The 41,965-nt window shown below is 43.1% G+C and carries 30 protein-coding genes and 1 pseudogene; 25 read left to right on the forward strand and 6 right to left on the reverse strand.

Annotated features, from left to right (window positions below):
* Positions 1-161 precede the first annotated feature (161 nt).
* The 16 genes from ACESLK_RS24300 (at position 162) to ACESLK_RS24375 (ending at position 21,386) form a co-directional block, all read left to right on the forward strand.
* The gene (locus tag ACESLK_RS24300; protein WP_373232310.1) at positions 162-632 is read left to right on the forward strand and encodes a hypothetical protein; all 471 of its coding nucleotides are present in this window, start codon (positions 162-164) and stop codon (positions 630-632) included.
* A gap of 325 nt (positions 633-957) precedes the next feature.
* Complete coding sequence (locus ACESLK_RS24305; RefSeq protein WP_373232311.1) at positions 958-1,440, forward strand: DinB family protein; 483 nt, start codon at positions 958-960, stop codon at positions 1,438-1,440.
* Between the two features lie 324 nt (positions 1,441-1,764).
* Positions 1,765-2,430, forward strand: coding sequence for a hypothetical protein (locus ACESLK_RS24310; protein ID WP_373232312.1), 666 nt, complete (start codon positions 1,765-1,767; stop codon positions 2,428-2,430).
* 936 nt (positions 2,431-3,366) lie between these two features.
* On the forward strand, positions 3,367-4,830 hold the full coding sequence (locus ACESLK_RS24315) for an IS1182 family transposase (protein WP_373232313.1): 1,464 nt from the start codon (positions 3,367-3,369) through the stop codon (positions 4,828-4,830).
* Positions 4,831-5,060: 230 nt separating this feature from the next.
* Positions 5,061-6,362, forward strand: coding sequence for an RES domain-containing protein (locus ACESLK_RS24320; protein WP_373232338.1), 1,302 nt, complete (start codon positions 5,061-5,063; stop codon positions 6,360-6,362).
* 35 nt (positions 6,363-6,397) lie between these two features.
* On the forward strand, positions 6,398-8,383 hold the full coding sequence (locus ACESLK_RS24325) for an ATP-dependent nuclease (protein ID WP_373232314.1): 1,986 nt from the start codon (positions 6,398-6,400) through the stop codon (positions 8,381-8,383).
* Between the two features lie 60 nt (positions 8,384-8,443).
* A protein-coding gene (locus ACESLK_RS24330) for an IS3 family transposase (RefSeq protein WP_373232315.1) occupies positions 8,444-10,005 on the forward strand; the annotation gives its coding sequence in 2 pieces (ribosomal slippage) (positions 8,444-8,909 and positions 8,909-10,005; 1,563 coding nt in all).
* A gap of 67 nt (positions 10,006-10,072) precedes the next feature.
* Positions 10,073-12,025 (forward strand): UvrD-helicase domain-containing protein, encoded by a 1,953-nt coding sequence (locus ACESLK_RS24335; RefSeq protein WP_373232316.1) that lies wholly within the window; start codon positions 10,073-10,075, stop codon positions 12,023-12,025.
* 613 nt (positions 12,026-12,638) lie between these two features.
* The gene (locus ACESLK_RS24340; RefSeq protein WP_373232317.1) at positions 12,639-13,793 is read left to right on the forward strand and encodes a hypothetical protein; all 1,155 of its coding nucleotides are present in this window, start codon (positions 12,639-12,641) and stop codon (positions 13,791-13,793) included.
* A gap of 236 nt (positions 13,794-14,029) precedes the next feature.
* Positions 14,030-15,604, forward strand: a complete 1,575-nt coding sequence (locus tag ACESLK_RS24345) for an IS5 family transposase (protein ID WP_373232318.1) — start codon at positions 14,030-14,032, stop codon at positions 15,602-15,604.
* Between the two features lie 8 nt (positions 15,605-15,612).
* The gene (locus ACESLK_RS24350) at positions 15,613-16,209 is read left to right on the forward strand and encodes a sensor histidine kinase (RefSeq protein WP_373232339.1); all 597 of its coding nucleotides are present in this window, start codon (positions 15,613-15,615) and stop codon (positions 16,207-16,209) included.
* Complete coding sequence (locus tag ACESLK_RS24355; protein WP_373232319.1) at positions 16,181-17,773, forward strand: response regulator; 1,593 nt, start codon at positions 16,181-16,183, stop codon at positions 17,771-17,773. Before ACESLK_RS24350 ends, ACESLK_RS24355 begins: the two co-directional genes overlap by 29 nt.
* A gap of 167 nt (positions 17,774-17,940) precedes the next feature.
* Positions 17,941-19,296, forward strand: a complete 1,356-nt coding sequence (locus ACESLK_RS24360) for an ABC transporter substrate-binding protein (RefSeq protein ID WP_373232320.1) — start codon at positions 17,941-17,943, stop codon at positions 19,294-19,296.
* 99 nt (positions 19,297-19,395) lie between these two features.
* Positions 19,396-20,292 (forward strand): carbohydrate ABC transporter permease, encoded by an 897-nt coding sequence (locus ACESLK_RS24365; RefSeq protein WP_373232321.1) that lies wholly within the window; start codon positions 19,396-19,398, stop codon positions 20,290-20,292.
* A 1-nt stretch (position 20,293) separates the two neighbouring features.
* The gene (locus ACESLK_RS24370) at positions 20,294-21,124 is read left to right on the forward strand and encodes a carbohydrate ABC transporter permease (RefSeq protein WP_373232322.1); all 831 of its coding nucleotides are present in this window, start codon (positions 20,294-20,296) and stop codon (positions 21,122-21,124) included.
* Positions 21,125-21,161: 37 nt separating this feature from the next.
* Positions 21,162-21,386, forward strand: coding sequence for a hypothetical protein (locus ACESLK_RS24375; protein WP_373232323.1), 225 nt, complete (start codon positions 21,162-21,164; stop codon positions 21,384-21,386).
* Positions 21,387-21,437: 51 nt separating this feature from the next.
* Here ACESLK_RS24375 and ACESLK_RS24380 read toward each other — a convergent pair whose 3' ends face one another.
* From ACESLK_RS24380 to ACESLK_RS24390, 3 genes are all read right to left on the reverse strand, one after another.
* Entirely contained in the window at positions 21,438-21,710 is a 273-nt protein-coding gene (locus tag ACESLK_RS24380) for a DUF6171 family protein (protein ID WP_373232324.1), read from the reverse strand.
* A 4-nt stretch (positions 21,711-21,714) separates the two neighbouring features.
* On the reverse strand, positions 21,715-23,202 hold the full coding sequence (locus tag ACESLK_RS24385; protein WP_373232325.1) for an alpha-N-arabinofuranosidase: 1,488 nt from the start codon (positions 23,200-23,202) through the stop codon (positions 21,715-21,717).
* Positions 23,203-23,840: 638 nt separating this feature from the next.
* Positions 23,841-24,749 carry an SDR family oxidoreductase gene (locus tag ACESLK_RS24390; protein ID WP_373232326.1) on the reverse strand — a complete coding sequence of 303 codons (909 nt, stop codon included), beginning with the start codon at positions 24,747-24,749 and terminating at the stop codon, positions 23,841-23,843.
* 280 nt (positions 24,750-25,029) lie between these two features.
* On the opposite strand from ACESLK_RS24390, the gene ACESLK_RS24395 reads away from it, so the two are divergent.
* Positions 25,030-25,959: a glycoside hydrolase family 43 protein gene (locus tag ACESLK_RS24395; protein ID WP_373232327.1), complete on the forward strand. Its 930-nt coding sequence runs from the start codon at positions 25,030-25,032 to the stop codon at positions 25,957-25,959.
* A gap of 131 nt (positions 25,960-26,090) precedes the next feature.
* On the opposite strand, the gene ACESLK_RS24400 is transcribed toward ACESLK_RS24395, so the two are convergent.
* Complete coding sequence (locus tag ACESLK_RS24400; RefSeq protein WP_373232328.1) at positions 26,091-26,942, reverse strand: AraC family transcriptional regulator; 852 nt, start codon at positions 26,940-26,942, stop codon at positions 26,091-26,093.
* Between the two features lie 213 nt (positions 26,943-27,155).
* Between ACESLK_RS24400 and ACESLK_RS24405 the strand changes: the two genes are divergently transcribed.
* The 5 genes and pseudogenes from ACESLK_RS24405 (at position 27,156) to ACESLK_RS24425 (ending at position 34,006) form a co-directional block, all read left to right on the forward strand.
* A complete protein-coding gene (locus ACESLK_RS24405; protein ID WP_373232329.1) occupies positions 27,156-29,441 on the forward strand; it encodes a beta-L-arabinofuranosidase domain-containing protein in 2,286 nt (761 codons plus the stop codon).
* Positions 29,442-30,030: 589 nt separating this feature from the next.
* Positions 30,031-31,031: pseudogene (locus tag ACESLK_RS24410) on the forward strand (glycoside hydrolase family 43 protein).
* Entirely contained in the window at positions 31,028-31,204 is a 177-nt protein-coding gene (locus ACESLK_RS24415) for a hypothetical protein (protein ID WP_373232330.1), read from the forward strand. Before ACESLK_RS24410 ends, ACESLK_RS24415 begins: the two are co-directional and overlap by 4 nt.
* Positions 31,185-32,093: a glycoside hydrolase family protein gene (locus ACESLK_RS24420; RefSeq protein ID WP_373232331.1), complete on the forward strand. Its 909-nt coding sequence runs from the start codon at positions 31,185-31,187 to the stop codon at positions 32,091-32,093. Before ACESLK_RS24415 ends, ACESLK_RS24420 begins: the two co-directional genes overlap by 20 nt.
* A 215-nt stretch (positions 32,094-32,308) precedes the next feature.
* Entirely contained in the window at positions 32,309-34,006 is a 1,698-nt protein-coding gene (locus ACESLK_RS24425) for an extracellular solute-binding protein (protein ID WP_373232332.1), read from the forward strand.
* Between the two features lie 54 nt (positions 34,007-34,060).
* Here ACESLK_RS24425 and ACESLK_RS24430 read toward each other — a convergent pair whose 3' ends face one another.
* Complete coding sequence (locus ACESLK_RS24430) at positions 34,061-35,662, reverse strand: response regulator (protein WP_373232333.1); 1,602 nt, start codon at positions 35,660-35,662, stop codon at positions 34,061-34,063.
* A complete protein-coding gene (locus tag ACESLK_RS24435) occupies positions 35,659-37,395 on the reverse strand; it encodes a sensor histidine kinase (protein ID WP_373232334.1) in 1,737 nt (578 codons plus the stop codon). Before ACESLK_RS24435 ends, ACESLK_RS24430 begins: the two co-directional genes overlap by 4 nt.
* A gap of 154 nt (positions 37,396-37,549) precedes the next feature.
* Here ACESLK_RS24435 and ACESLK_RS24440 point away from each other — a divergent pair, with 154 nt between their 5' ends.
* Genes ACESLK_RS24440 through ACESLK_RS24450 form a run of 3 tightly spaced genes read left to right on the forward strand, consistent with a single transcriptional unit; the run spans position 37,550 to position 41,414 of the window.
* Positions 37,550-38,509 carry an ABC transporter permease gene (locus ACESLK_RS24440; protein WP_373232335.1) on the forward strand — a complete coding sequence of 320 codons (960 nt, stop codon included), beginning with the start codon at positions 37,550-37,552 and terminating at the stop codon, positions 38,507-38,509.
* 22 nt (positions 38,510-38,531) lie between these two features.
* Entirely contained in the window at positions 38,532-39,410 is an 879-nt protein-coding gene (locus ACESLK_RS24445; RefSeq protein WP_373232336.1) for a carbohydrate ABC transporter permease, read from the forward strand.
* An 18-nt stretch (positions 39,411-39,428) separates the two neighbouring features.
* On the forward strand, positions 39,429-41,414 hold the full coding sequence (locus tag ACESLK_RS24450; protein ID WP_373232337.1) for a glycoside hydrolase 5 family protein: 1,986 nt from the start codon (positions 39,429-39,431) through the stop codon (positions 41,412-41,414).
* Positions 41,415-41,965 lie beyond the last annotated feature (551 nt).

Raw genomic sequence — 41,965 nt, forward strand, 5'->3', positions numbered from 1 at the left:
GCTGCTGGCCATAGGCCTTTGATCTGCCTGAGGAATTTTCGAAGAAGAATAATCGGGCAGATACATCCATTCCCCTAAGATAAGAGCTATCTAAGGGGAATGGACGTCGCGAATACGACAACGTTATCTGAAACCGGACAAGTGAGAAAGGGGGATTTATTTTGAAGCAAAGTATTCTATTTTCAATTGTCGCATCTTTATTTTTATTTTTATTATTAGCATGTAATTCAGAGCAAAATCCAGTGCCTCACGTCACGTCAACAGATATTGATCAAATCAAATTTGAACTCTTAGATAAAACTATAATGCCTGAAGGGATAATCTTTGCAATTAAACTGAAGAACCTATCAAAATTCACAATCGCTCAAAACAATGTATATATTAGTTTCCCAATAAAATTGTCTATTGGATCTAGAGGTAATGAATTCAAAATAGAGGCTAAAAATAATAAGCTGCAAATTAAACCAAAGGAAGAGATTATATTAAATGCTTTTGCCCCAATTGAAGAATATGAAAAGAATCAAAAATTAGATATTGAAAACTTTGCTATTGAAATTATTGGATATATAGAAGAAGTTAAAGAAGAGAGAAGATTTCAAAAATATGGTGGATTAGAGGCATATAATAGGTGAGAGTAAAGCTTCGAAGTGTCCGGCATCAGATAACACCATATTCACGCTTCGGGGCATTCGCCCCTCGGTCCGGACCGAGGCTAGAAGAGGATTCGGGGAGGCATTTTCAGTAGCAGGGAAGCGGATTCAGCCGGACACACCCGCACCACCCAACCGCGTCGCGGCCAGTCGCTTTGCTCCTTTAAGGTGGTGGGGCGTCGTGAATACCAGAACGTTATATGAAATCAGCACAAACACACCAAAAAACCTATTAGTATCATAGCAACTGATAGTTTCTCTCTTAACTCCCAGATACAATCTACAGAATTAATAAGGAGGTATCACCATGCAAATATTTTTTCGCTATAACTGGATGGTAAGAGAACAGTGGTATCAATGGTGTGAAGATGTAGTGCATGATGAGTTGCTTCAGCACCGAACAGGCGGTGTCGGTAGCATTTTACAAACTTTATTTCATATTATTGATGTTGAATGGAGTTGGATCCGATTACTGCAAGGGAAGTCAGATTTCCAGGAAAGTTTTGAGAATTATAAGTCTTTAGAGGAAGTAAGAAATTTAGATAATAAACTTCAGACAGAGATAAAGGAATTTGTTGAATCTTGGAACGAAAGTATGGAAAAACGCCCTTTTTTGGATCCCCAGCCTGACGGAAGTATTGCTATAGACGCATGGGGTGAAGTTATGCGTCATGTAATTGCACATCAAATCCATCACATTGGACAATTATCGGTTTGGGCGAGAGAAGTTGGAAAAAAGCCAGTATCTGCAAATGTTATTGGTAAAGGTTTCATAAGACCAGAAGCATAAGAAGAAGATATTAACCGATTTATAAGTATTTCGAGGAGGGCACTGACATCCTATAACACCGTATTTACGCTTCGGGCCATTCGGCCCTCGGTCCGGCCGATGCAGGTGAAGAGGATTCGAGGAAGTGTCTCAGGCAAGGAAGCGGAATCAGCCGGACACATCGATCTCCCTAAGATAAGAGCTATCTAAGGGAGATCGACGTCGTGAATACACAAACGTTATCGGAAATGAGCGCTAGTACGAAAAAAAATATAACTCAGTAGAAGGAGGAGAAACACAATTCGTAAAGAGCGAATTTATAAATTCATTTATTTAATCTCTGCATTGCCAGTAGGTTTTGGATGCTTTTATGCATTTTTTGTTTTTGCTCTTAATTTCGAAGCTAGCATCATAAATGAGGAAAATAAACCTGTTGCTTTTTTAGCAGTGATACTCGCCCTTTTGGGCCTGGTGATTTATTTATACATTGGGAAGTGGCTCTATAAATCATATATATTCGTTCCTCAAATTCTTGGCGTAATATTTATTTCAGCTGTTTTATCGTTACCCGCTATTCAAATTGTAACTAATATTTATGATTCTTATAGTAAATACTATGCTAAGCACCATAAAGATAAATATATTACTGATTTGCAGACACGATTTGCAAATGAAATTGAACCATTAGAAATTGATCTAAAAAAGAGTAACTATGAAACTCTATATCATAGAGATAAAAGAGTCTATTTAACAAAAACTAACGATCAGAAATTGACAGTAGAAGAAATTGATAAAGTTATCAGTAGTTTACCTATGGCAAATATACAAATTAGTATCACTATCTATTATCTCAATATCATTGATTCTTCACAGGAAAGATTCCATTTATTGCTCAGTCAGGATAAAACACCGACCACTTTATGTGAAACAAGGAATAATGATGACTATGAACTACTCTGTAGTAGGTATGTAATGGAAGCATATTCGAAACAAAATAATTTAGAGAAGTGAGAGTTTATCGAAGAAGGCGCTGACATCCTATAACACCGTATTATACGTAGTGTTTTTTGACCTCTCAAAAACGCCTCAAATCCTTGTGTCATAAGGGTTTTCGCAGATTCCCCACTTCGCTTTTGTCGCTTTGTCCACGCATTACTTTGATTTTTTCAGCCGAGATATACGAGCCAGACGCATAAAAGATATGCGCGGAAAAGATATACGCAGCTGATGGTTCGAGCATAACTCGCGTCAAATCAACAGTCAAGACCTCATTGACGAACAGGTGCATGAAACCATAATGTCCGCTGACAGACGAAAAATGGAAAATTGTCGAAAATGGCGTGGAGTCAGTGTCCGTTTCATCAGAAATCGAAGTGAATTGCCCCAAAAGTTTCCTCAATCATAACTTAACGGTCAATCACTGCTTCAAAATTCGAGCTTAAATCATTTTTATTAATTCATCGATTAAGTTGATTAAGAATGTTGAGCAAAAAAATACCTCGATTAACATGGAGTAAAGCAAAACGGAGCGCACACGACGCTTCTTTTTTATGTGGGCTAAGCATGAGCGCTATCTATAGAATTTAAGCCCGAATGGTCAAGGCAGTAGTCTCGAGAGCTTAAAGCACGGGTATCCATCGCGAAGTAGATTCTGAAGGAAGCTGGCGGCAACTCTCCAGTCTTAGAAGCACAATTACATATAAGGGTAACATTCGTTGAATGAGCTTGCATAACAAAGCAAAGTCCATGCTGCCGAAGGCGAACAATCCAATTCTTAAACGTACCTTAGACAACCGATATTGGAATCCTATTACGGTACGGAATATTACATAAACTGCCATTTACCGAACGGTACGTCAGACTGTCTAACAATTATTAAAACCTTCGTTTTTGGCAAGAAAATGGATGTCCTTTGTCGAATCTCTATATCAAAGGAGATGAGCATGTATGCCTTATATCGAAGGTGAAGATAGACATCAAATTTATTTACTGCCAAATACATTGGACGACTTTGTAGAAGAAGAAAATTCTGTCCGAGTCATCGATGCCTACGTCGATAGTTTGGCCCTGGAAGAATTGGGGTTTCAGATGTATCCGGGTACCAAAGCGGGGCAAAAACCTTATCGCCGGGAGGATCTTCTCAAGCTCTATCTTTACTGCTATATGAACGGCATCCGTTCCTCTCGCAAGATGGAAACCGAAACGAAAAGAAACATTGAACTGATGTGGCTAATTGGCAAGCTCCAGCCGGACCACGGCACATTATCTGCTTTCATGAAGAATAACCAAATGGCTGTAAAAAAGCTATTTAAAGAGTTCACCTTAATGTTAAAAGGTTTTGGGTTGATCGATGGTCAACTTGTCGCGATTGACGGTACAAAATTAAAGGCGGACTGCTCTAAAAAACAACACTTTAATACCAATATTGTCAGTAAGAAGCTAGAGTATATCGATCAAAAAATCGATGCATACTTGCGTGATTTTTTAACGGAGGACAATCGTCAAAAAAAGCAGGAAATCACGGAAAAGTTAGAGGTTTATCAAAAGCGAATGCATGAGTTGCAGGTAATTAAACAAGAACTTAAGGAAACAGGTGAAAATCAGCTTTGTGTTACCGATCGGGATGCCAAATCCATGAAAAACAACGGGAAGCATGAAGTTTGTTTCAATGTTCAAACTGCGGTGGACAGCAAGTATAAACTAATCGTGGACTGCGATACGGTCAATGATGTCAACGATCAAGGGCAGCTGTCCAATATGGTGCAGAAAACAAAGCAAGTTTTTCGTGATCAAAAAACCACAATTGTGGCCGATACAGGATATTATAATTACCTTGAAATCATCGACGTTGTCGACGAAAGCACCGAACTCTTAATTAAGCCCCAAAAGGGAAAGCAAGACAAAGTGGCAAGTGGATTTGATAAAGCGAACTTTGAATATGATGCCATAAACGATAGATATATTTGCCCGTTGGTTTACGAATTACCTTTCAAATGGAATGGAAGACAAGATGGGAAAGAGTATAGGCGTTACACTTGCGAGGCCTTTAATATTTGCGGACAAAAAGAGTCCTGCACGTCTGCCAAAGGCGGAAGAGCGGTAACCAGGCTTAAAGACGAAGAAGTGATCGAAAAGATTGCCGAAAATACGCGTATTCAAAGTAATATTTATAAGCAAAGAGCAGCAATCGTTGAGCACCCTTTCGGGACGATTAAACGTCACTTGGGCTATACATACTTTTTAACACGAGGGTTGGCATCAGTAGGCACTGAGACCAATTTGATTTGTCTTGCCTATAATCTCAAGAGAATGATCAATATAAAGGGCGTGAAGGAGCTCGTACGTTTCTTCAGAGACCGAGCTGGTACGAAATCTATTACGTACGACGTTTTTTTGAGCAAAATTGCATAAACCCACGTTTATAAGTGTACTCAGCAATGAGTTGTTAGACAGTCTGACGTACGGTGGTGAAAGATCGGGGATTAATCATCCCCTTTTACTCGATGTAAATGGTATTGGATCATTCAAAACTTGTCGACAGTACAGGAATCTAAGATATTATGTCGAATTTATTCCTTGATACAAAAAATGGAATTTAAGAAGTGTCAGAATTACATCATACAAACAAGTGAGTGAGCGATATGAGTGAATGCAATGTTTTTTGTATTAATTGTTTCAATGAAATAAAAAGTGTTATTAGTAAGCTAAATATAAAAGCAAATATAAATAGAAGACCTCGTACTGTAAAGGTATTGGATTGTACCATATATAAATGCCTTCAATGTAATTCAAAAATAGAATCTCTAGATCAATATTTTCTGGAAGAATATTTTGAAGAGGAGATAAGTCCATTATTTGAAAAGGTAGGTAGTCAACTATCTAAAAAAATTTATGGTTGCTTTAAATGTGTTGGGGAACAACTTGATTATAATGTTTATCGTTGGAACAAAGACGAAGATGATTCAAGCAATTATATAGAGAATAATGCAGGACAAACTATTGAGAATTTTCTATGGGATGGAGATATAGCAGATCAGTTTCATGAACCCATTTTGGAATATTTACAATGTCAATCATGTCATTATGGAATAGAGTTAACTCACCACTCGCATAATCCCGACGGAGGTATCTTCGAGCTTCATGATCAAGTTTATGACGAACACGAGACAAATTCAGTATATGGATTGGATGATTTTGACCTTTTGGAGTTTTCGGAATTTGCCCAAAAGTACGATATTAATTTAAGTTTGTTAGAACTTCATGAATTTAAAGATCATCTATTAAAGTATCCGCTCTTAGCTTATATGCATAAAACTGGACAAAAGGTTTACGCTCTCCTGAAAAAACATTACGAAGAGGAAAACTATATAAAACTAAAATCTAGCTCTCAGCTTTACAGGGGGAGAACACGAAAAAAAGAGAAGGAGCAGCCTTTTACAAATGATGAAATGTGGAATCCTCCAGAAGGGCTACCACAGCATGGTCGATACAACACAGTGGGAGTATCTGTTTTATATCTGAGTAATCGAAAAGATGCAATACCATATGAAATCAACCCATTTAATAATGAAATAATCGACATAGCACAATTTAAGACGAGGAAAAAAATGAAGTTATTTAACATAAGCTCGTTTGATCCAGGGTTTCAAGGTTTTTTTAATGAAATAAACGAAGAAAGTAAACCATTAAAAAGAGCATATTTATTAACTAATTTTATTGGAAATTGTTGCACAGAAATAGGGTACCATGGACTCGTTTATCAAGGGGTTAACAAAAGGAAGTACACTAACTATGCATTATTTAATTTTGAAAAAGGTACTGAACTACAAGTAGTAGAAGTGAGTAGTCATGAAGTTGAAATTTCTTACAATTTAAGAACTGGTAAAGATCATGCAGATAAAGGACGACCAGGGGATCGGGAGTCACCATTCTTAGGATTTTAAGTAGGATTATTAAAAATAGATCGGGTGGTGGGTCAATGTATATATCAGAACTAAATATTACGGGATACAAAAACGCAAAAGAAAGCTCTCTAATAAAATTTAATAAAGGACTCAATGTCCTAGTTGGAGAGAACGGATCGGGAAAAACCACAATAATAAATGCCTTAAGGTTAATTCTTAAGGAAAATGAATTTTCATATATGAACATTTCTGAGGATGATTTTTTTATATCTTTAGATAAGCAGTATTCTTCTGAAAAAATAAAGATTGATCTCATTTTTGATGTGTTAACTCCAGATGAAGAAGTAACATTTTTATCTTGGTGTGATGCTGAATTCAGAGCACAACTCCATCTTGAAGTGAATGCTAATCCCAATATAAAAGGTTACTACAAAAAGGAGGTTTGGGGAGGGAAATCAAGGGCAAGTATTTTCGAAGAAGAAACATTTGAGTGTATTGATTGTATATTCCTGCCACCTCTAAGAGATGCTGAAGAAAAACTAGTAAATGGAAAAAAGTCACGCTTGGCCCAGCTTCTTAAGAAACAGTATGGTGACAATAAAGAAACTCTTGTTAAAAGCATCAAGGGTTTTAACGACTTAATCACAAGTAACACAGATGGAAACTATAACGAAATAGAAGCAGCTAAAAAGAATATAAATACTAAATTAATAGAAACCTTGGGGCATCGTCTTGGACAAAGTGTCAACTTGCAATTTGCAGATACGACCTTCAACAAAGTTGTTGAAAGCATAAAGATGGTTTTCTTTCCTCGAAGTAAGGAGACAGATCCAAACAAATTTAGAGATATTGCTACAAATAGTCTAGGATACAACAATCTGTTATATATTGCTACTGTATTTGCTGAACTTGAATTATTAAAGGATACAAACCTAGTAACCGTACTGCTAATTGAAGAACCTGAAGCTCATCTACATCCTCAACTTCAAGTAAAATTCATCAAGTACTTAAAACAGTTAACAGATTCATTAGAAAATACTCAAGTTATAATTACGACGCACTCTCCTGTTTTGGCCTCATCAATAAGCACTGACAACTTGATTCATATTGCAGAAAAAAATGACCGTATCGTGGCAACTTCACTGAAAAACATTGATTTAGGCAGCAGTAAGGGTTATTTGAATCGATGGCTTGACGTTACAAAATCAACCTTACTTTTCTCAAAAGGAATTATTCTAGTGGAAGGTATTAGCGAAGCTATGATCATACCAGCATTAGCACAAATAATTTTGGCCAAATATAATAGCACGGCACTTGAAAATTCAAGACCGCAATTACCAAACTCGTTGGAAGAGGCAGGAGTTTCTGTCATTAATATAAATGGTATTAACTTTAAACATTTTTTGAAGTTGTTTTCTGATTGCGATGGTAGTAAGGGAGATGAAAAATTACCTATACCATGTGCTGGCATTACAGACAACGATCCTGAAAAAACAGAAATCACGTTGTTCGATAAGGACGGATTACTAATTTTAAACGGTGATGGGGAACCCAAGAAAAAGTTTGTTGATACCTTTCCACTTCAAAGCCTTCCTGTAGATGGAGCAAATGTTGCGCTTTCCTTAATTGAAGTGATAAATAAAAGTAAGTGGGGACGATTATATCATTCACCTTTAAAGACTTTTGAGTACGACTTTGCGATGGAAAGAAACACTAAACTGATGGCTCAAACAATTAAAGATTTATGGCCTACAGATAGCGGATCAGTTAGTAAAACCTGTGAAAGCATTATTGAGCACGAAAATCATTATATTAAAGATGAGATTTTACGTGAACATGCAAAGTATATTTTTGAACATATTGATAATGATCACATTGGGAAAGGAAATTTTGCTCAGGAATTAACAGATAGGATAGAAATGCAAATTAATAAAGAATTGCTCAAATTTTCTGTAGATAAATCCAATATTTCTGAACTGTACAAAAACATCATGCAAATAGCAAATATACCAAAATATATTGAAGATGCAGTGATTTGGTCACCCCCTAGGTTAGGATAGTTGTCATAGGCCTCTAGCAAAAGTATAGTTAGTTAAGAGGCACCAGAGAGGCGTGGTACTATGGCAAGATACAGCGAAGAATTTAAATACTCAATCGTAAGAAGAATGATGCCACCCCAGAACGAGTCCGTAAATACAATAGCAAAAGAAACAGGGCTATCGGAGGCAACCTTACATCAATGGAAAAAGAAAGCAAGAGCTAAGGGGATAGCGGTTCCAGGTGGTGAGACAGAAGCAGAGCGTTGGAATACACAGGATAAGTTTTCGATTGTGGTCGAGACCGCTACGCTTAGTGAAATCGAATTGGCAGAATACTGTCGTAGTAAAGGTCTTTATGTAGAACAAGTACAGGCTTGGCGTGATGCTTGTATGCAAGCCAACGGGGGTATTGCACAGCAAGCCAGTCAGATGCAGAAGAATATTCGCCAGAAAGACCGTGAAATCAAACAACTAAGTCAAGAGCTTCGGAGGAAGGAATCTGCCCTAGCAGAAACGGCAGCATTGCTTGTACTCAGAAAAAAGGCCCATGCGATTTAGGGGGACAACGAGGACGAATGATCAAGGTCTCAGATCGCAAGAAAGCTATTCTATTGATCAAAGAAGCAGTCACTACTGGAGCTAGAGAGCCGCTAGCTTGTAAAGAGTTGGGGATTAGTCGGCGGACGTTACAACGCTGGAGAAGTGACCTCACGCCACTTGAAGACCAACGTCCCTTAGCAGAGCGACCAGCTCCCAAAAACAAGTTAAGTGAGATGGAAAAAGAGACGATCGTCAGGACAGTCAATCAACCGGAATTCAAGAGTCTCCCACCTAGTCAAATCGTGCCGCGACTTGCGGATCAAGGCGTTTATATCGCGTCAGAATCCACTTTCTATAGAGTCTTAAAAGAAAAAGACATGCAGCATCATCGGGGAAGAAGCAAGAAACCCTGCTCCAAACCGATCTCTACGCATTGTGCAACGGGTCCTAATCAAATTTGGATGTGGGATATTACATGGCTTCCTGGACCGGTTAAAGGTATCTATTTTTATCTGTATCTCATATTAGATTTGTATAGCAGAAAAATTATTGCATGGGATATTTGGATAGAAGAATCCGCTGAAAATGCTAGTTTACTAGTTAGACGAGGGGTGTTATCCGAACAGCGCCAAGCGTCGCTTTGCCCTCTTGTGCTTCACTCTGACAATGGTAGCCCTATGAAAGGGTCTTCGCTGCTAGAAACTCTGTATCAGCTAGGCATAACGCCTTCAAGAAGCCGTCCGAGAGTTAGCAATGACAATCCCTATGCAGAATCTATATTTAGAACTTGTAAATACCGTCCAGACTATCCATCCAAGGGGTTCACGGATCTATCAGCAGCGAGGACATGGGTACTATCCTTTGTACGGTGGTACAACCAAGAACACAGACACAGTGGGCTTAATTTCCTGACTCCAAATCAAAGGCACAATGGTTTGACAGATCACATTCTCGGACAACGGACAATCGTTTATGAACAAGCAAAATCTATGCATCCTGAAAGATGGTCAAGGGAAATTCGAAACTGGACGTTAGAAGAAGAAGTATGGCTTAATCCTGAACGGGCCAGTAAGACATTAAACGAAAATATACGATCATCTTAACCTATATATATTTAGGTGGTCTACGACAACTAGCTTGACAAACGCCGGTCATGTGTGGGTGAAAATTATGAATAAAGTAGAAATGCAAAACATAGTTGCGCAAGTCTTATGTGATGATGATACTATTTCTCGTGATCAATATAATAAAACATTGCTTCGCATTTTAGAAAAGACAGAGGAGCAACTTCAATATATCCTTTCTTCAATTAAAGAAAATATATTTTTAGAAGCATGTGCAGGTAGCGGGAAAACTGAGGTTGTTGGAATGAAAATGTCATATGAGATAAACAAGTGGTCCAAAAAGAATAACGGAATTGCTGTGTTAACATTTACTAACGAAGCCACTGATACAATAAAAGCTCGTGTTGCTCAATTTTCTAAACTGTCGTCTCTTCATCCTCACTATATAGGCACTTTGACAGGTTTTATTCATGGAAATATAGCTCAAAAATATGGCTACAAGTATGTTAAGAATAATGGAAAAAACGGGGACTTTTCATATCGACTTATAGATAAATCGTTAGATAGTTTCAAACATCATTGGTTAGAAAACTATAAGTCAAAAATTCCATACGTTCACGGATTCGGAAAACAAGAGAGTATCTATGCAAACCAAATTTATTATAATTATCAATCAAAAGAGTATTTTATACAATTTTCCGATAATCACAAATTATCTATTACTGAGTATTATAATTCGAAAAATTTCCAAGAATTTATGAAAAGTATACGTGATAAAAATAATAACAACGAGTTATATAAATATGAATATGTAAGAAATCAAATCATAAGTGATAAAGTTAAATTTTTTAAAGATGGATTTGCAAACTTTGAAGATATGAATAACATTGCATTTAGAGTTTTGCAAGATAATGAAAAAGTAGCCTCAACTATTGCAAAGAGATTTTCAATAATTATTATAGATGAATGCCAAGATCTATCATGGATTGAAATTCAAATTCTGAATAAGTTGAAGGATGCCGGAGCCACACTTCATTTTATTGGTGATTTGAATCAAGCTATATATGATTTTAAGAATGCCGATCCGACATATACGAAGGAATTTTTATCAAATTTCATCTATTTTAGTTTGACTGATAATTTTAGAAGTTGTCAGCCTATTGTTGATTTAGCAAATCGTATATCTTCTATTATTACACCGATTAGGGGGAAATCTAGTAATACATTAAATGAGAATAGTGTTTGTTATTACGAGTATGATGATTTGAGTTTGCTTCAAGAAAAATACTTGACTTTCTTAAATTTATTCAATATTCAACCTGAAAATTCCTCTATTTTGGTTCGTCAACTTTCTTTGAAATCAAATCTTCAAACCAATACAGATCGAAATAATGTTCACTTACTATTAGATGCTATCCAACTATGGAGATCCGATCAACCACTATTCAGAAAAACAGCTTTAGAGTATGCAGGAAAACAATTGCAAAAATGGATAGGCGGTGCTAAAAGCAGAAGCAATTATTTCTGTCCAGTTGATATTAAATCTGCTTTTAGATGGCGAATTTTCATCAAAGACTTTCTTGAAGCTTGTTGCTCAAACCCTCTCATTTTTAATACTGAAAATAAAACCTACGGGGAATGGTATAAAGCGGCTAGAGGACAACTTCCTATTATTTTGCAGAGTGCATATAAAAATCTGATAAAATATGATGAGAATCCCCGAGATTTTAATAATTTCCCCATATTCCGAACACCATCAGGTACAGCAGAAAGTATTATCGACTTTATCTATGTGCTTGACAGGCTAGGGCCAATAAAAATTAATACAATTCATTCCGTCAAGGGGTGTGGTTTCGAAAGTGTAATGGTAGTTTCGAGCAAAGATCAGAAAAGCATTGGAGGGCACTGGAAACAGTGGATTGAAGAAGAGGGAGAAGCAAAACGAATAGGTTATGTCGCAAGTACAAGAGCCAAGTATTCTTTAATTTGGGCTGTTCCAAAACTAAAAACAAAAGACAGAATCCAACTAGAATCATATGGATTCAATCGGATTGAATAGTTTTTTATTATTACTGAATTAAGCAATTACATAATATAAAACCTACAGAAAACAAGAAACTTCAGTCAAACATAAAAGGAAACGACCCTTGATAGAATCGCTGTTCCTTTTAAGTTTGCAATTGGAAGGATCTATCTATGGACGATTATATGGGTCAATCTTTGAATGGGGAATGAGGCATAATGAAGTCGTTAGTCAGGTTTTATATGGTTCATGAAACACTGGAAGTAGACGACCGACAGGTTTCCTTGGAGAATATTTTCAGAGAATTGGAAAGTCGTGAAAATGTGTTTTTAATAGTTTCCACAGGAGAATTTGATCCCTTTTGAATTGATGAAACGGCAACGACTCTATGTACGAGTTCTAAGGATGATGATAAAGAGGTTTGTTGTTCTGTTGAATTTACATATGTAACCTTTGCAGTAATAAAGCACCGTTCAGTTAATATTTTTGCGAACGGAACGTCATGCCAAAAAATATTCTGCTGTAGTAACGGTTCTTCTTGATCCCAAGCAGATTAAATTGAAAGAAACCTCAGCGGGTAAGTACTTGTTTATCTCCAGGTTCTGTGCTAGAAATGCTTGAAAAATCACATATCGTGGGAGGGCAATCAATGTCGAATAAGCAGGTCATCGCAAAAGTTGGGGAAGAAATCATTCACATCTCAAATTATCAGAAATCAGAGCATTGGGGAAAACTACATTGCCCTTTCTGCGATCCACCTTTAAGAGTGACTTTTAATGTGAATGGGTACTTTAAAGCTTGGCCGGATGAAGGAGGACACAATTGCCGGAAGATAGAAGCGCACTATTTTGATGCGGATTGGGAAGGAAAGGATTACGTAGAAATTATTAAATCCGAAAAGAGCTCCCTTCATGTTACTGTTGATATGGAGTCTTTAATAAACCCATTCACAACAGTTCAGAGTGGAAGCCATCGGTTAGTAAAACCGGACGATTCCTATTCCGAATTTCCGAAATATGAATTAAAAAAGAAAGTGTTTCGGGATGTAATTCGCAGTATTTATCAAATGAAAAAGCTTATAGAAAACAATAAACTCGCATCACTCGAGAAAATTCAATTCTTCTTTAAGGTGGGCAATAACAAAAGGCTTAGCATTCGCGAGTTGGTTTTGTTAGGAAATAAAATAGAAGCGGCGCCGCATTATGAACAGAGGTTTTGCATTTTTAAGGTGGACCGAATCCATCAAAAAGAAGGCGCTGTTTTCTACAATGGCTTTATTATGAATGGGTGTCAGGTTGTAGCGACATTAAAATATCCGTACCCGGTCTCGAAATTGAAAAAATTAGAGAAAGAGTTTGTTATTGCTTACGGATTAATAAAACGAGCAAAGGATAATCCTCATAAAATATTTTTGGAACTGGCTCATGATTTTCAAATTCAATCAATCGATGACTCGAGTGTCGAACAATTGTTCAGCAATAGTAACATTGAATCGTACTTTCGTACAACACAAACAAAGAAAGAATTGACCATAGCTATTAATGAAGATGAGGTAATAAAATTAGACAGTGGCAAGATCGATCGAATGGACTCTCCCCAACAAAATCCTGTATCTTTCCGAAATCAGATAGGGGTGGAGTATACTAACCCTGTCAGCCCCCCAAAAGAAAAGATGATACCTGATATTCAAGTTAGAATAAAGCCTGTTCAAAGTATAGAGGTTCCGGTTACGCCTATAAAGAAACCAGAGAAGAAGAAAGGGATTATTAAAAGTTTTTTCGAGAAGCTATTAGGATCAATGTAGTGTGTAGTAGCATCAGGGAGTCACCAAGACCCTTGAGTTCGCCGCGGGACAGAGTCGAATCAACCTGCTGCCAAGCTTCTTAAGTGCGGCCGACAACTTACTCCCCCATTACTTAGGGCTTGCTGAACAAACAAAAATCCCTGTATCCACAAGGGTTTCCGGCACTTTTCGTCGAATTCATATGCAAAGAAAACCGTGAAAAACGGATAAAACCCTTGCAGATGGAGTGAGCAGAGTTGTTCATGCTGAATGAAAATATGCCGAATTTGTTGAAGAATTTTTATTTGCCCTTTGGAGGGAAATTAAATCCTGATAATCGCTGGATTCAGCTCGCAAAGCTCATCCCGTGGGAGCGAGTTGAAGAAAAATATGTAACTTCATTCCAATCCCCGACCATCGGCCAACAGGCATATTCCGTTCGTGTGGCGCTCGGCTCACTCATTATCAAGGAGCGGCTGGGCTTAAGCGACCGCGAGACGACGCAGCAGATCAGGGAGAATCCCTACCTGCAGTTCTTCATTGGCCATACCGAATATGTGGACCAAGAGCCGTTTCATCACTCCCTCATGACGCACTTTCGGGAACGCTTAGGCGCTGACGTCATAGCTGAGGTCAACGACTGGATCGCCAAGGAAGCGTTGAAAGCGGAACAAGAGGAAGCGGCGAAGGCGAAATCAAAATCAAGCAAAGACAAAGATGACGACGATCCGGACGGCGGCCAGTTGACGATGCTTGTAGGGGAAGCCCTGTCCATCCCGGAACCGTCTCCTGTCACGGCCAAGAAAGCTCGTAAACCGATGAAGATGTTCAAAGTGCTATCATCCGAGTCCATGTCAGGTTCGAACGGGACGAATAAAGGGACACTGATGCTGGACGCCACGTGTGCGCCTGCGGATATCAAGTACCCGACGGATTTGGGGCTATTGAATCATGCTCGAGAAATTCTGGAAGGGATCATCGATACCTTGCACCGCCCGCACATAGGGCAGATGGAGAAGCCACGCACCTATCGCGAGCAAGCCAGAAAAACATACTTGAGCGTATCCAAGCAACGCAGAGCGTCAGGAAAAACGATCCGCAAGGCAGTCAAGAAGCAACTGGGCTACGTGGGCCGGGATTTACGAATCACCGAAGAGCTCACGAACCACACGCCTCTTACGGAACTCAGCAAAAGACAATACCGCCAGCTCCTCGTGATCTCCGAGTTGTACAGACAGCAGCTCGAGATGATGGAGAAGAATACGCATGCCGTCGCAGATCGAATTGTCAGCATCGAACAGCCCCATGTGCGTCCGATTGTACGAGGCAAAGCAGGCGCAAGTGTAGAATTCGGCGCCAAGGTCGCTGTAAGTTTGGTCGACGGGTATGCATGGATCGAAACGATGCAATGGGACAACTTCAATGAAGCGACAACGCTTCAAGCATCCGTGGAATCTTACAAGGAACGGTTTGGCTATTACCCTGTCGTCATCTTGGCAGATAAAATTTATCGAACCCGTGACAATCTCAACTATTGCAAAGAGTTGGGAATCCGACTAAGCGGCCCTAAGCTCGGGAGGCCCTCGAAGGATAGCCCCGGCGAAGAAAAGAAGCAAGAGCGCCAAGACGCAGCCCAGCGAAATGCTATAGAAGGAAAATTTGGAGAAGGCAAGCGCAAATTGGGGCTAGGCCTCATTCGAGCACGCGGTTCTGCGTCAAGTCAAACTGTAATCGCGCTTCAGTTCCTGGTCATGAACTTGGAGCGGCGACTACGGGTTCTTTTTTTCTTTATTTTCAAATGCTGTGGATTTAAAGATTTACGATGGGCGTAGACTGAAAAATTTTTGTTCAGCAAGCCCTATTTAAGGATGATTCCGAAGTGGCCGACATGATCCTGTCCTTGTCCAATCAGTTGAAATACGTCATAGATTACGGAGAAGAATGGGTGACTATTCGCCGAGAACTGCAGCATTTGAAGGATTATTTCTATATCATTAGCGTTCGGTATGAGAATCAGATTGAGTTAAGGTGTAAAGTTGCAGATGAAGTCGATTTAGATTGGCATATCCTGAAGCTTTCTCTACAGCCGATCGTGGAGAATGCGATCCAACATGGGCTTAGGCCTAAAGGTGGAAAAGGGACGGTCTTGGTCACAATTGAAACGAACAATGAGTTGTTAAATATCACGATTTATGACGATGGTGTCGGCATTGATGAAGAAACATTGGTTAAGCTGAATGATCAGCTCAACCATGCAGGACCAGCGGCCAAAGGCATCGGGATGAAAAATGTGCACGAACAAATTAGAACGTTGTGCGGGGAAGAGTATGGCCTTACGATCAGCAGCAGGAAGCATATCGGTACATCAGTGAGAATGCAGCTTCCCATTAGAAAGGAGATGGATAGCAATGACAATTCGAGTGGTGTTGGCAGATGACGAGCCGATCATCATCAAGGGCTTGCGTAAGTTGATCGATTGGGAAGGTCTTGGAATGGAAATCGTCGGACAAGCTTATGATGGATTAGCCCTCATGGAAGCTATAGAAATGCACAAACCCGATCTCGTTATTAGTGATATCAGCATGCCCCATCTAACCGGCATTGATATTATCAAGGAAATAAACAGCCGATCTCTGCCTGTTAAAGTCATCTTCATAAGTGCTTATCAGGAATTCTCTTATGCTAAGGATGCCGTAGTCTACGGAGCGGTCGATTATTTGGTGAAGCCGTTGATTAAATCCGAATTGGACAATGTACTCTCCAAGACTGCTGCTCTGATCGGGCAGAAGGATGAAGAGGAAAGAAGGAAAGACAAGCTTCAGCTTATCGAACAGAGAAGCCGGAACGACGAAATCCAAGAATGGCTTGTAAGGCTTACGGATCGGTCTTTATCAAATCGGAGTGAAGCCTATCAGGTTGTTCAAGAAAGATTTCCGGGACCATTTCATTCCATTGGCATAGTGGAGATCGATAGAGTGCTTGACGAACCGGAAAGATGGCCAGTACAGGAAACAAAACTCGTACATTTTGCATTGGAGAACGTCTTGACCGAGCTTCTGAGCGAATACGGCCGCGGCCAAGTGTTCTATAAGAACAATAGGTATGTCCTCCTGATGGATCATGTGCAGCAAGAGGAGCCGATCCGGTTAGCGAATGACATCAAGGAAAAAATCGAATCTTATTTGAAGTTAAAAATATCTCTGGGCATGGGTCTTCCCGTTGCGGATATCGGATTACTCGCAGACTCGTACAATCAAGCTGAACAAGCCCTGCAGATGAAATATTTTATAGGTTTGAACCTAGTCATCATGTATGAACAAGTCGAGCAGAAGCAGGGCTTCGAAGATGAAATGTATACCCTTCAATCGAAGGTCATTAGAGATCTTTCTTCGAACGCTTGGGGGGATGCTTTAATCTCCTTGGAAGAGCTGCTTGAAACGATTGAATCAGCTACGGTCGGTAATGTCGAACTAGCTGTCTCTACTTGCTTCTCTTCCACCTTGTTTATGATTCAGGAGATCAAGAATTCGGGTGTACCTCTTTCAGAATCAGGCTTCGACATCCATGATCTGCAGAAACGTCTTGCCGAATTTGAAACTTACTACGCGATGAAAAAAGGGATTGTCGAGATCATGGAAGAGCTCCACCATAGGATCGACGATAAAGCCAGTAACAAGGAAAAAATGCTGATCTTAAAAATTAAGCAATATATCGACGAGCATTACGCCGAGGAAATCACGCTTGAATCGGTAGCCGCTATTGCATTTATGAACCCGTATTACTTTAGCAGTTTTTTCAAAAAACATATGAAACAAAATTTCAAACAGTATGTGACTGAAGCGCGGATGCAGCAAGCGATGCGGCTTCTCACCCAAACCTGTATGATGATTTATGAAATCGCGGAAAAAGTCGGGTATAACAATGCGCGCCATTTCAGCGACATGTTCAAAAAAAGATTTGGAAAGCTGCCTCAAGAGGTTAGGCTTTCCCTAAAAGAGTAAAGATCTTAAATTAACGACATATTGCGCTTAAAAAACTTCATTCTAAGCCTAATTGCATGATGTTAGTCTTAGAACAAGGAAATTATTCATCATGCTGCGCACATTATGAAATAACTTCCCACTGAACCAATTACCGTCTGAAGATAATAAGGGAGGTTCTTATTCACATGGCAAAAAAACAGATGTTCACACTTTTATCCCTAATCTTGGCTCTATCCGTGATTCTCTCAGCATGCGGAGGCAACAACAATAAAGCTTCTGAATCACCAGCGGCGTCATCACCTGCAGCTTCATCGCCAGCGGCATCAGAGACTCCAGCACCGAAGGAAGTAGAATTTACAATTGGTTACGCGCCAGGCGACCCGGCAACAAGACAAGCCATGGTCGAATCCATTAAAGCATTCACAGATGCGAATCCTAATATCAAAATCAAAGATATCAGTGAAACCGGATCGGCTTCCTACCTTGATTGGCTGAAGACGAAAGACGCGGTAGGCGAATATCCGGATTTGGTTGAATTACGTGATGTCCAGGTGTTCGTGGAAGCAGGTCGAGTGGCCGAATTGCCAGCGGATTTGTTGGACATTTTCAATACTGTTCCTGAATTGGACGGCAAGAAATATGTCGCGCCAATTCTTGGTAATGCACCTCAAGGTATTATTTACAGCAAGAAAGCATATGCAGACGCTGGCGTTACTGAGCTTCCAAAAACATGGGATGATTTCATTGCTATTCAGGAAAAGCTGAAAGCAACCAACATTTCACCAATCGTGGTTGGCGGTAAGGATATTTGGCATATGGGCTTCTGGTTGAATAAGTTCCTAATCGATCAAGTTTATGTGAACGACCCGAAATGGAACTCCAAACGTACAGCCAAGCAAGTCAGCTTCACCGATGCCAACGTCGTACAAGCAATGACCGACTATAAAGACTTGTTCTCGAAATATGTGGACAAAGGCTGGTTGAGCACAGCAGATAACCAGACGGCTTCCATTCTCGTATCCGGCAAAGCGGCGCAGCTATTCTCAGGTCCTTGGATGTTCGGCCAAATTGCAGAAGCAGATCCGTCTTTTGAGTTCGGATTCTACGCGATTCCTGACCGGTCGGGCAATGTCATTGTAAACGGCTTGCCTCAATTGGCTGGTTGGTCCCTCTCGGCAGAAGCATCGAAGGATGCTGATAAAGTTGAAGCCATGAAATCGTTCATCCGCTTCTTCTACAGTACTGAAACATACACTAAATGGCTGAAAACCGCGAACGCGCTGCCAGCAACTAAGGAAGCGATCACTTATGAAGCTTCCGAGCAATTCACGCAAGTGCTCGCTTATGTGAATGATGCGAACGTGAAAAAATCGCTCATGATTAATAACTGGTGGGGCGAGGATGCCATTCCACCGCAATTCCGCAACTGGTACTATAAGCTGATGCAGGAGCTTGTGGTTAAGAAGGACGGAGACGTTCTCGAGTACATGAAACAAGCAGATACAGAATATGACAATCAAGTTGTTGCGAATAAGCAATAATATCACCAACAAAGTACGTTGATAACAAGAGCAACCTCTGCGAACGCAGGGGTTCTCCTTGTCTTCAGACAGTATTAGAGGAAGGTGGAAGAGAGAGCCATGCTTGCTAAATCAACTATAAAGAGAAAATGGTTCAATTATGCGTTTTGGTTTATTTTGCCGGCATTTTTACTTTATACTGTGTTCGTTATTGCTCCTACGGCAAGTGCATTATATTTGAGCTTTACATCCTGGAACGGGATTAGTGATGATATCCGTTATATCGGTATTAGTAACTTTGTTGAAATTTTGAATAGCACGCGGGTACATCATGCACTTAAAAATACATTAATTTTCACAGTCGCTCTGGTTATTCTGGAAAATGTTTTGGCAATTGCTTTAGCTATCCTTGTGGACAAAGTACGTTGGTTCCGCAACTTGTTCCGCAGTATATTTTATTTGCCGGTTCTGATGAGCGGCGTCGTTATGGGTTTTATTTGGGTTATCATCTTGAACTATAACTTCGGTGTCGTCAATCAATTATTGGATATGCTCGGGTTGTCGTCCTGGAAGGTGGATTGGCTCGGTGATCCTGATCTCGCTTTGATCTCGATCATCTTGTCCACTGTATGGAAGGCAGCCGGATATTATATGATCATCTACCTTGCTGGACTTCAGGGTATCCCGCCAGAGCTAACGGAAGCCGCAAGTATCGATGGTGCGAACGGCTGGCAGCAGTTCCGTCACATTACTTTCCCGCTTTTAGCCTCAGCGATGACGGTATGTATGATGCTCTCCATGATAGGTTCCTTAAAGATATTCGACCAGATCGCTGTTATGACTGACGGTGGTCCAGGCTTCGCAACCGAAACGTTGACGTATATCATCTATAAGGTTGGTTTCGGAGAGCTTAGACAAGGCTTTGGTACCGCGCTTGCGATTGTATTGTTCCTGATAACACTGCTTCTCTCCCTCATACAAATTAAAGTTCTTCGCAAAAGAGAGGTGCAATATTGATATGCAAAAGAAAAAGCTGCTTATCGATATACTGATCTTTGGCGTAACGGCATTGCTTGCGATCGTATTCTTTTTCCCCATATTTTTCAACTTTATTTCCGCGTTTAAGAGTAATGGGGAGATTCTGCGGGATGCAGTAGCTTTTCCGAAGGGCTTCTATATCGAGAGCTTTAGATATCTATTGACGGAGACGGATTATCCGCGAGCGATGGTGAACAGTGTGATTCTGACCGTTGTGTCCGTTTTCTTCATGGTTGTTGTCATTCCGATGGCTGCCTATGCGATTGAACGGACGAACAAGAAGTGGACCAATGCCATGTTTATATTCTTCTTGTTTGGTATGATGATTCCGTTTCAGGTTTATATGATTCCGTTAATTAAGGAATTGAATATGTTCCGCTTGTACGGCACTCTGGCCGGTCCAATTTTTATCTATATATCCGGCTCAGTTGGATTTGGGGTGCTCCTATTCACTAGCTTTCTGAAAGGTATCCCTCGGGAAATCGAGGAGTCGGCGGAAATCGATGGGTGCAGCAGGACGGGGATTTTCTGGAAAATTGTTTTCCCTTTGCTTGGACCCTGTACAGCTTCATTAATTGTTCTGCAAGGGCTGGGAATATGGAATGACTTCCTCATGCCAATGCTAGTTCTGCCGTCGGGCGTACCAAAAACGATGATCGTTGAAATCTTCTATTATGTCGGAGAATTCACTTCGCGCTGGGACATGATTTTTGCAGGAACCACAATGTCGCTTATTCCTGTGTTTATCGTATTCGTCTCCCTTCAGAAGTATTTCGTAAAGGGAATAGCTGCAGGTTCAGTTAAAGGATGAGGATAAAGGAGCGAGTTGAAATTGAGTCACCTAATCAATGATGAAACCAAAGCTTGGCTACATGAATGCGGCAATCAACATTCTCAAGGCTACGGACCGCCGGTTCTGCAATTGGAATGTCGATGAAGATTCGATTGTGGCGAACGGTACCGGAGCTTACCACAGTAGAAATGGGGATTTTGAAGTACCTATCATTTATGGGGACTATTTCTTCATTGAAGCGGTATTAAGATTAAGAGGTCAAGGGTTCTTGATCTGGTAGGCAATTGGAGAGGCTATTCCCTTGATTTTGAATCCGGGGAATAGCCTCTTTTTACCACAATGATCCAGTCGGATTCGGGCAATGCTTATCCAATAATTTAGCTCTTACCCGGACAAAACAGCCGCAATGTGCGCAGGTGGTTCCGTACAGCATAGCGGGACATTGCCCACATTGCTCCAGTCTTTTTGCATACTGCTCCTCGGTCACGCAGTCTTCAGAGTGAAGAGATAGTTTACTCAATATTCGATCGAGCTGAGCTTCAGTAACGTGAACATTCGCACTGCAGCCTTTGCAGTTCGCTTCTTGCTTACGTTCTTGAACCATCGGATCAACCGACTCTTAGAATGCCGACTGAAGCCGGAGGCATCGTAAGACGAATCGTTCCATCGTCTCCGCGAACGATACCGGAAAGTGGAGCAGGCTGTACGGTATTCGGTTGCGCGAAGGTGTTGTGAGCGTTCAACTCTAATGCGCTAAGTACAGTTCCCTCTGTCGCCCGATCGCTTCCGTCAGTGCCGCGCAGCTCAATCGTCAATTCAGCCTCGCGGTCATGATGGGCGTTGCACAGACTGATTTGAATCGTCCCATCGGAGCTTCGGGATGCTGATACGCTAATTTGCGGGATCGATTCGCCGCTCATTTCGTAGGGCTCGGACTGTAGGGCGATATCAAGCGCTTCCGCGTCTTGATGAACCTTAAACATCTCGAAAACGTGATAGGTTGGGGTAAGTATCATGGACGCGCCTTCCGTCAGCACGACCGACTGAAGCACATTAACGGTCTGAGCGATGTTGGCCATCTGAACGCGGTCACAGTGATCTTGGAAAATATGCAACGTTAAAGCTGCGACAAGCGCATCGCGCATTGTATTCTGCTGATAGAGGAAGCCCGGGTTCGTACCCGGTTCAACATCGAACCAAGTCCCCCACTCATCAACTATCAACGCTACTCGCTTAGCCGGATCGTATTTATTCATGATTGTCTCATGTTTGTCCAAAAGCTCGTCCATCGCAATCGCTTTGCGGAGAGTGACGAACCAATCTTGTTCGCTGAACTCCGTCGCCGAGCCTTTCTCCTGCCACGTATTCGGTATTGTATAGTAATGCAGCGTCAGAGCGTCCATGTATCGCTCTCCATCACGCATCAGCACTTCCGTCCAGTGCGTATTATAATCGTTTGCTCCGCAGGCGATCTTGACAATTTTGTTATCTCCGTAGTTACGCACGTAGGTCTGGTATTGGCGGTACAAATCGACATAAAATTCCGGACGCATGTTGCCGCCGCATCCCCAATTCTCGTTCCCTACTCCGAAGTAAGTAACCTTCCAAGGTTTCTCGCGCCCATTAGCTCTGCGCAAATCAGCCATTGGAGATTCACCATCGAATGTCATATATTCGACCCACTCCTGCATCTCTTGAACCGTTCCGCTGCCGACGTTGCCGTTAATGTAAGGTTCGCAGCCGAGCAACTCGCAGAGAAGCAGGAATTCATGGGTACCGAAATGGTTGTTCTCCACCAAGCCGCCCCAATGGGAATTTACCATACATTTTCGCGTTTCCCGAGGTCCGATGCCGTCCTTCCAATGGTATTCGTCGGCGAAACAACCGCCCGGCCAGCGCAGCACTGGGATATTCAATTTGCGCAGCGCTTCTAAGACATCGGTGCGAATACCTTGTATATTCGGAATTGGAGAATCTTCCCCGACCCAAATTCCTTCATAGATACACCTCCCAAGATGCTCGGCAAAATGGCCGTAAATATGACGGTTGATGTTCCCTTTCGTGCGATCCGCGTTGATAACGACATGATTCTTCATCTCAGCAACTCCCTTGAATTAATAACAATACTAACTGATTAATAAATATATACTCCACAATACTATTTAACCGTAAAATTTATATTAAAACAACTATAATTTTTCTGAAGCGAACCAAGCATAAGTCCATACCCAATTATTCCGTCGTTTCTTTGATCTCTCCCCCGCCAACCTCGCGTTGGAAGATCAATGGTTATGACTATTGCTCCATACCCTGCCCTTTTCCGCTCGCTGAACCATGCTTCCAACCACATCAAGGTCTTTTCCCCAATACAACTGAAACCAGCGCGGAGAATTGCCCATAACGGCGCATTGTTTAGTAATTGGGGTTGAATACGCCATTATTGGAATGCGTCGATGTTCGCACGCATGGTATCCTCGGAGCCTGCACCGCCGGCAATATAACCCAACGGTCCGTTCTGTAAAACTTGACGCGCCCTATATTCCCACTCGTAAATAGAAGACAGGAAGAGGCTGTACGGCGGAGAAATCTTGTCCTTGAATCAAAGCATTATGAGCACTATAAGCACTATGGACACGCATTTTGCATGTTACTCTCTATCACTACCCGAACTGGGCTTCTGACTATAATAAATATATGAAATCGAGTGATCAAAGTTTACAATTTTTCAATATCATTATGAGTAGAGGCTCTTGCCGCCGTTGACATGAATAACTTGGCCGGTGACGTAAGCGGAATCTTTGGCTGCAAGGTACACGAATGCAGGCGCAACTTCGAACGGTTGACCTGCTCGTCCCATAGGTATATCAGTACCAAAGGTGGCCACTTGCTCAGAGGGGTATATGCTTATAATCAAAGGTGTCCATACTGGTCCGGGTGCCACCGCGTTCACTCGAATGCCCAAATCTACAAGCGACATTGCCATCGTCCGGGTGAAAGTGACAACGGCTCCCTTAGAAACCGAGTAGTCAATAAGATTCTTCTCCCCTTCGTATGCGACTCTGGAGGCCGTATTGATGATAGCACTACCGCTCTTCAAATGGGGTAAGGCGGCCTTGACCATGTAAAATAGCGGGAAGACGTTCGTACGAAATGTGTTCTCCAGTTGTTCGTCTGATACATCCAGGATGCTCTTTGTATACGACGCAACAGCAGCGTTGTTAACCAATACGTCAAGTCGACCAAAGACATCCATGGTACGGTCTACAGCAGTCAGAGAAGTGGCAGGGTCTCGTAGATCACCTGGCAGCAACAGGCAGCGGGCGCCGAGCCTCTCCACATATTGCTTGGTCACTTCCGCATCCCGATGCTCGTTCAGGTAAACAATGACCAAGTCGGCGCCTTCCTTGGCATACGCTGCGGCAACTGCCCGCCCGATTCCGCTGTCGCCGCCAGTGATGAGTGCCACCATACCCTTCAGCTTGCCGCTCCCTTCATAGCCGGCATAATCAAAGATGGGCGGGGGCTGCATGATCCACTCCAGGCCCGGTTGCTGCTCTTGATGCTGCGGCGGAAAAGCGATTGGCTGAGTTACCACACGCTGTGTGAATCCAAGATATGGATAGACCGGGTAATATTGATCCATAGTCAGTCTCCTTCTGAAGTAGCAATTTACTTCATCGTATGAGAAAAAGCCCAGATTCGTAACCATAAAGGATGATTGCTTGGTCCGAGACATAAGAAATTTCAGTTCGGTCATTAAAAAGCATGATAGGTCAGTTTTTCGCCTTTATAATGGATTGTTTTCGGGTGAACAAGCGCTTAAAATCGAATGAAAAGCGACTTATTCGGCATTTTTCGAGGATCTTTAGAACCGCACTCAGGATCATGCCTGATATCGATATTGAGAGGAGTATATCATTCTAATGGAAGCCTATTTATTCGTGCATTTTAAGGAAAAGAAAACCCCTGATGGCGAGCAAGTATATTTTGCTCTCAGTACTGACGGGTTTAACTGGGAAAAGGTAAACGGAGGACAACCCATTCTCTGGAGTGAAAAAGGTGATAAGGGAGTCCGAGACCATACAATCGTTCGAACGAAGTATGGAAAATTTTATATCCTTGCCACCGACTTAAGCCTTGCCAACTGTTTTCATACCAAGTACGAGGGAAACTGGGATAACATTACTAAGGGGGGGAGTAAATTTCTCTCCTTGTGGGAATCGGACGACCTTGTGAACTGGTCGGAGCAGAGAATGATCGAATTAGGGGGTAAGGATTTCGGCTGTCTTTGGGCGCCGGACGTGATATACGATCAAATGGAGGATGATTACGTCATTCACTGGTCGTCGGCTCATACATCCAATAATTTCGGACATAAAGCAATCTATTTTACTCGAACAAAGGATTTTGAAAGCTTTACTAAACCACAGTTACTTTACCGGAAGGAAGACAGTGGAGTAATTGATTCTGCCATCTACGAGGAGAACGGCATGTTCTACCGCTTCTTGAAAAGCGAATCAAACCCCATTGGGATTATTCTGCAAAAGGGAGAAACCCTAACTGGTGAATACGTAACAATTGAGGAATTTAATGGGGAAATGGCTAAGCTTGGCCACCCCGCCTATGAAGCACCTACAGCGTATAAGCTGAGCAATGGTAAATGGTGCCTGATGCTGGACTTTTTCGGTGTCGAAGGAGAAGGACAGGGATATGTTCCTTTTATAGCAGATGAGATTGATAGTGGACTCTTTATCCGATCGGATGAAAGCTTCAGCTTCCCTTACCGCTTCAAGCACGGAACTGTGCTTTCAATAACAATGGAAGAGTACAACAAAATAAAAAACTGGTATTAACAAGGACCAGACAAGAGAAATGGCTTGTCTGGTTTTTTCATAATCATCCGGCATGTGCGCTCTGTTGGAAGCGTTATCTTATTGACCGTGATGACTGAACTATATAATTTTTCAAGCTTAAGGAAGTACTATCACTTATAGAACAATAATCGATTGGCAGCTGCATTGCGGAAGCTGGTCGGCGTAAGATTCGTCATCTGTTTGAACGATTTCATGAAATGCTGGCTGTCATGAAAGCCGAGCTGCATCGCGATTTCATTTATGTTCATATTCGTGTCAGTCAACAGGAAGGAAGCGGCTTCGATCTTCTGCTGCAAAATAAACCGTTTGAGCGGCACCCCGGCAATTTTGGAGAAAAGGTGCGATAAATATTTGGCATTGTAGCCGAAGTGCTCCGCAATATTTGAAGTCTTAAGCTGTTTATCCTGGTTCCACTTGATGTAGTCAACAATGTCGTTATATAGCTGCAGCTGTTTCAACTTTGGCTGGGAGGCTTTCCTGACTCTAAAAGCTTGATTGCATAGCTCGCACAGAATACTAGTTGCCAAATAGTTATTCAGCGTTGGATCTTGATAACTTCGAATAGAATCCTGCAGTTGTTTCATCATGACAATAAGCTTGTCCGCACTGCTTAAAGTGCCTTTGCTTGGAATCGCGATTGATCCGGACGGGCATTCATAAGCTTCTTCATCATAAGCAACGGTCGGTTGATTGTCTGATGTAAAATGCAGCCAATAAAAACTGCAGTCGGATGCCCGGTAGCCGTACTGATTGGTCCGAGGAGGCATGAGCAGATAATCGCCTTCGTGCAAGACGTGTTTCTCCTGTTCATCCGCGATATACAAAATACCCTTCGTCTGCACGAAAAGTTCGTAATCCATCAGCATTCTTCTCATGTGCATCCAATCGGGAGAGGGAGCAATGAACTTCCCCGTCATAACCAGCTGCAGCGGTTTCTCTACTTGAAAAGTATGGACCGTCACATGGATCGCCGCCCTCAAACCTTTTTACACCTGAATGAGGTGCACTGTTCTAAGTATACAAGGTATTCGTACGATAACAAATCCTGTTGATGTGTTGTTCGCTGATTTCACGCATATGTCTTTTTTACACGAATTCAATCGTTTTTCCATTTACCACTCCATTCATTTAACGATAATCTGTAGAGGAATAGTTGAGTGGGAGGGGTAAGGATCATGAAAGCTAAGTTGATGCAGGACACATTGCAAGATTTCGGATTAGATCAGGTAACGCTTACCGGCGAATATCAGGTTAATGCCTTTGAGAAAGAAATTCAATATTTACGGAGCTACGATGTCGATCGCTTGCTGGCCGGATTCCGGGAGACCAAGGGGCTGGCGCCCAAAGCCGAGAAATACCCCGGTTGGGAAAATACAGAGATTCGCGGACATACGCTCGGTCATTATTTGACAGCGTTAGCGCAGGCATACTCCCAATTGAGAGATCCAGCATTGAAGGAAAGGTTATCATATATTGTTAGCGAATTATCGCAATGCCAATTTAGCAGCGGTTATCTCTCAGCGTTTCCTGAGACACTCATCGATAATGTTGAGAAGAAGCAGCCGGCGTGGGTTCCCTGGTATACGATGCATAAGATCATTGCAGGGATAATCGCCATTTATCATGCAACCAAATCGCAAGAGGCACTCGATATTGCAGTGCGATTAGGCGACTGGGTCGCGTCCCGAACATCACAATGGTCAGATGAGCTTCAAGCTACCGTTCTGGCAGTTGAATATGGCGGGATGAATGACTGTCTCTACGACTTGTACAAGATTTCCGGCAGCCGGAAGCATCTCGACGCGGCTCATAAATTTGATGAGCTTCCTTTGTTCGAAGCGATCCAGCAAGGCAGGGATATTCTAGCAGGGAAGCATGCCAATACGACGATTCCTAAATTTTTAGGAGCCCTGAATCGTTATTTGGTCATGGGTGAGAGTGAAAGCTTCTACCTGGATGCCGCCAAGAAGTTTTGGGATATCGTCGTCTATAATCACAGCTACATGACCGGCGGCAATAGCGAGTCGGAGCATTTCGGCGAACCGGATATTCTCGATAGGAAACGTACGGATATCACCTGCGAAACCTGTAACAGCTACAACATGCTGAAGCTGACCCGCGAATTATTCAAGCTCACAAAGGATAGAAAATACGCGGACTTCTATGAGACAACCTATATCAACGCGATTCTCTCCTCGCAGCATCCGGAGACCGGGATGACCATGTACTTCCAACCGATGGCAACGGGGTACTTCAAAATCTACAGCTCGCCCTTCGAGCATTTCTGGTGCTGCACTGGCACGGGGATGGAAAGCTTTACGAAGCTGAATGACAGCGTCTACTATCATAAAGATGATGAGCTTTATGTGACTCAATTTGTAAGCTCGACCCTTGACTGGCGACAGAAGCAAGTGAAGCTAATACAGAGCTCCGGCATCCCTGATTACGATCAAGTGACGCTAAAGATTGAGACCGAAGATCAGCAAGCCAAAGTTTTTAAGCTCCATATTCGCGTTCCGTATTGGGTCAGAGGGAATATCGAGGCCAGATTGAACGGCGAACCAATCGCTTTAGACACTCGTGATCACCGCATCGTGATGGATCGGGAATGGCAGCATGGCGATACGCTTGCTTTGACTCTGCCTATGAATGTTATCGTATCGCGGCTGCCGGATAATCCGAATGCGGTTGGTTTCCAATACGGACCTGTTGTGTTGAGCTCTGCATTAGGCACTGAGGATTTGAGCAAAGCTCAAACGGGCATTATGGTTGAAGTGCCGACCCGCAAAATGCTAATAAAGGATTTCTTGATTCCGACCGGAATGCTCCCGGACCAGTGGCTGGAAGGGATTGATCGGCATCTTGTGAAGGAAGGCAGTAGGCTTGTATTCAGGCTGCGAAATACGGACGAGGATGACCGGCTCATCTTCACCCCCCATTACAAGCAGCATCAGGAGCGATACGGCATCTACTGGAACATCGTCGAACCGGATTCCAAGGAGTTGAAGCGGCACTTGGAGCAAGCGAGAGTGGAACAGCTTGTGAAAGAAGCGACGATTGACAGTGTTCAAGTAGGCAACGATCAGTATGAATTGCAGCATGAAGTTAAGGGAGAAGAAACAGTCAGCGAAGCAAGGGAAGGCCAGAACGGGAGAATGGCGACTCCCGGCGGATGGTTCAGTTATAAGCTGAAAGTGATTCCGGGCACGAAGAACCTGCTTCAGGTGACATACCTATCCCTGCATAATGACCGTATAATGAATATTTATGCGAATGGCAAACTATTGATTAGCGAACGGTCGGCTCCGGAGCACAGACGCGAATTCGTTACGAAAACCTATTCTATTCCGGAAGCAATGATTAATGGGCAAGATCAAGTGGAGTTTAAGTTTGTGCCGGAAGATAAGCGTAATGGAATTTTCGGCGTCCTGCGAACGATGAGATCAAACATTAAAGAATAGAACCTTAGTCATCATAACCTAAGTTCGGTTTTGTCGAGCGATCTTTCTTGACGTAACCCGGGCTTGGGTTTTTTAAAAAAGTGATATAAGGTTTCATGCGAATTTCACAAAAAAGCTGGAGCTGATGTATTCGCTCGAATACACAGCATTGTTTCCACATGCCTAAAACAAAGCCTCCGCGTTTTGAATTAGATTTACTTATGTAACATTCTATTTCTGTATGAAATTTCATACATAACAACTCCCGCTTCGACATTCTGCTTAATTGTGTATGAAATTTCATACACAATAGCTCCTGTTACAACATTCTACTTAATTCTGTATGAAATTTCATACACAATAGCCTTTAATTCCATTTATACTTTTGTTCATAATTCCAACATTTATCGATAACTGAGCCTTAAACATAAAGAAAAAGTCTCCGTATCTGGAAGACCTAAGTAGTAACGATAGTTTTTGTGTGCTCGGAAAATTGGCGGAAATATTCACAATAAAGCACGATAAGTCAGTTTTTAGCCATAATAATTGATTGTTGCCGAAAGAACAAGCACTTACAATCGAATCAAAGAAGAAAAGGAGATGAAAAGCGGTGACCGTTGAAGAAAATCAATTAAGAGATTCATTTTCAAATCCAATCGTTCTACAGCGCGCAGATCCTTGGATCTATAAACATACAGACGGATACTACTATTACACGGCTTCTGTCCCGGCGTATGATTGTATTGAACTCAGAAGGGCTGCAACGATACAGGATTTGGGGACCGCCATTCCTGCGGTCATATGGACGAAGCATGCCGAGGGCCGGATGAGTGCTCATATTTGGGCGCCTGAAATCCATTTTATAGATAACAAATGGTATATTTATTTTGCAGCTGGAGGATCGGATGAGAAGAAGGACGAAGTATGGGAGATTCGTATGTACGTTCTTGAGAATGAAGCCGCTAATCCGTTGGAACTAACATGGGTAGAGAAAGGTCAGCTTATATCGAATTGGGAATCGATGGCTCTGGACGCTACGACCTTCGAGCATCAAGGTGTACGATATCTCGTTTGGGCGCAAAATGACCCGCAAATGAAGGGCACGAATCTCTATATAGCTGAAATGTCCAATCCATGGACCCTTAGAGGCAAGCAGGTCATGCTCACGAAACCGGAATATTCATGGGAAACTGCAGGCCATTGGGTTAATGAAGGTGCTGCTGTTCTGAAGAAGAACGGGAAAATATATATCGTTATTCGGCAAGCGCCACGGATGATCGTTATTGTATGGGGCTGCTAACTGCTGCGGATACAAGTGAATTGTTAAACCCGGATTCATGGACCAAATCGCCGGAGCCTGTTTTCAAATCCAATGAAGCGACCGGACAATACGGACCTGGCCACAACTGCTTTACGGTATCGGAGGATGAATCGGAGGATATTATGGTCTATCATTCCCGCAACTATAAGGAAATTGTTGGCGAACCGTTATATGATCCTAACCGTCACACACGAGCGCAAAAATTAGGTTGGAATGAGGACGGAACTCCAGACTTCGGAATTCCTGTTGAGGATAGTGATATTCGATCTATGAGGGGAACACGATCATGAATATCCAAGGCGAATTAAAAATACAAACCAATCAAAAAGGTCCTGTTTTATGGAATAAAGATTATAATCCAGTGGCAGGCAATCGGATCGAAAACATTACATTCCGAAACATCACGTATAACGTCATTCAGCGAGAAGGAAGGTTGATGATCTATGAAAGCACCATTATTTAGAGATCCTATATTTGATGGAGCGGCGGATCCTGTTGTCATATGGAATAGGGAGGCCAAGGAATGGTGGATGATATATACGAACCGCAGGGCGACAGCCGAGGATCGGAAATATGCTTGGGTTCATGGAACCGACCTCGGAGTAGCTTCATCGACGGATGGGAACGAATGGGTGTATAGAGGAACGCTTACGGGGCTTGAACTGGAATGGGGGCACAATACCTTTTGGGCGCCGGAAATTTTCTGGCATGACGGAATCTACCATATGTACGTTTCGTATATTCAAGGTGTCCCGGAGGATTGGGGCCGACAGGCCGATATGCTTCATTATACAAGTCCCGACCTCCTGAAATGGACGTTTCAGTCCAAGCTTCAAATTAGTGAACAGAGTATAATTGATGCTTGTATTTATCAGCTTCCAAGCGGAATATTCCGGATGTGGTTTAAAGAGAATAACCATACGTATGCTGCGGACAGCAAGGACTTATATCACTGGGACCGTGTAGGAGCAGTGATTTTGGGACGCGGACATGAAGGGCCGAATGTATTTCATTTTAAAAATTATTATTGGTTGATTGTGGATGAGTGGAGAGGGCAGGGGGTGTATCGCTCCGATGATTTGATCAACTGGGAGCCAAACGGGTTAATTCTCGATAAGCCAGGCAGCAGAGAAGATGATGGAACAATCGGTTTGCATGCAGATGTTATTGTTCAGGGAGAAGAAGCTTTTATCTTTTATTTTACGCATCCTGGAAGGATAAACGGAATCGAAACACCGACCTACGAGACAAGACGTTCATCCATACAGGTGGCAAGATTAGAAGTAATAGACGGTCTATTGATCTGTGAGCGGGATCAACCGTTTGAATTAATGCTGAAGCCGGAAGTATAACATTAGAGGAGGCTATCCCGTCGCTTTTCAGCGTCAGGATTGCTTTTGTTTTTCAATATGACGATAAAATGATGTGGCTTAATTTCTACGAACGGCGTGTCGTCGAACTTCGCTAGGATAGAGGTTATAATTGTTAAGATTAGGGCATATACGCAATTCCTCTCTGTTTGTTACGATAAATGAGTAGCAGATGAACATTTGAGAGGGGACACACAATGAAAAGAAATAAATGGGTCGCAATGTTGCTTACGCTTGTTATTACAACTTTGGTCGGATGCTCTTCCGGGGGGAACGGCAATTCAAATCAAGCCAGCGAATCGAATCCGGCTCCCAGTGAATCGGCGACGGCGCAAAATGCCGACGGAAAATTCGAGCCTCCGGTGACGATTACGACCGCTCGCCCGGTTGGAGGAGACTATACCTTCTACAATGGAGAAGATATTCACAACAACGTTCATAATAAATGGGCGAAGGACAAGCTAGGCATTGAAATCAAGGATCTTTGGAACACGGCTGACAACGATGCTTATCATACGAAGCTCAGACTTTCACTGACAACGCAAGATCAACTGCCCGACGTGTTCATCGTGCAAGACGTCAACTTGATTGCCGACCTCATTCAATCCGGCAAGGTGAAGGACATTGGGGAAGATTTCGACAAGTATGCATCTGAACGGATTAAAAAGGTCTATTCGGATAACAGCGGCGCATTGAATCAAGTGAAGAAAGGTTCGGAGCTATTGGGGCTTCCGATCTTCTCGGGCGGCGATGGAACGAACCCCGTCCTATGGATTCGCCAGGATTGGCTGGATAAATTGAAATTGAAAGCACCTACGACTATCGAAGAATTCGAGACAGTCATGGATGCTTTCACCAATCAAGATCCGGACGGCAACGGCATAAAGGACACTTTCGGATTTAGTTTATCGACTCGGAACGGATTCTCCAACTGGATGTCCGACGTGAGCTTTATCTTCGGCGCGTATACCGGTAAATTTATTCCGTTTCATTGGCAGAAAGCCGATGATGGCAGCTTGAAATACGGATCGATTCAGCCTGAAATCAAGACAGGCCTTGGAAAGCTTGCGGAATGGTACAAGAAAGGTTATTTGGATCCCGAAATGGCGGCAATTGACGAAGTGAAAGCAACGGAGAGCTTTATCCAAGGCAAATCGGGTATGATCGCGGCTCCATTCTGGGCTGGCGGATCGAATGGCTGGCCGCTCGGGGATGTTAAGGGGAACAACCCGGATGCCCTGCTCAGAGCATATGTGCTGCCGACCGGGCCAGATGGCAAATCTGCTCGATATACCGGATTCGTCAATGAACGCAAAGTTATGATGTTTAACAAAGATTTCAAGCATATGGATGCTTTCTTCCTCTATATGGATAAAATATATGATAATCCATTCGAAACGGGCGATTTCAAAGACGGCTTCTTCGAAGGCTATGATTATGCGATTGTAGACGGCAAACTAGAATATGATTCAAAGAAGTTTCCAACTCCTAATGATAAGGTAGCTTCGCCAAGTAAGTATACTCTGTTCTGGAATACGCCTGCCATACCGTTTCAAGGTTCTGTAGATTTCGACTATATCTACAAAGGCGGCGAGCCTACGAAGAGAGCACACAATCAAATACTAGTCGCGGATAAAGAACAAATCCGCGCGGGCGCTTTGAATTATGAAATGACCGGCATTAATGCGCCGACCGAGTTCCTGGGCGCTCCTACAGAAACGATGAGAAGTAAAGGCGAAAACTTAAAAACGATGGAACTGGAGACTTTCGCCAAAATCATCTATGGCAACGAACCGCTGGATCAATTCGATAAGTTCGTAGCGGATTGGAAAAGCAAGGGCGGCGACCAAATCGAAAAAGAAGTTAATGAATGGTACAAAAGCGTGAATCCGTAAGGAAATCGAAAAAAGGCTGAATCTGAGTATGTTGTCTCAGGTTCAGCCCTTTTTTTATCGATTCCGGAAGCTCTGGGGTGTGCAGTCATAATACTCCTTAAATATATGAATAAAATACTGCGTCTTCTGATAGCCAACCTCCTTGGCGATATCGGCCACTTTCTTATTCGTAGACGTCAGCAGTCGGGCCGCGTTCTCCATCCTAGTCCGTGTAATATAGGAGGATAGACTTTCTCCGGTTTCTTTCTTATACAAGCGGGATAGATAAACCGGGTGAAGATAGACGTGTTCGCCGATACGAGTGAGAGACACATCTTCCTGAAGGTGGCGTTCGATAAATTCATGTATTTGCCGGATGATATGACTTCGACCAGGCGTATTGTCATGCAGTGATCGTTTGAACTGCTCGATAAGCGCCAAGGCCCATTCTTTGATTTGATCCTTGGATTGAAAATAAAAAGAATCCCGAAGCAATGAGGGGTTACCGATCATTTCCGCAAACGAATCCCCTTGTTTATGGGCAATATAGGAGAAGTTGCTGAACAAGTAATAGACTACCTCTATGAGATGCTGTTGCGTCCGGAATGGAGGCATATCCAACTCTTCGAGGATGAGCTCGAGTTTATTAGTGACATCTTCCCAACGACCCGATTCCATTAACTCTGATATCGTAGGGGATTGATGAAGCCGCGTTAAAGGTTTCAGCCCCTCATCTCCATCTGTCTCGTTCATCGTAATGACAATCCCGCTGCGCGTGCCGATTGATCGCCAGAATACGTTTAGTGCTTGCTGGTACTGACGATGAAGCTCATTCCGGAAGGGGAAAGGACGCGTAATCAGAATGGAAACGGTTCGTTTCATATAAATTTGCACGGCTTGCTGAAGAGCAGCTATTCGTTTATGAAGCTCCGGTTGTTCAACGTTTGTATCGAGCGGAAGCATAATAATGACAAAACGATGCGAATCCTTGCATGACCAAAGAGAGGGCATCTCCTTGATCTTTCCGAAAATAATCTCCTCCGCTATATTCAGAAGAGCATAACTGAAAAGCTCGAAATCCTCACGTTTTATATATTCGGTTCCCGTTTCGATTCTGATTAAGGCCAGCATACAGCTTTGATCCGGCACGAGCGGCAGATGGAGGGTTCTCAGCTGCCGATCCAGGTCCTCGAATGAGTATCTTTTGCCGAGTAATAAATCGTGAAGCAAATGCTCACGCATGCGGGTAATCCCAAGCTTCATCAACTCGCTTGCAGTCGAGAGATTTTCCTTGTGCAGCTTTTCATTCTCGATTAGAGTGAAAACTTTCTTCAAGCACGTCGATACTTCCTCTTGTGTGACGGGCTTCAGTAAATAATCAACGGCGCCTTGCTGCAATGCTTTCTTGGCATACTCAAATTCGGAATACCCGGATAACATTATGACCTTTATATCCGGGTACTGGCGTCGCAGCGACGTGAGCAGCTCCAGCCCGCTAATCTCGGGCATTCGGATGTCCGTTATGACAAGCGCGACAGGTATCTCTCCTGCAATATCGAGCGCTTCCTCCGCGGAGCTTGCTCGATATACACCGGTTATCCCGAAGCTTGACCATACGATCTCATCTGCCAAGTAATCGAGTACATAATCCTCGTCGTCAACTAGTAAGACGTTCATTGGAAAACCTCCAGCTCTTTAGACGATAGTTGAATAGTCACCCGAAGGCCCCCCCATTCGTTGATTGAGAAAGACAAGCCGGAATGGCTTCCGAAGCGGTGGACTAACCGATTATGCACATTCCACAATCCGCAGCCCATTTCATCCGTTATCGCAAGGTTATTTCGGACGCGCTCCCTCAGCGATTGTAACTCCTCATCGGATAAGCCGGCGCCGTCATCATCTACGTGGATAGAGTATTGATTATCTATTATTGTCCCTCTAATTAGAATGTACCCAGAATCCCGTTTTTCCTCCAAGCCATGAATGACCGCATTCTCCACAATCGGCTGCAGAAGCAAGGTAGGGACGGGGAGAGTGAGCATGGCTGCAGGTATTTCGATTTTGTATGTCAACCGTTTATTACGCAGCGACTGCACCTCAAGATAGCTCTCAATTAGGTGGATTTCATCTTCCAACGTCGTTTTCGTTCCTGGTTTGCGCGTGATATAGCGATAGAATTCCGACAAATTTTTGGCCATTGAGACGACAGCCGTAGGTGATTTATTCGCCATGCTTACGATGTAAAATAAGCAGTTATATAGAAAATGAGGGTTGATTTGCGACTGCAGATGTTTATATTCCGCTTCTCTCGTGCGAACCTTCTCTTCGTATACATTCTCGATCAAGGATTGAATACGGGAGGCCATATCGTTGAACCGCTCAAATAAATAATCGAATTCGGTGTTTGATTTTACTAATGCTCTGCTGGCATAATCACCTGCACCCAAGCTTTCGATTTTACGTACCAAATAGCCAAAAGGCATGCGGAAATGGCGGAAAAACAAATAGGATATCATGATTCCCGCAATAAACAGAAAGAGCAGGCTGCCATTTACGAGCCAATTTACCTTCTGGAGCGGACTGAGAAACTCGTCCAATTGGATATAGCTGACTACCGTACCTCCGAATGAAGGAATACTTATCGACTGGACCATATACTCTACGCCTTCCATCTTCAGAACGGTAAGTCGGGGGTGGTCTGAAGGATTACTGTCAAACACTTTCTCTTCAAGAAGTCGCGGAAATAGCTTCACTTCTTCGTCTTCATTACTCCCAATCAGTTCGGCTCCGGGATAATAATAGAGAGATTTACCGTTACCGGATGCATCAAGCCCCCGTAAGACCGAACGTAAATAATCGCTCGAAATAGTCATCTCAACTATCGCAACAGTATTACTCAAATCCGGTTTAACAAGCGATGGGTAAGTAAACAACAAGTGAAAGGCAAGCTTCCCTTGTACATTGCTGATAAACCAACGATTTTTAGGCCTTCTAATGAGCTCTTCGTAATTGAACTCGGTTGTTCCCGCAGTTGATATTACCTCCCGTATGGATGGCCAATACACCGTTAAATTGTGAATGAGCGGTTCAGCTTGACTTTGCAGGGTTAGCTTCTCTTCGACGGTTTTCCGAATCAACAGATGATCCAAATATTCGGGAAATTCAAGCGAGCTGGCATAGGACTTGATTGTGGAATCGTTTACAAGAAGAACCGTCTGTCTTTCGAGCTGTCGAAGCGATTGCTCCAGCTGCTGCATCGAAAATTCCAGTTGCCTCGAAGCTGAATTCTCGAGCGTTTCTCTTACGACGTTCTCGCTCGTGTGATTCGCATAGGCAAATAACAAAGTAGCCGGAATGAGCAATGCCGCCAGCATCACGAGAAGCTTTTGAAATATTTTATATTTTATCATGATGGTCACCGCCTAAGTCTGAATATATGAAAGAGGTTATGAGAGGGGATATAGATGTTAAGACCTTATCATAGGTCAGCTCAAAACCTGTTGATATAATAGTAGCAGAAGTTAAACGTTGTGTAATTGGTACTTACAGAGAGGGGATTTACGTATGAAAAGCGGGCTTGGAGAGATAGTCGTACAACCTGCCAGAGTTAAAGAGGTTTCAAAATGGCGAAGAGGTTTGAAAAAAACATGGCCTCTGCACATGATGATCTTACCGGCAACGATCATTGCCATCGTGTTTCACTATTTGCCTATTCTCGGCCTCGTTATGGCCTTTCAAGATTATAAGCCTTGGCTCGGTTTTCTGAAATCGGACTGGGTTGGTCTGAAGCATTTCGAGTCGTTATTTATGTTCGAGGATTCGGTTCAAGTCATCTGGAACACATTGATTATCTCAGTGTTAAAGATCGTTTGCGGATTGTTTGTGCCGATTGTGATTGCCTTGCTGTTGAATGAGCTTCGCAAAGAAGGGATCAAACGCAGTATCCAAACGCTCGTCTATCTTCCGCACTTTCTATCGTGGGTTATTCTCGGAGGTATTCTAATCGATTTATTATCGGTTAAGGGAGGGATTGTCAATCGGATGCTTGTCGATTGGTTCGGTATGCAGCCGATCTTCTTCCTCGGAGATGGAGACTGGTTCCGATTCGTTATCGTTGTCAGCGATATATGGAAGGAATTCGGATTCGCTATGATTATTTATCTAGCCGCAATTGCCGGCGTGAATCCGGCATTGTACGAGGCAGCCGAAGTGGATGGTGCAACCCGGATGCAGCAGACGATTCACGTGACGTTGCCGGTTATGCTGCCGATTATCGTCGTAGTGGCCACGCTGCAGCTCGGTAATGTGCTCAATGCCGGGTTCGACCAAATTTTTAACCTCTATAATCCTCTCGTTTACGACAAAGGAGATGTCATCGATACCTTCGTCTACCGGTCGGCTATGCTGAAAGGAGATTTCAGCTTTGCAACGGCAGTCGGGATGTTCAAATCGATCATTAGTTTTGTCCTGATTATCGTATCGTATCGGATGGCGTACAGATTCGGAAACTATCGGATTTTCTAAAGAAAGAGGAGGCTGGAGAGTCTTGTATCATAAAACGACTGGTTATAAAGTGTTCAATATGTTCAATCATATTTTCCTGATTTCCGTATCATTGCTCTGCTTGCTGCCTCTGTTGCATGTGCTTGCGGTTTCCTTCAGCGGGAAGTCAGCGGCAACCGCTAATATCGTTAATCTATGGCCGGTGGATTTTACATTGGAATCGTATAAGAAGACGATCGATAATCCCGCTTTTATAAGAGCGATCTTATATTCCTTATACCGTACCATTCTCGGTACTGCTATCGGCATGGCTGTCATTATCCTTTCGGGATATGCGTTGTCCAAACGTTATACAGAGTTCAAAAGCCGGAACGTTTACATGTGGTTTTTCGTGTTTACGATGTTGTTCTCCGGCGGATTGGTTCCGGGCTATATTCTGATTACGAATCTTCATCTCATCGACACGATCTGGGCGCTCGTACTGCCGATGGCATTAAGCGTCTATAATATGATACTTCTCATGAACTTTTTCCGTACGATTCCAGTTGAGCTCGAGGAGGCCGCGCTTATTGACGGAGCGGGACTATTCCGGATATTGTTAAGTATTCACTTGCCGGTTTCGATGCCCGCGCTAGCGACGATTACGCTGTTTACGCTCGTAACTCATTGGAATTCTTGGTTCGATGGCCTGATTTACATGATGGATACGAAGAACTATCCGCTGGCAACCTTCCTGCAAACCGTCGTCGTGCAGCAGGATTTCAGCAAGATAAGCATCAATCCTCAAGATATGGAAAACCTATCGCAACGGACGGTTAAATCGGCGCAAATCTTTATCGGAGCGCTGCCTGTACTCATTATTTATCCGTTTCTGCAGAAATACTTCGTTAAGGGCATTGTTCTTGGGGCAGTGAAAGAATAGATAAGGAGTTGAACAAACGTGGCAACATTCGATCTGCCTGCCGCAGCGTTTCGCTGCAGCACGGATACCCATATGGAGGTAATCGGAGTGAATGGGTTTCGGATGGAAACCTCATCGCAAGGGGGAGGCGTACATCTGGATGCCAGGGGTTATGAAGCTAGCATCTGGACGGACTATGAATTTGTGGTTGCGGACGTGTATCATGAGTCGCATGACGTTCTGGTCGTACTATTCTCGTTCCATGATGAAGCAAACCGATCGATCACCGTCCATTTAGGTATATTACCGCGTGTAACGACGAGAATCTGCGTTCCTTTGACTGCCCTGAGAGGAGAAAAGCTATTTCTCGACCGGTTTCCAGGAATTATGCAGACCGTTATACGGGGAGATGTATATGTAGATCGGAACCTTATCACCCGGTTCGACATCTCGACCATTCCTTCGGTCGCTTCTAGAAGCTTGGTAATATCCGGACTATCCCTAAGTCGGTCCGTTCCGCAATTCCAGTACGAATCGATGCCATATATCGATGAGCTTGGACAGTTGGCAGGGAAGGATTGGAAGGGGAAAACGAATAACCCTGAACAACTCGATCGTGCTTTAACTCAGGAGTGGCAGCGTTCGCAGGAAGGCGATGCGAGGTGGCTGGATCACGGCCGTTATGGCGGGTGGAAGAAGCTGCAATTTGGCTCGTCTGGCTTTTTCCGGACAGAACATGACGGGAAGCGGTGGTGGTTCGTCGATCCCGAAGGCTACGCCCTGTTCAGTACGGGGATGGATTGCATTCATCCTTCCGATAGTATGAGGGTCACGGGAATGGAGCATTTGATTCCGCCGCTTCCGGATAAAAACGGGCCATTTCGGGATGCATGGATACACGAGGGATACAGCTTTGCGATTGCCAACCTGATCCGTGTATTCGGAGAGGAATGGCGGGAGAGATGGGCCGATTTGACGGAGCATCGAATGAAGGAGTGGGGGATGAATACGATTGGCAACTGGTCCAGTCCCGATTATATCCGGCAATCCGAACTCCCGTATGTGTATCCGATGGATGGCTTCCCTGGTACGGAGCAGACAATATACCGGGATTTCCCGGACGTATTCAATCTGGAATACGAACTTAATGCCGAGGAATTCTCCAAACAGTTGATTCCGATGCAGTCAGATCGGAGGCTGATCGGTTACTTTATGCGGAACGAGCCTCATTGGGCGTTTGTCGATGGTTTGAATTTGATGGAGCAGATGCTGCAATCGCCCATACGTTTAGCAAGCAAAGTGCAATTTGTCGTAGGGTTGATTCAAAAGTATGAAACTGTTGACTGCTTGAACGCCGCTTGGGCGAGCGAATATGAACGGTTCGAGGATTTGTACGAGGCGGCCTCTTCTGATTGGTCGGATAATCTTAGCCGAAAAGAGGATTTCGCCGCCTTTAACCGTGTGCTTATTCGACGGTACGTGGAAGTGCCGGCCAGGTATTGCAAACAAGCGGACCCCAACCATTTGAATCTAGGAATGCGTTACGCATGGGTAGGCAGCGACGACATCCTGGAAGGATGTGAGGCATTCGATGTGTTCTCCGTTAATTGTTATCAATTTGAGCCGGATCGTGAGTTCACTCAGCATATTAGCCAACGATTGAATAAGCCAGTCATGATCGGCGAATTCCATTTCGGCGCTGCCGATGTCGGCATGCTGGCCTACGGTATTCGCGCGGTAGCCAGTCAGGAAGACCGCGGACGAGCGTACCGGTACTTTGTCGAGCAAGCGGCTTCCCTACCGGAGCTGATTGGCGTTCATTATTTTCAGCTGAACGATCAACCTGTATTGGGACGTTTCGATGGTGAGAATTATCAAATAGGGGTCGTTGATGTGTGTCAACAGCCTTACCGTCCGTTTATTGAGGCAATGAAGCAGACTCATGAACGGATGTATGGTATCCGCGTCGGAGAGGTTCAGCCGTACGAGGACTGCCCGGATGAAATACCGAAAACGGGGTTTTGATCAAAAGGGGCAAGATAAATGGCAGTGCCGAATCCAATGGGTTCGGCGTTTTTTTTTCTACGACGGCATAATCAGCGAACAACTGCTCTATCCCACCAGATCTTTTAGATTTTGCAGGAATAACATAGGGTTGCGGTTAACCGTTGCGTTGGACACTACCAAATAATTGTTTGCCCCATTATTCGCTCGCTGTATTCTGCCGGCACGTTCCACCATGTCGCAAAATGAGCCTGTCGATTAATAGTTCATAACTTCGGAAACCTGCGGGAGACAAAATGTATACGAAAAATCATACAAAATGAGCGGCACATACATCGAATCAGTCGATTCTATGCGAAATTTCATACAAAATACGCAATTTGGGCCCGAATTCTGTAAATATATCCGAAAAATCATATACATTCTATGCATGTGTATGTTTACGTGGTAGCGTCAAGAAGTTTGTGTAGTAGGTTTATCCATCGGGACGATGGATCGTTAGGTTGTAAATGTTACACTGGAGGGCAAAGCCCAAGCGAATGCGCGGGATGAGTAAAGTTCTAGGAATTTAT

The organism is Cohnella sp. (assembly GCF_041640265.1).
In the GTDB taxonomy this organism is placed as follows: Bacteria; Bacillota; Bacilli; order Paenibacillales; family Paenibacillaceae; genus Cohnella.

Bases quoted from the DNA above. Each gene is read 5' to 3' on its own strand.
- ACESLK_RS24380 (WP_373232324.1), bottom strand. From the start codon at position 21,710: ATGGTTCAAGAACGTAAGCAAGAAGCGAACTGCAAAGGCTGCAGTGCG.
- ACESLK_RS24420 (WP_373232331.1), top strand. From the start codon at position 31,185: ATGAAAGCACCATTATTTAGAGATCCTATATTTGATGGAGCGGCGGAT.
- ACESLK_RS24370 (WP_373232322.1), top strand. From the start codon at position 20,294: ATGCAAAAGAAAAAGCTGCTTATCGATATACTGATCTTTGGCGTAACG.
- ACESLK_RS24340 (WP_373232317.1), top strand. From the start codon at position 12,639: ATGTCGAATAAGCAGGTCATCGCAAAAGTTGGGGAAGAAATCATTCAC.
- ACESLK_RS24375 (WP_373232323.1), top strand. From the start codon at position 21,162: ATGATGAAACCAAAGCTTGGCTACATGAATGCGGCAATCAACATTCTC.
- ACESLK_RS24305 (WP_373232311.1), top strand. From the start codon at position 958: ATGCAAATATTTTTTCGCTATAACTGGATGGTAAGAGAACAGTGGTAT.
- ACESLK_RS24355 (WP_373232319.1), top strand. From the start codon at position 16,181: ATGACAATTCGAGTGGTGTTGGCAGATGACGAGCCGATCATCATCAAG.
- ACESLK_RS24385 (WP_373232325.1), bottom strand. From the start codon at position 23,202: ATGAAGAATCATGTCGTTATCAACGCGGATCGCACGAAAGGGAACATC.
- ACESLK_RS24430 (WP_373232333.1), bottom strand. From the start codon at position 35,662: ATGAACGTCTTACTAGTTGACGACGAGGATTATGTACTCGATTACTTG.
- ACESLK_RS24360 (WP_373232320.1), top strand. From the start codon at position 17,941: ATGGCAAAAAAACAGATGTTCACACTTTTATCCCTAATCTTGGCTCTA.
- ACESLK_RS24425 (WP_373232332.1), top strand. From the start codon at position 32,309: ATGAAAAGAAATAAATGGGTCGCAATGTTGCTTACGCTTGTTATTACA.
- ACESLK_RS24325 (WP_373232314.1), top strand. From the start codon at position 6,398: ATGTATATATCAGAACTAAATATTACGGGATACAAAAACGCAAAAGAA.
- ACESLK_RS24440 (WP_373232335.1), top strand. From the start codon at position 37,550: ATGAAAAGCGGGCTTGGAGAGATAGTCGTACAACCTGCCAGAGTTAAA.
- ACESLK_RS24315 (WP_373232313.1), top strand. From the start codon at position 3,367: ATGCCTTATATCGAAGGTGAAGATAGACATCAAATTTATTTACTGCCA.
- ACESLK_RS24395 (WP_373232327.1), top strand. From the start codon at position 25,030: ATGGAAGCCTATTTATTCGTGCATTTTAAGGAAAAGAAAACCCCTGAT.
- ACESLK_RS24435 (WP_373232334.1), bottom strand. From the start codon at position 37,395: ATGATAAAATATAAAATATTTCAAAAGCTTCTCGTGATGCTGGCGGCA.
- ACESLK_RS24335 (WP_373232316.1), top strand. From the start codon at position 10,073: ATGAATAAAGTAGAAATGCAAAACATAGTTGCGCAAGTCTTATGTGAT.
- ACESLK_RS24365 (WP_373232321.1), top strand. From the start codon at position 19,396: ATGCTTGCTAAATCAACTATAAAGAGAAAATGGTTCAATTATGCGTTT.
- ACESLK_RS24405 (WP_373232329.1), top strand. From the start codon at position 27,156: ATGAAAGCTAAGTTGATGCAGGACACATTGCAAGATTTCGGATTAGAT.
- ACESLK_RS24320 (WP_373232338.1), top strand. From the start codon at position 5,061: ATGAGTGAATGCAATGTTTTTTGTATTAATTGTTTCAATGAAATAAAA.
- ACESLK_RS24415 (WP_373232330.1), top strand. From the start codon at position 31,028: ATGAATATCCAAGGCGAATTAAAAATACAAACCAATCAAAAAGGTCCT.
- ACESLK_RS24390 (WP_373232326.1), bottom strand. From the start codon at position 24,749: ATGGATCAATATTACCCGGTCTATCCATATCTTGGATTCACACAGCGT.